This is a genomic window from Legionella nagasakiensis, from assembly GCF_900639915.1.
Classification (GTDB): domain Bacteria; phylum Pseudomonadota; class Gammaproteobacteria; order Legionellales; family Legionellaceae; genus Legionella_A; species Legionella_A nagasakiensis.
In genome coordinates, this window is the sequence record NZ_CAAAID010000015.1 from 1 (window position 1) to 53,169 (window position 53,169).

Genomic DNA, 53,169 nt, shown 5'->3' on the forward strand with positions numbered 1-53,169 from the left:
CAGAATAGTTGAATGAATACCCAGGCTCCTCGCTGCTTCAGAACAGGTATATCCTTGTTCAGTGACCAGACTAATTGCATCCAGTTTAAATTCTTTTGTATATTTTCTTCTCGTAGACATATTGAACTCCAATTAAGCAAATTATCTCTTAACTGGGCTGTCCAAATCAATTAGACCACGTCAACGGCCTGAATACCGATGTTATAAAAGCAATGTTTTTCTAAGCTGCCTATGCGGCAGTGAACGCCTATCACGACTAAATCTGAGATGAGGGCCATTTCTAAGCTGCCTATGCGGCAGTGAACAATCAAATTTTAAATTAGTTCCTATAATAGTATTTCTAAGCTGCCTATGCGGCAGTGAACTATAGTGATAAGGTGGTGCTTCAAAATCTTTATTTCTAAGCTGCCTATGCGGCAGTGAACGCTGGCGTAGTTTGTGCGTCTGCCTCGGCTGCTTTCTAAGCTGCCTATGCGGCAGTGAACTAACCGAGATAGTGCTGCTATGAAACGATATATTTCTAAGCTGCCTATGCGGCAGTGAACCTATCTTGTAAGTGTCGTATCTTACGCCTATATTTCTAAGCTGCCTATGCGGCAGTGAACCGTCTGCCGGAATCAACAGTGCACAAATGTCCTTTCTAAGCTGCCTATGCGGCAGTGAACTGACAAAAGCACCGGCAAGCTTCTGGGGGTGCTTTCTAAGCTGCCTATGCGGCAGTGAACATGGGGGTAACGCCATCGCCATAGAAGCGGTATTTCTAAGCTGCCTATGCGGCAGTGAACATTCCCGAACGGTATTATTTAGCGTCTAATATTTTCTAAGCTGCCTATGCGGCAGTGAACCGCCTATTGCACCTGGCAACTGAGACAATAAATTTCTAAGCTGCCTATGCGGCAGTGAACGACACATTAAAGATTACTTGTAAACGATGTAATTTCTAAGCTGCCTATGCGGCAGTGAACTTACGTCAGCACCTAAGTCGTACTCTTTCTTATTTCTAAGCTGCCTATGCGGCAGTGAACTGCCAAATAAGCCGATAGTTGGTTTTTTATAATTTCTAAGCTGCCTATGCGGCAGTGAACTTATAATAAGAATCGACAGCCTGCTTTACCAATTTCTAAGCTGCCTATGCGGCAGTGAACGGATACAAACGGCCAAGGCGAAGCGTTTTCGTTTTCTAAGCTGCCTATGCGGCAGTGAACGCAATTGTTGCTTCCAATCCCCGTCCGCATTGTTTCTAAGCTGCCTATGCGGCAGTGAACCTGCTGGCCTGTGCTCATCATAAAAGAAACAATTTCTAAGCTGCCTATGCGGCAGTGAACAATAGCCTGCGTACTAATATCAACCGGCTGCTTTTCTAAGCTGCCTATGCGGCAGTGAACGCTCGACTAACGCCATCAAGCTTTTTTCGTAGTTTCTAAGCTGCCTATGCGGCAGTGAACGTTCGTGATGATAAAGGTAGGTTTGTTAGTCGTTTCTAAGCTGCCTATGCGGCAGTGAACAACGTCAAATCCGACAAATATCCCTTGTAATTTTTCTAAGCTGCCTATGCGGCAGTGAACGAAACAGCAGAAGATGCATGGTATTGCTCATTTTTCTAAGCTGCCTATGCGGCAGTGAACATTTCAAACGTGGGATTTGGTTTAGGTTGTTTTTTCTAAGCTGCCTATGCGGCAGTGAACGGCTGGCGTCGAAGCTCTTACCGAAACAGTACTTTCTAAGCTGCCTATGCGGCAGTGAACTATTTCCAATCATCGGCGTGTTCGTCTTCATATTTCTAAGCTGCCTATGCGGCAGTGAACGCAATCGCCAACGCCCGAACAAGTGGCGGTCATTTTCTAAGCTGCCTATGCGGCAGTGAACCAAAATCAGCAGCGATGGCTTTACCTTCCTTGTTTCTAAGCTGCCTATGCGGCAGTGAACATATTCTCGAGTCGTTTATCTCGCGCCTGCGTTTTCTAAGCTGCCTATGCGGCAGTGAACATCGTGCGTTTAAAGTTCAATCGTTCTTTTGCTTTCTAAGCTGCCTATGCGGCAGTGAACGTGTTCTAATTGGCGCAGGTCTGATTGATGATTTTCTAAGCTGCCTATGCGGCAGTGAACCTTGAGGAATCCAGCCTTGTCGTTTCCAGCGTTTTCTAAGCTGCCTATGCGGCAGTGAACCGCTCATAAAAATAGTCTGGCTCCAATACCAATTTCTAAGCTGCCTATGCGGCAGTGAACCGACTGCATAGCGCCTGCCGTACTGCATGATTTTTCTAAGCTGCCTATGCGGCAGTGAACATACTTTGGCATTGCCTGGAGCTGCTGACGATTTTCTAAGCTGCCTATGCGGCAGTGAACCATCATTTTCCCACTGGATTTTTGGTGCATTATTTCTAAGCTGCCTATGCGGCAGTGAACTGAAATGATGAGGATTGCATTTAATCTTTTGATTTCTAAGCTGCCTATGCGGCAGTGAACCCACAGTGTGAGAACGTTGACTGTGCAGTAACTTTCTAAGCTGCCTATGCGGCAGTGAACTGAAACAATAGCCCCTGTATCAAAAGCAGCAGTTTCTAAGCTGCCTATGCGGCAGTGAACGAGATTGCGCGACTTGAGACTGAGCGACTTGATTTCTAAGCTGCCTATGCGGCAGTGAACGTCGTTAAGCGATGACGAACAGGGGGATGGATTTTCTAAGCTGCCTATGCGGCAGTGAACATAACCCAACAACCGGCCAATTGGTCTCTCTATTTCTAAGCTGCCTATGCGGCAGTGAACTATAAGCCCCGTCACGGGGTTTTTCTTTATTTTTTCTAAGCTGCCTATGCGGCAGTGAACCCGATGAAGTGACATTTGAAGAACTGGAATCATTTCTAAGCTGCCTATGCGGCAGTGAACATGGTGATACCACGATTCATTAAAATTTTTCAGTTTCTAAGCTGCCTATGCGGCAGTGAACTATAAGCCCCGTCACGGGGTTTTTCTTTATTTTTTCTAAGCTGCCTATGCGGCAGTGAACTATCCCAGAACTGCGGTGAACGATCTGGGTTATTTCTAAGCTGCCTATGCGGCAGTGAACTTAAAATAGAAAAACAATTTAGGACATTGCATTTTCTAAGCTGCCTATGCGGCAGTGAACATTAAATGAACATTATAATTTAGCATCAAAAATTTCTAAGCTGCCTATGCGGCAGTGAACTTTCCTTAAGGTTTTGAAACGACCTGTTAAATTTTCTAAGCTGCCTATGCGGCAGTGAACGGCATGTAGCAGTTATTACTAGGTGTCTCAATTTTCTAAGCTGCCTATGCGGCAGTGAACATTATATAAGACGAGGCATTACAGGCTTCATATTTCTAAGCTGCCTATGCGGCAGTGAACCTCGTCCCATTTCAAACGATTTAACAGCTACGTTTCTAAGCTGCCTATGCGGCAGTGAACAGATGCTCCTCTGCTCTTTTTTCCTTCTTTCTTTTCTAAGCTGCCTATGCGGCAGTGAACACATAATTAAATCAGTAGAATCTATCTTTTGATTTCTAAGCTGCCTATGCGGCAGTGAACCTCTACAAATTTAAAGAATAGCTTAGAACGTGGTTTCTAAGCTGCCTATGCGGCAGTGAACCTCAAAATATAAAGCATAAAAAATAGTTACAACAAAAAGTTAGCAGAAAAATACCAATTTACCCAATGATTTTCCACCATACTTCAACCATTTGATTTTAAAATAAATTTTTAAAGAACAGAAATTATTGGTTATTAGAGTGTAGAAAACGGTCTAGCCTGAACTATTTTCTTATTCATGCCAGACAGAGCATCTTAAGAATATCGAATACACTGGTTTGTCATATTCTTATGTCAATCAAACCAAGGAACAGTAGCTGTTTTGGAAAGTCCAAACTGATCAAATTCTCCAGAAATTGGCTGATCGAGCAAGTCACCAAACTCAATATACCGTCGGTGTCTTTGCCCGTTTGATCCGCTCACAAGTTCAATATATGGATTACCCAGACCTTTGGAAAACATCTTTGCCTTGTATTGCCTGATTTCCTCTTCCATCAAAGAATTACGTTTAATTAACCGCCTCAATTTTGATTGACTCATAGTTGGTTGTTTACGTGACACTGTACGGAATTTTGTACCCGCAGGAACAGACATAATCAAGCCTACATCACAGTAGCCAATCATACCGCCTATCCAGTTTAAATTCTGCAGATCTTGCAAAGCCTCTTTTTTACCATGGATACGCAAAAGGTTTCCCAGAGTAGTGTTGTGCTTTGGAAAGCTTACACCGATGTTTGTGGCAGCCAAGGCATGTAAAGCTTTATGGAGCTTGGCGTAAATTGCATTCATTAACACTGACGCCGGAAACTCGGAGTCGGGAAAAATAGATACATCTATATAATAATCCATAACCCCCCCCTACTTATCGCTTTCACCAAAAACACCACCACGCACTAAAACAGCCACCATATAGTGCTCGTCTTCAATGCGAGATAACTCACCACCACGCGCCCAAGTATCAAAAAAAGTATAGAAATCCTGTTTGTCTGCCGGCGTCCTAAAAGCTTTTCCCAGGTTAGTGACAGCACCGTATGGCTCAATTGCGATTGGTCCAGCGGAAACTACCGGATCACTGAATTCAGGGTACCAGGTATCTATCGTTCGGAGAGCATTACCAATTTTTTGCGAATGCATTGCTGCGATACCGCCTACGGTATAAAGGATTTTGCTTTTTTTCCCCTTGCCCTTGTCCAGCACTAACTCTTCGCTAGGATAAACATCCTGAGCTTTACCAATTCTGGCATGACAAGTAATTTGAAGCATTAAAAAGTCATTGTCACTGGCTAATGCACCAGCAATACGATCTGCCAAACTGCCAACTTCGTCAGTGGTTGTTTCCAAGTCACGTGGATTGAAATCAAGTGCATTAAAATTCCAGATTTGTTCAGCGCCTTTGTTTAATGCCTTAACTTCCACCTGAATATTTTCGGCACCAAAGCGATTGCGCCATAAAAATCGAGCATTGGCGATATTCATTGCATAGCGTTTTGCCAACTCCCTCATACCCTTTGTTTCAATATAGCTACTTACGGCCTGCTGGTAGCTCTGTTTAAAAGCAGCATTATTACAGGCAGAGGGATGTTTTAATCCACCTAGCACCTTAAGTGTAAAATACAACTTTAGCGTGTCCTCTTCTGAACCCAATGAACAGGCATCGACAGTTTGCAGATTAGGCTTCTCGACTTCATTATTGAGTGCAGCAGGGTCTTTTTGCAGCGCCGGTTTGAGTCGATTTGAAATGGTCCCCCGCACAGATTTTTCATTTAATCGAAGCGGGGTGGCTTTATCCTTGTTTTCCCACTCGCAGCCATACATATAACCATCCGATGGTACCAATTTTTTTTCAAACGCCAACACTGAGGCTATGTGTTCTTTTTTAGTCATCACTGCTCTCCTAAATTAATAGTCTTCTTTACTTGTTTCAGATATAGATTTTTGTTGAATACAAAGGTACAGATTGTTTTCAGGCTCTATGCGGTAGCGCCAAAGTAAATCTTCGGGTGATTCCAAACGATAAGGCATTTTAAACTCGCCAAGCGTCACAAGGCTTTCAGCAAAGCGATGAGGAGTACCTGGATCACGCTGATTAATCGCTGTTCCTAATTCACTAATCCCATGAAATCCTGTAGCAATAGGCACAATCCAGCCTGTTTGGCCATCAGACCCCGTTGGTTTTCTCCTGCGTTGCCAACTCACACGTTCCTGACCGTTAACAATGTCTTTGGTGCAACTGTGATGCACAGCCACATAATCCAGCATTGCCTCCATGGCATCCTGGCCTTGCTCCATGGCTGCCCGCATTAAATCTCTTCGCTCAATTAAAGCATAACCCGGCATTAATTTTCGCTTCACCTTCTGAAAATCCCGAAGGATTTCCGGTTCCTTACAGTTGAGAATATCTCCACCAGCCAGTTTCATATTACCGAGCATTAATTGATATACTCGTTCCAACATCAGCTGCTCATCCTGTGCCTCAATGCCTGAGTACTCAACAAGAAGACTGACTTCCAGATGGCAGCGAGCTTCTTCAATAAATGACGGTCGAACAGCGTTACCTTTGGGCTTGCCTTTTTCGGATTTTGGCTCCAAGGGATTTCCGGTTCCAATAATGGAGTGCACAAAATCGCCAGGTCCTTTGTAGGTTTGCAAATCAAAGCGATGCACGACGACACCAACTGCAGAAAATATCACAGTCATATTGTATGTTTGCAATTTGCGTTGCAAGGCATGTACAGCACCCAGCCAAGCTGTCATGGCAGGAAAACCAATGGTAAAGGGGCTGGATAATGCATTGGCGTTTTGAACTTGAATACGGGGCAATAAAATCAGGTTATTACTCATCTCAATGTCTCCCTGTATTCATTGATAAAGTCTTTGATATAGCGGCGCTCCGCTTCACCCAACATAATAGGATGTTTGATGCTGTTTTTATATGCGCTGTTTATCCAAAAAACAATTTGCGCGCACAGTGTTTCGAGCCAGTCGTCTCGTTTGGCTCTTTCCTCTATATATTGCTCACACAGCCATATTTTCTGGCAGTCTGGCAGTCTGCTGGATTCTGACCAAAATTGATCTATAGATACCTCACGTAAGGCCATCATTTTCTGCAAAATCATATCCAGAATATCTCCAAGACAACGATCCCTCCCCTTGCGGATTTTATCTAACGATATTTTTCCATCACGTTCGATTTTGAAAATATTGTCGAGCCGCTCAAGAATTTCCTTGCAATCACGGTAACGAAGGCTTTGGACAAAAAAGTCTTTGGTGGGAAATGTAATTTCACGTTGCGCAAGCATTGGCGGAACAGAGAATAATAAATGTGCCTTTCCACCGTATTGATTGTTTAGCACACTAACATTCTGTGGCTTTGTGCCACCATATCCGATCGTAGTTACATCATAGATTTCGCTATAGCCCGACTCAGAGTAAATATTCTCGCGCCGTAACTCACGTCTTTTTTGGACTGTATCTGAAAACCGCAATGCATCTATCCTCTTACGCAGATCAAAAATCATGCCAGAATTACTCAAGATAGATAATTGATGGTAATCGCTACCAACTGGAAAATAAACTTGTTTAATTTTAGAACTGGTAATGCTGACTTCATTAGAAGAAACCATTTCCATAAAGCAGGCTCTTAAATTTTCATAATTTTCTGTTTTTATATTCAGTAGAGCTTTCGCTAGCTCTGTATTCTGTCGAATATGTTCTATAACCGCTTTTCCATCTTCAGTAACAAGAGATAGAAACTTATAAACGTCTAACGCTGCAGCATTACCAAGAGCATCTAATGCAACATGAACATTGCCTGATCGGAGATAACCATCTACCTTGCGGGATGCTTTAGCAATAATGGATGTTACATAGCCATTTTTATTTTTTCTGGAACTGGGATGAGAGAAGGTACAAGGATGTGTCGAAATAGATACCCATCCCGCACGTTTAGCTGCATCCGGCAGCCAGTTTTCAAGTGTGAATATATCTTCACATTCCTGTATAATGTTATTTTCCTCAAGTTCAGTCATATCCGATTTCAGTTTCTTTTTAAGCCAGCTTTTCTTTCGCTCAACAAAAAAATCAGTAATTGCTGGATCAAGCATGGTTGCTCTCCTTTTTGAATAAACCTAATTGGTCGTTGTATTCATATTCTGTGTTAATGCCATATGGGTAAACATCCAAACTGATTTCACCAAAGTAGATTGAGGCTTTGCTTAAAGGCATTTCGTAGATCTTGCTTTGCTCCAGCAACAACTGGAAATAATCACGCTGCATCCAGAGTCGCTCAGCCTGCTCTACTGCTAGCGTCAGAGTTGTGATTTGGTAGGCATCGTCCTGGCGGGCAAATTCACCTGTATTAACGTAACTAAAATTTCCCCTGGTATCACGCTCTGTAAACCATGACTCGCCACTTTCATTGGCTACCCGGTATAGCTGTGTGCTTTTTGTGCTTTGGCGAAAACGATTGAGGTATTGTGGTAATGCCGTTAGATACCAATACCATTGAATATAACCTTGTAAGGTTTCCGGACCTTTTCCTTTGTAATAAGTGAGTAAACTATCTATTACTGCATGCTCCAGTAAAGCCATAGGGGTTTTGCTACCTTCTGGCCGTTCCTGAATTCGTGGGACGGAATCAAGCCGAGTCTTTATCAAACTATTATCCACCACTTTAAAAAGATCATGGCTTTTAAGGCAATCATATTTTTCGTTACTTAACCGGTTTGTTTGGCGTTGCCTTGGATCGGGTTCATAACCTGGCAAGTAGAAGCGAGGCTTTCTTTCCGCATCTCCGTATTTAATTGTTCTCCAGTTATATTGAAGAAGAGCAATATTGGGATATTCAATCTTATTCTCACGATGCCGCATGACCCGTCCAGCCAATTGAATAATGGATCGATACGAAGAAGGCTCAATAACGGCCCAATCAAAATCATGGTCGCGGCCAACCTCTTCAACAGGTGTAGCTACCAAAATAAACAGCAAATTCATTACCTGTGGCTGGTTAACGGCAATTGTATCGAGATGCCTGCGAATCCTTTGATCACAAAAGGCCTGTGGCTGCTCACCCCTTTTTTCTTTACGCTTTAACACCTTATCCAGATGTTTTTCCTGCTCATGACGTAGCAACAGTACTTGTCTGCTGTGATAAGCCATGATTCTCGCTTCGCTATGCTCGGGCCATTCGTAATTTAATAAATACCTGGTAAGTTGAACGCAGGGTTGTATGTTGGCGATGCGTACAACCCCAAAGGAAACTTTTAAACCTGTTTTTTTATCTACTGTGTTATTTAGCTTATGCATCTCCAGAGCCGTTTGAGCTATTCGGTGAAACCAGTCCTCTTTTTTGCTCTCAACCACTGGTTCATCGCTTCTGTTCATAGTTTCTTCACAATTAATGACCATCGCTTTGCGTTTTGCCGGTTGCTTGACTAAATGTTTTACTCGTCTGTCGATATACTTGTCATGAATTCTTCGAAACTCCTTTGTTGCATGCTCTTGCATGCCTATTTCTTCAACCTGTGTTGAGAACTCATCAATCCATGCACATCCGACCATAGGATTGGCATTACGAGTTTTACAGTAGAGTAACCATCCTTCGCGGTAAGCATTGAAATAACCCTCGGCCATTGCAGGCGGAATAGTGGCCGAAGAAATCATCACCTTGCGCCCCAGCATACCTGCCAAGTGAATCAGACGACCGATGGCGATTAAGTCACTGCCGGTGAAGTCATCCACTTCATCAATGACCAAATCAGACGATAGCAAACGCAGAGCGGGCAGAATGTATCGTCCGCCACGAGTGGTTTCCGTTGCAGCAATCATGTGATCAATGGTACAAACCAGAACAGGGGCATAAAGTAGCTGCCTGTCTTTGTATCTCTTTAAGATAGTGGTTAAACCTTCCTCAGGGAGTTCGCCCTGATAAACGATTTCATCGGAATCTGCCAACAGAGATTCAATGGACTCTGAACCTTGTTCTTCCCGCTCATATATCTGAGGCAATTTGCTCTGATAGTGCAAGCCAGCAATGGCCTTAGAGCCAACCAATACAGCCAGATCAGTGCCATCGCTTTTTTTGAATATGCGTTCGCGATACTCGTCTCCCGTTTGCAATGTCAGTGTACGTAAACCAAGGGCTAGGACATAGCGGAGACTATCACCATCGTCTGAAAGTGCCATCATCACTTTGGCATTGGCGAATGTTTTACCACATCCGGTGCTAGCGATGTTCACAGCGAAAAAGCCTTTTCGCGTGTCGTTACAGGCCATGCGCCAATCGCGTACTTTTTTAAAGGCAATGTCCTGCCAAGCGTAGGGTGGCTGACTTTTGCGCTTTAATTCAGCCGTATTAAAACTGAACTCCAATCCGTTTTCGATAAGTGGCAATTTCGCAACGACATCCCTGGAGCTTTCATAAACGCCGACCAAATGCTGATCCAGAGCTTGCTTTGGTGATTTGTCTTTCTGCGTATTGGCGATTAATTCAGTGGTATGTTTCCAGTTAGACGTTTGGTTAACATCTAGGGAAGAGAAATAGTGATCGCCTAACATCAATGATAAACGCGCATGGTGCAGCAATACCCGGTAACTACCATCATTGATGCTTTGAGAAATTAATTCTTCCAAATCCAATAGCTTGGACGACCACCGCTTGATTTGTGACAGCCATTTACTGGAACGAGTTAACAATCCATGAGGAAATTCCAAACAAAGACTAATTTCATCAATGGTCTTATTTTCATACCCCCAGCTTTTGTCGATGAGATTCAGCAATCCGTCAAGGCTGAAGCACTCACTTCCATTGAATAGGTTTTCAGGGTTAACAGGTAATTTATGATGGCTAACAATCAACCAGGAAATTAATTTGGCGATATTCGGTAAACCGACCAAGGGTTTTTCATAACTTCTCTGAAGCGCTGCTATAATAGCAACCTCATTAACTTTTCCGTCTTTTAATGTGCTCAACCAACCACTATCTAAGTCTGGGTTATCGGTATTGAGGATCAGTGCTTTGAGCAATGAGCACGATACCCACTCATGACGTAATCTGTCTGCCGGTATACCCCTAAAATTTTTAGCTAACTTTTGCTGGAAGCGGGCGTTCGCTTTACCCCAGTCATGCAATAAGGCAGCCAGACAGGTTAGCGCTTGAATGGCAGGGAGTAATTTCCAATCCAGCAGATCATCTCGGTAAACCTGATTTTTAGATGTGCTGTTTACCGCTACTCTACCTTCGCGATCGAACTTATTCTTATTCCCCACAACCCAAACCAACTCCGTTCTTGATCTTGATCTAATCCAATGACAACTCACTGCTGTATTTTTACTGGCTGTTTTACGCAGCAGCTTTTTCACAGCGAGCAAGCCTTCCTGGGTGATTGCGGTTTTCCAGGTATTGTCACCGATGCGGTCGGCAAAAGCATCCAGAACACGGCGGGTTCTGGCCAGCGCTTTTTTCTCGCACTGGGAAACAAAAACAACCATCATAGCAAGCTTTTCCCACTACTTTCGCTTTCCCAATCCGTATTTAAAGCCATGGATTTAACCTGCTCAAACATAAAGTCCAGCGCTTTATGATCGATAAACGCCTGTAAACATTGCTGGCGAAATTCTTGTTCGCTGCTGTTTTCCTTTGCGCAGATAAAAGCCCAGGGAAGAATCAAGGTATCCTTGATTAAATCAGCCACATCGAATACCAGCGCACCTCGGCGTGTTTTACCGTGCATAACTGCGAAGCCATGAGGAATTCCAAGCACCCAGAGTGTTGTTGCAGCTAGTCCGTAAGCAAGGTAGTTGCCATGATTTAAAAAAATATTGGCTTGATCCATGGCTTCTCGCTCACGACTAAACTTACCATAACTAGTTCGATTTGCAGCGTACCGATAAAGATTTTTTGTTAACTCTGCTTCGGCATGCATTAGTTTATTGACATCTGCTGCTCTCTTGATTCTTGTTTCACATGTTAACAACTCATGTTGTAACTCATTGCAATTGAAGCCTTCTGCGATAAGATCACGGCTTTTTTTCCAGTTAATTTTCAGGTATTCAATGCGGGATAACTGAAATTGTTTTGCCGCATATAAACGTTTTTGATCATCAAACCAAAATTTCATCCACCCTTGCATATATTCTGTGGGTCGATATTCGCTCTGAGGGGTCAACCATTCAACTTCATTGGCCATCAGTAAAGGCGTACCCCCTCCTCCGCAGAAACCAACCAATACACCTGCTTGAGCCAGCATACGCATTGCTGCTTGAGTAATGGAAGTTCCAGCTCCAAGTAACAAGCAAGTGGTATTGGCAATTGGTATATTCCAGTATTGGTTTGCGTTTTTTTCCTCAGTAAGATACAAAACGCGCCCATCTTTTTGCATAATGCGGCATTTTTCCAAGTAATAAATATTGGCACGTTTTGAATGTAGAATAGCTTTCAAATCTGTTAATATTTCCATTGGTATTTTGCTGCTTCAAAAATGAAGCGTAGTATTGTTGTTAATAATGAATAGCACAATAATTTTATGACAAGTTTAATTTTGTAAAAATATATGAAGATTGCATTAAAGAATATCAACAAAAAACGTCGTGGAATAACTTATGCCAAAATTTGTTAAGAAATTACCATCTGGTGAATAACAGTAAAGCTTACCACTGGCCCACATTGCCTGCCAAACGTACCCCTGGCCGTCGACCGTTAAGCCGTCAGGTTCTGCCATCGACTCCGGATACTGCACAAAAACACGGCGATTAGATAACGTGCCTCTAAATCAAAGTTATAAGCGTAATTGAGGCCTTGGACAAGGAATTATAACAAAAAGATTGTATGGTCATGTTGGAAAATCAGATAATTAATTAATGTTTACGGATGAATAATAACAACCGCTTTCAGCGTATGAATTTGTGCAGATATTGCCATGCCAAATTCCCATAACAAATAAAAGCAACCAACACGATTCGGGGTTTGTTCGCTATCTCACTTACTGACTGAACCAAACTGGATTGCTCTTGTTTAATCAATTCTATGAGATCAGCGTTATTATTTTGTTTGAGCACAAGGGGGAATTGCTCGATATTTTTTAATAACAGTATCTTATGCATCAGAACCCTATCCTTTAATCCATCCAGGTTTCATGTAAATGATACCAGAGAAACGAGGGCTTTTGATGGTTTGTAGACATCAACACAGCGGTTGAGGAACGTCGAAGCGATTCAGTCATTGTTATTTGTTGATGCTCCTCATAAGTGATAATGACATGCTCCGGACTCGCGAAAATCTTATTAAAATTCTCAATACTAATTTTAACCTGTGGACGTGAACCCAAAGCATTAGAGCACCAACCGCTAAGCCAGGTAAAATCCCGAAGGATCCCATCGGGTGGAATCATGGTGAAATCCGGATGAAAATAGCTTAAAAAAGACGACCTATCGTTATCAAATGCTTGTCCATGAAATAAACGCTCAATCTGAATATGAAGATCGAGAACTTCTTGATACGCTTGCTTATATTGCTGTTCCAGAGAAGTTTTTTTCATCCGCGCAGTCCTGGAATATCATTCAGCTATTAATGCTTTCAATTCTTGTCATCGTATGCGCAGCATAAACACACTACCTATTTTAATCTAAAATAATAAAAACCTATCAGTTGTAATAACTTGCGTCAATGATTGATTAATGATCTAATGGCTAAAGACAATAAAAACAGGAGTTTTTATATGAAAATCGTATTTATAACCGGTGCGTCTTCAGGGATAGGATGTGCTGCCGCCCTGGATTTTGCCAGGGCCGGCTGTCATGTTATTGCCGGTGTTCGTCAAATAAGTAAAGGGGCATATCTAGAAGAATGTGCCCGTGTAGAAAATTTGAACTTGACGCTTGCTTCCATTGATGTGACAGATGATCAATCGGTACACTCGGCAATTGAGAGCATAATATCGCGCTATAAGAAAATAGATATTTTGATTAATAATGCTGGCGCAGGTTTTTTAGGAACCATGGAACAAACGACGCTTGAACAAGCGCAACAGGTTATGAATGTTAATTTTTTTAGCGTATGGCGTGTTACACAAGCTGTTTTTCCAACTATGAGGAAAAACCGTTCTGGCCGTATCATCACCATCACTAGCATCGGAGGTTTAGTGGGTCAACCATTTAATGATGCGTATTGCGCGGCTAAATTTGCTATTGAAGGAATGATGGAATCATTAGCGCCCGTCGCACAACGTCTGGGAATTCATATTTCTTTAGTTGAACCAGGCCCAGTAAACAGTGAATTTGTTGATAAAACGCTACAAAAAGCGCCAGAACTTCCTTCTGAACTAGAACATGATTATCGTGCTTGTCTTGAGTCATATAAACAAGCTTCCGTACAATCTTTTGCAAATTTCGGTCAAACACCTGGAGAAATCAGTAAACAATTACTCGTCATTGCTTCTGCAAACAGACCAGATTTTCGCTATCAAACGTCTAATTTAAGTAGAAAAGTTGCTGCTATAAAATTAGCAGACACTCAGGGAAATCAAGTTTTAAAATTTGCAGGAAGCCGACTCCCAGAAATGGCTGAGGTGTGTTCATAACAATTGTCCCTATGCGCTATTTTTCCTGAATCTTATTGATAAACACTTAAATTAGGCTCTAAAAAACTCCTTTTCGCAGATGATATTATTAGCACAATTAAATCATTTTAAAACGTCGCACTAGAGGTTACTGCAATAACTTGCAAGGAAATTGCCTAATAATATCCATGACTCGATGGTACGTTATCTTTTCATAAGCCGATTGGAATCCCATATGGCACTTAGTATCTTCCTCAATGCTTTTTAAAGATTGATGATTAAAACATTTATTCAAAACACCAAAAATAACACCAGTATCATGCTCACCCGAATAACAATGTATGAGAACATTTCCTTTGGCCATAGCAATTCTTTTAATTATTTCAGTAATTTTCGGATTAAGCTTATCAGGTGATTGGTGTGAAGCATCTACCATATAATGATTAATTTGTATGTATTCTTGAACGCCATTTGCCTTGAAAATTGTTGATTCTAATGGATACAGATGCTCTGCATATCCTACCTTGCCAGAATATAAATTAATAACCGTTTTGATACCAGATTTTGATAAAGATTGTATGCACATAGGAGAACCTGCCAAATAAGCTGAACGGTATACTAATTTATGATTTCCTGGAAAAAGGACTTTTACTCCTCCCAAATTATTAGTTTTCATAACAATAAAAAATAATTTGTTATCAAAGCCTACCTTATCTGTCTTTTTTAATTTAAAGAGATTGTCATACACTTCATCCTCATATGATGAATCACATGAGCTTACTTGTTCTAACTGCAGATTTGGATCAAAAACCTTTTCACACTGGAATTTCTCTGCAAAAACATATTCACCCAAAAAGATTCTTGCTATAAATAAAAAAATACTAATCCGTGTTATCATTCTCATCTATCAACCCTTGCAGAATAAATTAAAAATACGCCTATCCAGAACAGTGTGACAAGCATTTTTACCAAGAAAGCTTTTTAACAAACTCAACCATCTTATCAATAAAAATTCGTAATCGCGTTGACATATGTTGTTTGTATTTATAAATAATATAAATATCAAACTGAGGATGAGTTTTAAACCCTTGTAAAACTTCAACCAATTCACCACTCTCTAAATGATTTACACAGGCAAATATCGGGATAGCAGCGATGCCTATCCCACTTAGACAAGCTTGAACCATCATTTCTGCCGTATTAGTCGCTATTCTCTTGTTAAGTTTAACGGAACCCTTTTCTCCATCTGCAGAGATATAACGCCAATAATCTTCATGACCATGCTTATTATAAATAATTGCCGGAAAATTCATTAAATCCTTTGGATGAACAAGCGGTTCATGTTGTTGAAGCAACTGCGGACTTACACATAATACGATGGGGCAATGATGTAATTTCCTGGCAATTAAATTTGAATCATCTAATGCTCCAATTCGGATTGCTACATCAACATTTTCCGCCATTAAATCAATTCGCCTGTCGTCAAACAATACTTCAAGCGCAACATTGGGATAATCTTGAATAAAGCGATTGATTGGTTCAATCAGATACTGGTGGCCAAACGATACAGGTACACTTACCCTGAGTGGACCAGTTGGACATAATTTAGATTCCAGAATTTCCTGTTCTGCTTCATGTATATCATTTATCGCTTTTTCAACTTTTTCACTATAAATCGCCCCTTCTTCCGTTAAATTAATCAGTCTTGTCGTGCGATTTAGTAAACGCACCCCTAACGTTCTCTCCAACGATTGCACCTGCTTACTCATTGCAGGCCCACTCATACCTAAGGCACGAGCAGCTTCTATAAAGCTGCGATGCTTAACAACTTCCAGAAAAATTTCTATTTGTGATAGATTGGCCACATTAATAACTTTTAGTAACTAATTAAATAATTTTAATATAAATTACAACGGTTTTAATTACTATTATACTTAAGTTATACAAAACTTAAATACAGCCAACCCCTTGTTGGCTCTGGAGGGCAAGATGATAAAAGCATATCCTTATACGACACTGGGAAGCGCTGACTACGGTTGGCTCAATACACATTATCATTTTAGTTTTGCCGATTACTATAATCCCAAACGTATGGGTTTTGGTAATTTACGAGTCATTAATGATGATACTATTAAGCCCGGCACAGGATTTCCTACCCATCCACATAAAGATATGGAAATCATTACCTACGTCACACAAGGGGCTATTACCCATAGAGACAGCCAAGGAAATGAGGGTCGTACTGAGGCAGGCAACATACAAGTCATGACCGCTGGCAGCGGCATCCATCACTCGGAATACAATCTTGAAACGATTGAAACGAAACTATTCCAAATATGGATTAAACCACGAGTGAAAAATCTTGAACCCCGCTGGGAAATACATCTGTTTCCTAAAGACAAAAGCAAAAATAACCTGCAGTTACTTGTTTCTGGCAATGGTGATGCACCTTTAACCATTAACCAAGATGCAAAAATTTATGCAGGTAACTTTACTGCGCACAACCAAATTACGCATACATTGGATGGCAAGGCCTATTTGATCGTTATTGAAGGTCATTTGACAGCTGATGAGATTAGCCTGAGTCAAGGTGATGGTGCAGAAATAACAGACACAGATGCAGTTACACTGACCCCATCTACCGACACAAAATTATTATTGATTGAAATATAAAGGCATGTAAGGTGAAAGTTAAAGCAAGAAATGCGCGGTGGAGCCTTTGAATAGTCAATTCCCCAAACGCTATTGGGCTTAAGTGATTGTATACCTCGGTTCTTCACGTTCAGAAAAATCCAGACCGAACTCGATATTAAGCTGGCCTGTTAAGCCACATCTCGGCATGTTATCTAAGATGTCGGATATGGGATAATAAGGATGTTCCTTATTCCACGGATCCACCACAACGCAAGTATTATTAAAATTTTTTGTTTCACACAAAAATTGCTTAGCGGAATATTGTTTCTGACTATTAAATTTTGACGATTGTATCCCGTCAATTAATAGATAGCTATGACCTCCCATATCATTATCCACGTCAATTCGGTATATACAATCGATGGGAGATGAATGATGCTCGCTTATTTCCTCTCGCACAATGGTATAAATGTATACGAATGCAAGATTGCTATGCTCAGTACAATTACCTGGTTTCTTATTTTTTCTATCGGTTGCATATCTATACCACATAGCAATATTAGTCCCTGTTCCTTTTCGATACGCGGTTTGTTCGAATTCAGCAAATGAAAGGGTTTGTCGACCTAATTCGTTGCGGCGATTTTTTAACGTATTAAATATCTGAAGTAACTCTGTTTCATTGAGTTGTTTGCGTATTTTTTTCAATTGCACATCATCCCCTGATGCATCAGGGCGGTTCGTTGTTATTAATCGGTTTGCCGAATATTTGGCCGCAGTTTTTGCGAGATGCAGGTTTTGAATTAATCGCTCAGCTGCCAAACATGTTTCTTCAAGATCATCCCTCTCTTTACGGCTCAACTCACCCATATTTAACCGTGTTTGAAAGGATTGAAGCTGTTTAACTAAGATACTCCGAGTATCAGGAACTATTTTTTTAATTTGGCTAAGAATACTTTGAATTTTTTCTGCAGAGGAATTACCTAAAGGCATAAAAATAAACTTTTTTGAATCAAATATTTCATTAGTTTACGTCAAATGATCCAATTTGTGGACAATAATCCGAATTTTTGAATCAAATGCTATTGACAAAATTAAGCCCAGCTTGCTATTTTGAGCCATTAACAGATGTAATTTAACCAAATCAATCCCAATATGAATCATTGCGGCACAAACAAAAGCAACAACTGTTCTGTCGTTTCCCCTACGGTGGTACGGTGCCATGATTCTTTATCTATAACAACCTCTGCAGTCATTATTATTATTTTGCCCTCTTTACCCTAGAGCGGTCAGCTATTTACATCCCCGTACCTCTCTAGGGAGAAGGCATCGGGTGTTTTGAAATGACTGATTATTAATACTGGAGAGGCATTGTGACTCAAACTAATTTTTTTAACTCAAAGAATAATTACTTACCTTTTATCATGTGGTTTCTTCCCCTATCGTTTTTTGCTCTGCAATTTATCTTGCGTCTTTGGCCTGGATTGATGATGCAAGAAATAATGGCTCAATTTTCAATTGATGCCGCCAGTTTTGGCTTATTAGCCGCATTTTATTACTACGGATATGCAGGAATGCAAATTCCCATGGCACTGTTGCTTGAAAAATTTGGCACTCGAACCGTTATTTTTACTTTTGCTCTACTCTGTGGAATAGGTGCCTTACTCTTTATCTCTACCAACAATTTTTACCTGGCTTTGTTGAGCCGATTTTTAATTGGTTGTGGTTCGGCAGTCGGTTTTTTGGGAGTATCTAAAGTTGTCTCGGAATGGTTCAACAGTGCTCAATATTCCAAAATGATTGGATTTTCATTTAGTGTGGGTCTTTTGGGAGCAATCTATGGTGGCAAACCATTAACTCAATTAATTTCGAACCATGGTGGACACTATGTAGGTTTATTACTTGCTGCATGCTCTATAGGCATAGGGATTTTTACTTATTTAGTTTTACGTGCTCCAAGAAATCCTAAAACAGCCAAAGTTAATACAATAAGTCTCTCCTATTTTTCTGTTTTATTGTCTTCCTGGAAATTATGGGTTCTGGCAATGGCTAATTTATTAATGGTAGGCGCTTTGGAGGGTTTCGCTGATGTTTGGGGTGTGCCCTATTTAACAACCGCCTATGGTTTTGATAAATCTGATGCGGCTCTACTCATCTCCTTTATTTTTATGGGCATGCTCTTTGGCGGTCCATTGCTTGCCTTCCTGAGTAAAAAATCAGGAAACTATGCTGTGATAGAGGCTTGTGGACTTGGATTGGCCATTGTCTTCCTGGGGCTACTCTCTAACAATATAAATAATTCATGGCTACTTGGCACTCTATTTTTTATGATAGGGCTGATGTGCTGCTATCAAGTCATTGTGTTTGCAGCAGGTGCCACGCTCGTCCCTTATCAATATTTGGGAGTGACAGTGGCCTTTTTAAATTGCATCAATATGTTTGGCGGCTCATTTTTTCATACCTTAATCGGTAAAACCATGGATTTTTATTGGGAAGGAGCCTTAACCGAACAAGGGTTAAGACAATACAGTCTTCAATCTTACCAGCATGCGCTGCTCATTATTCCAGTCTGTGCTCTTTTGGGGACTGTACTCATTTATTGGATCCATAAGAGCACTAAGAAACAAACGAATGTACAGCCTATGGAACTAAATCCAAGCTCTTCGTTAAATTAATTTCAAAAAAGTGAGTCCAAGAAAAAGCGATTACCCTTTCTGTTGGCACAAAAATTATTTGTTATAAATTATATATTTTATAAAATTACTGGCAACACGCTAAATAAATGGTTTATTTGAAATTACCTCAATCCCGGCTGCAAGCAGCCGGACTACACAGGCTACACTATTGAAAATGAATCCTACAAGAAAAATTATTCATATTGACATGGACTGTTTTTATGCCGCCATTGAAATGCGTGATTTTCCCGAGATCGCGCATAAACCCATCGCTGTAGGAGGAGATACAACACGTCGTGGAGTCATAGCAACTTGTAATTATGCTGCCCGCAAATTCGGCGTACACTCCGCCATGCCAACAGCGCATGCATTTAAACTTTGTCGTGAATTAGTCTTACAGCCAGTGCGCATGGATATATATCGGAAGGAAAGCCAATACATTAGAGCCATATTTGCAGACTATACCGACATCATTGAACCTTTATCATTAGATGAGGCTTATCTTGATGTTACTGAATCCACACGATGTCAGGGAAGTGCCACCTGGATTGCGCAGGAAATACGTACCCAAATTTATAAAACAAGACAGCTCACTGCAAGTGCGGGAATTGCCCCCAACAAGAGTCTTGCAAAGATCGCCAGTGACTGGCACAAACCTAATGATCAAATGGTTATCAGACCAGAAGATGTTGCAGCATTTGTTCTTGATTTACCAGTACGAAAATTGTTTGGCGTAGGCCCCAAAATGGAAGAAAAACTGAGAGCACTTCATATTAAAACCTGTGCTGATTTGCAACAATATTCCGCGGAATATTTGTTAAACAAATTTGGTACTATCGGTCCGAAACTTTATGAATTAGCACGAGGAATCGATAATCGCCCTGTCAATCCTGAACGGATTCGAAAGTCTATCAGCGTTGAAGAAACGTACCCAAAAGATTTACCAGATAGCGAAGCATGCTTGGCCGTTTTACCAGAACTGATTGCACGGCTTGAAATGCGAATACAACGTACAGGTGAAATGTTCGGCATTCATAATCTATTTGTAAAATTGAAGTTTAATAATTTTCAACAAACTACGGTTGAGCGAGTGAGTCATAAGATTGACTCAGCCATTTTACGTCAATTGATACAAGAAGGTTTTGCCAGAAAAGATCTGCCAGTGCGCTTGATAGGCATAGGGATTAAATTAAGACAAGAAGATATACATGAGGGCATACAACTGCCATTGCTTGGTTTATAAACTCTATGTTAATGGCTTGCTCCAAATTGAAATTAATCACCATCGCCTCCTTTCTCAGTCTAGAATTAATTTCAAGACCTGCCCCATCGTATCTTCTACTTTAATCATCATAGATAAATTCATTTGTTAATCAAACCTTAATCTTTAGTGGTTTACACTGATAAAAAGCAAAAAAGGAGAGTACCATGTCTAATAAAATACTAACCACACGTTTAAATCACGAATTAGATGAACTTGGTGTTCCCAGTTTAATAACTGAGCGTGTGCAAGCATGTTCCAAACTATTTAAATTACCTAAATTTAAAATGGAAGCCTTGTTAAATGGTGTTGTTGCCATTGATCCCAACTCAATACAAAAAATCGCCGATGAACTTGAAGTCAGCAAGGACTGGCTATTAGGAAACATTCAAAGAAAAACGAAACATTAAGGCATTATTTTATAAAAACCAGCTTTCCAGTGGGATAGCAGGATATTTACTACGAAAAGGCTTCAGCGCCATTGGCAGCTATGGTTTTTTGGCTCTCTAAGCACGTTGTTACACAGCGATATCATTAGCTTATAATTTCTCCATGGCCTTTATTGGCAGTATCGCACCAATATTTGTTCAAGTCTATGGCTCAGAAGACCATCCATCATTCTCCATCGCCTATTTACTGATGATCAGCAGTTTCATAACTTGCTGCATGATGAAGACATTAAAAAGGAATCTTTCGCATTCATCTCTGTTTAACGTAGTACATCTCAATTATTAGAAATGAATCATAATACTTCTGATAACCATCAGACCTCATCACTAAATGTTAACAAGGTTTTTGAAACCAAAACAACCATGGCATTATGAAAAAAGGCAGTTATAATGATTGATATTAATTGCTAAGGATATCAATATGTTAAAATTCATATCACTTGTTATTTTGGCGCTCGGACTCAATACAGCACTGGCTTGTACACATATCACAGTCCAATCGACAGATAATACCTTGATTGTTGGGCGTACCATGGAATTTGGCCCGAATCTAAATAGTCAAATTAAAGCAGTTCCTGCTAAGTTTACCTTTACTAACACCGCACCAAACGGCAAGATGAGCAAAAGCTGGAACGGTCAATATGGCTTTATATATATGAATGGTTTTGGCATTGATTTAGCGGTTGATGGCATGAATGAAAAGGGATTAAGCATCAGCGGACTTTATTTGCCGGGCTATACAACTTACGCAAAACCGACGGATGAAAATATTCAAAATGGTATTCCTTATTTACAATTAGGCGCATATCTATTAAGCCAGTTTGACAGTATTGATGCTGTCAAAACGGACTTAAACGATTTAACCATATTTGATCAACCCATGGATCTGCCAGATCATCCAAAAGTGTCGTTTCCACTACATTTTGCTGTAACAGATAAATCAGGACAAAGCATCGTCATTGAATTTATCAATGGTAAAACAATTATCTATGATAATCCCATCGGCATCCTGACCAACTCCCCCACCTTTGATTGGCAAATGACCAATTTAAAAAATTACGTCAATTTATCACCCTACTCACCAAAAGTTTTGCACATTGATGGATATCAATATTCAGCAACAGGTCAAGGGGCAGGCATGATCGGATTACCAGGTGATACCACGCCCCCTTCTCGTTTTGTAAAAATGGCATTTTTAAGCAAAACTGCAAAGCCAGTGAATAATGCGCAACAAGCTGTTGTTCTGGCACAGCATATCCTGGCAAATGTTTATATTCCTAATGGATTAGTTCGTGGAGAAAAAGGGACAGAAAATACCGAAACCACTCAATGGACCGTACTAAAAGATTTAACCCATAGCGTGATGTATTTTAAAAGTTATCAATATCCTGCACTTCGGGCCATTGATTTCAATAAAGTGGATTTTAATTCTAATAAATCACTTGCTATCGAACAACCCGCCCCACTTGCTATTGATGTGACGAAAGCTATCAATTAACACAGTTAAGCATCTCTGTCTATAATAATGTTTTTGTTATAGACAGAGAACTGTTATTCATGTTTAGTGAAAACCATTTATATGAAAAAGAATCACCAAGTGTTGATGGATTCATATGTAAGTTGACGAATTATACCAGCGTTCCTACCCACTTTATGCCAGCATAAGGGCCTTGCACATTAAAATTGGCATCGCTCATTACCCCACTGACCTCCGTAGCGTTGTTTTGAAGAGGACTAAAGTAATTCAGCCAAAGGTAACCTGTTCTGGCACAACTTTGCTAGTCTCCGCTTGAAAGGAGCGAGAAGCATTAACTGCTCCAAGAAAACGATGAAATTTTCCAGTTCCTGCCAAGGCTGCAATGGCACTATTCGCGTATATAGCAAACCCTCTCGCCAGGTCGTAGGACATGTCAGCGCCTACGCGAGGACCAAAACCCGTGAATTCATATGACTCACGAATGAAGTCGTCAGGAGTTACCTGGGTGGTACAAGTAATATTATACTTGATGCGAGCATATTGCGCGCCCCCATAGAAACAAATATTTTTAAATTCTCCAAAATCAACATGCTGACCTAATTCCAAATTTACAGCATCCCAACGCGGTTTATAAGAGGCTCTGTCTGCATCAAGAGAACGCTCTATAAACGTAAAAATAAAATCGGCATTGGATGAAGTGGTTTTACCATTTAAATGATACCAATTAAGATTCAAGTCATTGCCTGTATGAAAATGGTAGGAAACTTCAAGCTTAAATCCCCAAGACCACATAGGGACGTTTTGCACTGCCACTTGATTAATTTGCGATACAAACGGCGGTGTACCAGTTATGTTTTCCCTTATTCCAAGAAAACCAAGCGTATTGCCATAAGAGCTTTTCAAATAGAGTGCTTGTATACCAATGCCCCAAGCATTGCGTTCACATCGCACAGTAACTCCGCCAGCCCATGGTACCAGCGATAGTTGTACAGCTTACAAATGCACACAGCGCAGCAGCTGTGGCTTTTAGATTAAACATAACCTTTCTTTTTATTATGTAATTCGCATGTAACTATATCTTTTATAAAATATAAATTTCAATATTTTTCTAAACAAAATGCAGCTCAAATTGCTGGAGCAAGCTATCTTATGTAGTTGTTTCAAAATCAGAAATTAAATTTATAGACGATGGAATCTACTCTGAAGCGTACATCCTTGCTTAAGCTATTTGAAACGACTAAATAATACTCATTATTATAGGTAAACGTTTTTGCAGCAGTGCCTCCATAAGTTGGAAAGGAAATGACTTGGTTGAATTGATGGCCATTCCAACGGTACACCCATGAATGCTGCAACGTATTTGGCCTCTCGCGTGTGCCCGAGATAAAATTGACACGAATGAGAAAGACTTGATCGCCTACAGCCAGAAAATGAAAATGTCTTGCCCCTGCACCATCCAAAGTTTGTAGATGGATAAATTGATGCCCATCCCAGTGATAAATAACGCTCTCATGCAAAAGATTTGCAAAAGCAATCCAGTGATGACCTCCAACGCTGAAATATTTAAATTGCCTTCCACCACCACAATCAGCAAAGGTTTGAAAAGGAGCGAATTGATTGTCTTTCCATTCGTAAATAACGGAACTTGTTATGTTGTCAGCCAAGCAAAGAAATATTCTGTCGTGGATGCAAAACGTCTCAATATCATATCCCCATTGGCTGGGAAGGTTTTGATATTGAATAAAAGCGTTTCCATGCCAACGATACAAATGAGAATTCGCAGAAATCAAGCTTTGTGACGTCGTCTGTAAAACGCCTTCAGAAAAAGCCAAATAATACGAGTTTTCAATTTTGAACAGACAGCAACTTTTGGCCGCGTAAGTTGGAATGGGTTGCAATAATGAAAATTGTGCTCCATTCCAGCTATAAATTCCCGAGCAGGTGTGCATATTAAAGTTCGGTGCTTTTCCTGAACGTATGTTTGCCAGAGCTAATACGGGCTGACCTGCTAAATATGCAAAATGAATGTGTTCGCAGCCATGCGCTGGAATTCTCTGAAATTCTACAAATTTATTATCAGCCCATCGATAAATGAGTGCATCAATCTCGCTATTGCCACCATTCATATTTGCTACTTGATTTAGATCATCTTCCGCGAGTTGGGGAATTGCCAAATAGAAGTGATGATCGATGGTGAACAATTCGACGCCTCGAGCCCCGGAGGTTTGCAGGCGCTGGTATTCTTCCAATCGCATTTGAATTCCTAATGCTGGATATCTGGCGAATGATCAGGATATTTTGATATTCCTGCAGGCAGTCCATGAGTTAATCCCGGAATGGCCATGCTGTGTATCTGCCATTGTTTATCCACTGCTTCCCCCGCCAACCAAAACCCAACGGTATTGGACAACATTTCTTTAATATTGCCGGTTGAAAATTTTAAGCGCATGATGAAATGGTCAATTTGTTCAGCGCTTGTTATTTCATAATCACCCGGAATGGGGGTTCGGTGAGGGATAAAAATATCCTGAATATGTGGAAACGCGGCTTCAGCCACAAGAGGACGTGAAAAAATACTGCCCCAAATCGTAGCCAATCGGTCAAATTCGGTATCCGTGAGCCTATCATTTCCTAAATTTTCCGGAAGAGATGCATAGGGCATAATTAAAATCCGTTTTGGATCCAGTTTTAATTTGGTAATGGATTGAATCGCTCCATGCAGCCAGTTCGACCCAGCAGTCATTCCCGCTCCATAATTGGTACCAGCCAAGTTATGTAATATAACTTTTGCTGTTTCCCAATTGATATTTCTGTGATTCAGGGCAAAATAAATATCACTTAGGCTTTTTAACCCTACAAGTGCAAAAGTGGCAATCATGATGGTGTTATATGGAATTGGATAGGCTTTGGTTTGTACCTCAAGAAAATTTTCAATTAAATGTTTTGAACAAAAAACATCTTTATGTTTACGAACATTCACCAAGTAATTTCCTGCCAATGAACAAGCATAGTCAATCATGTTTTTTATCTGCGATTCTTTTCCAAGCCACGCGTAGCATTGAAGCTTGGTAAGCCAATGATCATCCATGGCTGCTGAATTGATTTTTTTAATAACAGATAAATGTTCAATCATGGGTTCAATATGATCTTCCCAAGCAAGATCACCATATTTTTGTAATGCCCCAAGATAGGCAATGGCTGGTCCAACATGAGAAATACTGGTCAATTCATAAAATCCACTGTTGGGAGCGGCGCGATACTCTGCAGAACTAATAAGCTTATGCCCTGCTTCACCACTGTAGACATAAATGCCCACAGAATTGGCGATCACCAATGGCCCTTGTTCTGCTGAATTTAACTGTTGAGAGACAACTTTAGCCAAATCTTGAGCGATAGAGCGTTGGTTGGAAGGGTAGTTGCTGTGCGTGTGTCCAGTGAAATCAAAAAACAAATCATTAAATGCTTGATGGGTCGTGTAATGCGACATACTATTCTCCAAAATTCCTTTTATGGGTTATTTTATTGTTCCGGTAAAATAATATCGCAGCTTGGCTCGATAAATTGCTCAATGACACGGTTCACCAACCCAGACTGGGTTGCAAAAGCATAATGATCAATATCATTTATCTCAAACAGCTGGGCGTTCTTAATTTTCTGGCGTAAGAATAACGCTGTCTCTGATGGAACCTCCTCACCCATTCGACTGCTAATAATAAGAGTTGGCACATTGATATTTGCAATCAATGCTCGATCGTCATCATAAGCAACATTGCTAAAAAAAGCTTTAATGGTATCTCGTCCGGCTTGTTCGGCCATGCCAGCATACCAGGATTTTAGTTTTTTTATGCCAGCGCTGCAGCTTTCATTCATTGCCGAAGTACTCAAGATATCCCAAATTTCATCCATTGATTTGGCAGCGTCTATTTTATTAATGTACTCCTTGAGTAAGGGTTCGTCGAATCCGCCAGGCCAGTCTGTGTGCCGCATAAAACAGGGAGAACCATTGATAACAATCAATTTACTCAATTTATCTGTATGCAGTGCGGCGAATCGCAATGCAGCGTGTCCTCCAGAAGCAAAACCAATCAATATAGGATTGACCAATTGAAAATGCTTTAATATAGCCAATACATCCTGCACGTATAAATCCGTAACGCTGTTGCAATTTGTTGGCAGCTTGGAAGAACGTCCATAGCCCCGTAAGTCAAATACATAGTTGCGACAAGTATTATTGAAATAAAGTAACTGGGGAAACCATGCGTCTGAATGCAGTGGCAATCCATGCATCCATACAATCTCCCGATTGCCTCGACCACTCACGGAATAAAATACATTACCATTCTCCCGTTCAATATATCCAGAGCTCAGATTATCTAATTGCCTGCGGCTCATGTTCATAAACATTCCTTTAGCTAGCTTTTTTCTTCTGATACATAAGTCTTATAGAACTGATCTACCAGCGTAAATTGATCTATTCCATTTTGACCTTCTGCTGCCGACCAAATCCAAGGTTTGTTCAAAACACACTCGTTTGAGGACTTTGGACCAGAGGAGATATAAGTCGTGCTTTGTTCAACTGGACATTCACAGGAAGCCATAGGAGTGGTTTCACCATTAACTGGTACGTAATGAACACTACACCGAACACCAAAACAATTAGCCCAGGGCATGGGACTGTCGCTTTTGCAACTGGTATGCGCTACGTTTAAATGACCAGGCGACTCCGCCATAGCAAGAGAAAAATTTGAGGTGACTTGTTGTAAGGCGTGATCCTTATATCTTGGCTTCACTTGCTCATACTTTTTTGCGCTGAGAGATATGGACTTCCAACCCGAAGTTGTATTTTTTAACCCATAAATTGGACAGTTACAATGGGCTCTTTTAGAGTTCACCGTATCAAGACTGCATTTCGCCTGAGCACAAAGTGCATAAGGCATATTAGTGATAACGTAAGAGCGTTGACCTGAAATTTTAAATACACACTCTTTGCTGCCGTGGATAGTACGACAATTAATTTTTTGTATATTTGGCGAAGCTTCAGATGCGATGGCGACAGATACACACATTATCCCTAAAATAAATAAGACTTGATTAATAATTTTTATCATAGACAACGCTCCGTGTTATATGCACTTTAATCCAAAATAACATACCCAAAAGTAAGAAGAAACAACCCGATTTAATGATAGTGCGCTTTTCAAGTGTTAATTGAGCAGATGATGTAACTCCATGTTATTATGAACAATATTAGACAAGGTATATTCCTTTAAAACAGCTATAAAGTTTTCTTTTGCCTCATACAAAACACGTTTTAGCCCGCATACCGGTGCAATACAACAATTCGCTTTCTCCTGGCTAAAGCAGGGTAATAAATCAAAATTGGGCTCCAATTTCAGGATCAGCTCTCCCAGATTAATATAGGATGGATTTAGCGCTATATAAATTAACGCCCTTAATGAATAATCGGTAAATTGGGTTAATTGCATTGTTATCTCTAAGTTTATCGCTTGACGTGTATTATTTCTTTTTATAAGATGTATTTTAAATGCATCTTTAAGAGAGTATACCATGTCCGAATCCCTGTTTGATCGTTTGGGTGGCCAAGAGGCTGTTAATACTGCAGTTGATATTTTCTACCGCAAAATGTTAACCGACGACCGAGTCAGTCATTTTTTTGATGATGTGGATATGGAGCAACAAATCATCAAACAAAAAGGCTTTTTAACCATGGTTTTTGGTGGGCCAAACCATTACAAAGGAAAAGACATGCGTGCAGGACATCGCCATTTACTTAAACGTGGGTTGAATGATTCCCATGTAGATATTGTTATTGAACATTTAGGAGAAACCTTACGGGAATTAGGTGCCAATGAGGACGACATTCAGAAAGTAGCTGCTATTGCCAATAGCGCTCGTTCAGACGTACTGGACAGGTGACCTCATGCCAGAACTTTATTACAACCATCAGATTTGCACATCCGGTGAAGATGAGTCAATATTAGAATGCTTGTTACGCCACGGCATTGATTATCCTCATTCCTGCTGCTCAGGCATCTGCCAAGGATGTTTGATAAAAACAACCGACGGTCCTGTGGATAAAAAATGGCAGGAAGGCCTGCCCGATACCATGAAATCTCAAGGATATTTTCTTGCCTGTCAGGCAAAGCCATCATGGAGTCTTACGCTAAAGTCGCCCGACGCCGCAGAATGCGACCAGGAAGCCATAATTAGTGAAATCACCAAGATGACCTACAATGTTATCCAGGTGAAACTGTTAACAAAGCATCTGCAAAACTGGATACCTGGACAATACCTTAACCTGATTAATCCTGAGGGAGTTTGCCGCAGTTATTCCATTGCCAACTTGCCGGATAAAGAAGGTTATATTGAGCTCCATATCAAGCTGCAAGATGAAGGTAAGATGAGTCAGTGGTTTCGACAACAAGCAACCATCGATACCATGGTTCATATTCGCGGCCCATTTGGAAAATGTTATTATTTTAATCCGGAAAAAAAATCCTTTGATATCTTGCTGGCTGGAACTGGCACCGGACTTGCCCCTCTGCTTGCAATCCTCAAAAATGCCTTAAGCGAGCAACACCAGGGAAAAATTTCATTAATCCACGGCGGCTGTCATGACGATGATATTTATTATGCTGAAGAACTGAAAACCCTGGCCTCTTTTTACCAAAATTTCGCATACGTCCCTTGTGTGTTAAACACTAACGGACGCTATCCAAAAGCTAACATTGCCCAGCAAGTATCGCACCACTTAACCAATACAACCAATGTGCAGGTTTATGTCTGCGGGCCACAAGAAACCACCAGCACCTTAAAAACAAAGATATTTCTTGCCGGCGTTGCCTCAGCAAACATTTACAGTGATGCATTTTTGTAACAAAACATGCCTATGATTTGGTAAAAGATTCAACTTCTGCATGGCTTGCAACCAGCCATGCACAAAACCATGAGGCACTACAAAGTTTCAAAAGAAAAGAAAAACGAGGACTTTGGCCCATCTGCTCATTCATCTAAATTTGCAAATTAAATCTGTTATTAAATAAAATTAAGTCTATTATTAATATTATGGAAATTTAAGTCAGTTTATTATGCCAGTGGATTCAATGACAAACGCTTTTGAGCTATTAGGTAAAATGCATGCCGCTTCTCACGATGCTAAAGCCATGGAAGACCAGATGCATGCACAAAAAATGCACTCTGATCAAATAAGAGCGGATAATGAGCGATTCTTTAACTTCCTGATCCAACTGCTGCAGGAATCACTCCTGCGACCTATACCAGATATAAAAGAACAATTACAAAAAGCAGCCAAAGAAAGTGGCTTTGATAATTTAAATGAGGCGATCAACCAAGTTTATAATCCTCAAGGGCAAACGCCACTGTTGTATGCATTTCAGCAACAGAACTTTGCTCTGGCAAAACAATTAATGGATTTTGGAGCAACCGCTGGGCCCATTGAAAAAGCAGCATTTGAAGTGGCGTTAGATAGCCAAGCCGCAAAGGATTACGGTTTACCTCCTCCACCTTCTCTTAAAGGAAAAGAACTCCATACGGTAAAAAATTTTGGTGTGGTTTTAGGAATAGTCATGACAAGTACCGATGGAACATTCTCGCAATTTGCTCACATGTCCCCAACCTATCAACTCATGACTGATTCCGTAGCAAGTTATGCGAGAACTCATCCTAATAGGGACTTTCAAGCCATATCAGATGCTTTTCGCTTTTCCAATAAAGCAGCCGCGTTTTCCTATAGTACTTCTCAGAGAGATCCAGAAGCAGGTCGGGAAATTGCTGACAGGATTCAACGAGGACAAGTCACAACCATACCCGTTGGATGCAAGGGCCACGTTATGGGATTATCAATTGTACCGGATGGCCCAGGTTCTAATTCGGGCTATTTGGTTTATACAAATCGTGGCCTTGGAACAAAGCCCGGTGAAGCTGGAACACAAATTTTCCGTTTAGATGATTTACGCAAAGTTTCTCCTGAATTTATTAATACCATGATGAATGGTGTCAATAAGGGCATTCCCCATGATGATATTTTACGGCAAGTTCATCAAATTTCAGGCAATAGGCCTCCTGTTGTTACTCTCCCACAAGGGGCACAGAAATATGATAATTGTACAATAGCTAATCCTCGTGCCAATATTCATGGCATCCTCTTATGTCAAAGAGCGGTCCGTGCAGGTGGATTTGATAAACTTACCCGTCGTGATTTTGACGATGTTAAAGCAGAATATAAAAGTTTTACCCGCCATATGCGGGCTAGTAAAATTGATGAATTAGCTACCGCGTTAGAAAAAAAACCAGGAGACGCTGATTTAAATAAGTTAGCCAGGGAATATTTAAAGCAACACCCAAAGGCCGATCCAAGCATGCGAGAGCGTTTAGAAAAAGCAATAGAGAGAAGGACAGAAGGCCCTACAGATGCCTCCACTCTACGATGTTCGTAAGATCTTGTCTATGGATGAAACCGCTGTTTGTTAAGCAATCTTAACATTTTTTATTGGTTATTCTCAAAGCTAATGAATCAATCCGCATTATTTTCACCTTCTGGGGTCATAGGCAACGCTTCCAAAAACGCAACCCCTGTTTGTTCTTCATTAAATTTGTTATTCAAAAACAAGAATATCCAGCGGATATTCTTGTTAATTGAGACCTCTCATACTGGAAGTATAATTCTGCAATATTACATATTGTAAAATATTTATCCATAAAGTATAATGATTGTCACTTTTTCGTACTGGATTTGTACTATGAGAGTTGCTCAAAAAACATTTTCCGACTATGGATTTACAATTAAAAAAAAATTAGGCAGTGGATGCTGGGGAACGGCTTATCTTGCAATAGATCAAGAAGGACATCAATGTTGTATCAAATCCGAACATGATCGCAGGCGTGCCGAGGCCGAATCTAGAGCCATCACTGACGTTTATGGGTACGAATCGAAAGTAGTTACAATTGATAATATTCATTATTTCACCATGCCCTATTTCAAAGGCATCAACTTGAAACAAGCAATGAATCATGGCTTAAGTTTAATAGAAAAGATAAATATTGCCATGAAAATCAGAGAACAAATGATCGCACTACATCTTAAAGGATATCTTCATCGCGATATAAAACCGGATAACATAATCTATGATCCAACAAACCCAATTTCTTCTATAAACATTATTGACTTGGGACGGGCTATCCCTTTAAGAGAAGAAGATAAAACGTTACATTACAGTAGGTTTCGCTTATTTTTTCAACCGCAGACTGCCCCAGAATACGTATACGGAAATGAAAGTGCGGTTGGAGAGCATTCAGATATTTATTCCTTCGGCCGTATTCTTCATCACTTCTTCCCCGAAACAACCGATAAAATTTCAGCCCTCTGCCATCGTTATAATTTTAAGCTGCGCCAATTAGCCTTTAACACGCTCAATGATAAGTTAATCGAGATTTTCAATATAAAAAGAAAAGAGCTGATTTCTGAATGTGCAAAAATCATTGGCTCCACGGATCAGTGCAATACGACTTCACTACAAAACTTAAAAGTTGCTCTGAGTAATGCTGACCCAAATGATAAACAATCGATAAATACTTTACAAATTGCATGCTCTCACGCTTTTTCTGATTTTAACTCAACCGCTGTTCATGGCCTTCTTATTAAAATCTATGAGTTAATTGCATACTTTGGATTTGTAAAAGAAGAAGACGTTTTAAAGTTGAAAATGAGGTCGTTTGTTAATCCAAACCTCGACGAGGAAACAGCCTTCTTGCAGGAAGACAGTATGCCAAGTGTTCCAAGTGCACAAGAAGATTCGCATTGTCTAGTAGAACAGCGATCATTTACTTAAATAGATTTTTCAAATAGAATTTTCTTCCGTTTATCCTTCATCGATAAAAGGAGACATTATGCCCACCTTCTTTGGCGGTCAAAAAAAACCGGATCCGGAAAAAAGTTTTCTGCAAAATTATAGCGATCACTTAAAGTATGTGGAACAACAAACCAACTTTACCTATGATCATTTCTGGACGCAGAAATCATACAGTAAGCAATTCAGACTACTCGCTGAACAAACACGCGAGCGCTTACAAATATTTCAAGCGCTGTATGACGGTTACGATTACTTAGATGAAGTCTTCGGGGTCGTCATCGTTCCAGTTTTATCGGTGGCTAATGCCGTTGTATTTACTATCGCAGCCCTCTGGGAAGGAATCCAGTCGTTATCCATTAAGCTTGGACTTGCTAAAGAGGACAATGAGAACCACAATCGTTTAGCTATGACTTATTTGATTGGCTCAGGTGCTTTACTTCTTTATTCAGCCATCAGCCTGGTTAAATCCACAATCAGTTTGATAACACGGCCCCTGATGACATTAATTCATGGTTTTAAACCTCAGGATACCGTTCGGTTTTGTAACGAAGAACAGGCTTATGAGGAGCTACATTCATCCCCAAATTATTATTAAATTATCTTTATCTAAGATTTAATTCATTCTTCTTAAAAAGATCGAAGTTCTTTAAATAGGATTCAATAGGATATAAGATTTTTAATTATTAATTTTTCCTCCGATATCATATCGATGAATTACAACTTACTCACGCAATTACAAATTGTTTTAGTGTTGCTAGGAGCACCTTTTTTTGCATTCCTAGATAGCCCATGGCTCGAACAGTATTTTCCGCATGGGCAAGATATCACGAATGTTATTATGATTTCTTTTTACAGTTGGACATTTCTTACCGCCAAACGCAGATTGCATTGGCTGGTCTTGTTGATGACGATTACCAGCTTATGCGCGGAAATAATGGGCTCAAAGATTCTGATCTTGTATGAATATCACTTAAAAAATATTCCAATTTATATCCCTTTGGGTCATGCTGTTATCTATGCCACCGTATTCCAAATTTCCCGACAACCTCTTGTATGGCAGCATCATGTAGCCATAGAGAAATTTTTGCATAAATTTGCTTTTATTACCTGCTTTATGTCGTTATTCATCTTAAAAGATGTAGCTGGTTTCATGTGTTATATGGTTTTTCTTGTCATCATGTCTCAGAGAACAAAACCTTTATTTTACTTGTGCATGTTTGCTGTAACGTACTACATTGAGTTATGTGGGACAACCTTAGCAGCATGGTCCTATTATTTTGTTCTTGGAAATCATCCCAATTATCCTCCTACTTCAATTACTCCTTCAGGCATCGCAGGTGTATACATTATTGTTGATTTAACTTGTAACTCCGCCTATTTCTACATTAAAAAATTTAAAAAATATTTTAAAAATTTAGGGAACACCCCAACATCAACCATAAAAAAAACAGATGCATCTCTTTGGCCCATGCAAGCCCCGCTCACTGAAAAGATTAATAATTGATGATGGTAACAGTCAGTTTCTCTGAGGCGTACCATCTAAAATTTTATTTTGCTATAAAAAATAGGCTTTCTTAGTGACGATGAAGAAGATAAGCATACATAAAGCGCCCATACCTCCCCCCAGTACCGTTCCAATGCCAAGCAATTTTAAGCTGCCAATGATTGCCCCACAACCCATTCCAAGGGATATCTTTGCCCCAATACTAAAAGCAGCAGACAAGACTTCCATTATATTTTCATGAGAAACGAGTTGTGATGGGTTAATTGTTTCTTTGTATATCTTATAGATAATAAATCCACCCGCGACAATTCCTCCTAGAACCACGCCTATAATAAGTCCTATGAGCCCAGCCAAAGTGATATTTATATTATGACCCAATAAACTATCTGTACAATTAGCACATATTGCAAATCCATTGCCAATAAATACGCCAGATAATGCTCCAATGACACCGGCTGTAAATGCACCAGGAATTATTCCAGCAATGGTAGCAACATATACCTTAGGATTTTTTATAAGACTAACAATAATATTGATTATATTGGATAACATAATTTGATTCGTTGAAAAACAGTAATGTGGCCTACATTGTAATACCAGCTGTTTGTTTTATGTAGATTAATTAATTGATAAATTCATTGTCATAACTCCAATTTCATAATTAGTACAAAATGACATTTTTAATATATAATTTGATCATTATAAAAACAAAATACATATCGAGATAACTATGGTCCTTGCCGAATTTACCGGATTTAAATTTTTTGATACAAGTGTCCCTCCCAGGCAGCCGGGAGATTTTAGTTGGCTAGGATTTAAAAAAGACAGTCATCGACCGGGGAGCATGAGTCCAGCTGAGCTTACCGCTAAAATAGAATCACTTCCGGATAATGTTGCTTGTGTTAACTTAAGTGGCAATGGATTTGGATTAAGCGAATCGACCCTTCTTCCCAGGGTGATGACGTTACTTGCATCCAAACCAGCTGTTAAAGAAATCGACTTAAGTTTTAATCAGCTCGGCAAAATGAGCCCAGTCAACTTGGCTGATGCTTTTAGAGAGATGGCAGGCTCAGTCAGAACGGTCAATCTAAGCAATAATAAACTAGGATTTCTTAATTTTGATGATTTTAAAACCGTAATACTAGCAGTTGCTACACGAGGAAAAACCGTAAAATTATTGAATAATGGCTTAGACACATTTCCAGATGCCGACGTTACAAACTTTCTTGCCTCTCTAGACGCCACAATTTTTAGGACTGAAACCATAGAGGATGAATCTCCTGCTCCAAGATTAGGTCTATAATTTATTGACCGCTCAAGAATCTCTCCGGCTTTTATAAATTTAGTTATCCCAAGATACTTACCAAGTTGACATTGGGCAATAGTTAAACCATATATGTATATATATTAATATTTTTGATTAATAATATGCCGAAATATAACGGAGATGAAGAAGATCGAGAATCCGCTGCCGCCCGTCGGATTCAAAAAACCGTGCGGGGGATAGCTTCCCGTTCCCATTATAAGATAACCAAATTAAACGTTGAGGACGCAAGCGATTACATCCCCTTTTTTCTTGGAAACGATACCCCGCTTACCGATCGACAACTTGCAGAGCATACAATAAATACGAACTTTGTACTTGTCGGCACGGCCTTGTTTCGCTCCATAGATATTGCCTGTAAGCTCGCTGCTACATCTGATGTCTTTCCTAAAGTCATCATTGTGGATAATAGTCGCCGCACTCATTTGGCATGGAAGCAGATTCAAGCATTTTTTGCAGCATCCCCACCCGATGAAACATGGCGTATTTTTCTCCATAAATCTGATGGTTTTCTGGAATTTATTCTCGATACGTTAATGGATAATGTTCGTTTTGATGGCGGCGTAGAACCTCCAACCTATTTTAGACAGTTCAGCAAACTGTACTCATTAGAGTACGTAAAAAGAGTCGTTGCAGGAGTAGTGACTATTCAACAAGACTGGGGTGATTTAGAAACATTTCAAAAAATTGCCAGAATATACGCCGACAGACCCATCGTGGCTTATCCTTCAAATATTATTGATTTTGTATCTCACCCCACCCAGATACAAGTACTTAGATGCATCGACTGCCTTAAACCGTGTTTATCACTATGTACCAATTTAGATTCTGTCCGCAGGATGCCTACGAAGTGTTATGTATTTACCGACTGCCAACCCAGCTTCATGGCGGAGGTCATGGAATTAAGCGAGGAAACAAAAGCCATGGTGACTCTGATGGGTGCCACGCCTGTTGCAGATATTTCTGCAATAGAACCAGCAGCTGCAACCTCAACTGGAGCAGAGGCAGAAGAAGCAGACTTGGAAGCATCAGCAAAAACAAAAGCAGAATGCAGGACAGACAATCTGCGACCATAAACCTGCCACAAGTGTAGATACGAATAATAACTTGTATAATGGTAGCACCTCTGTTTTACTAAACTTATTTTTAAGCATATCGTTTAATTTTTAAGAATAAACATATACAAGATGAATAAAAATCATATCGCCATTAAAAAAGTTTCTGATTTGCAAGATATTCAGACGTGTTTGGACATTCGCAAACTGGTTTTTGTGGAAGGTCAAAACGTGCCCTTACATGAAGAAGTGGATGGGAAAGATAAAGACAGTGAGCATTACCTTTTAACATTAGATAAAAAGCCGGCTGGTACCGCGCGAATACGGTATATTGAGGATATCGCTAAAATTGAACGAGTTGCCATACTGGCGAAATATCGAGGCCAAGGCTTGGGAAAATATATGATGCAAACCATTCTGGCTGATCTGATTCAAAATAAGAGGATAACCATGGCCAAGTTAGGCGCCCAAACACATGCCATTCCTTTTTATGAAACATTGGGATTTGAAGTATGCAGTGAGGTCTATTTGGATGCCGGGATCCCTCATAAAGATATGAAGTTCAGTTTTGATTTGCGATGATTTGCTTGATTCGATTTTTTATACCACCAAAAGTACTAAAATGAGCGATAGTAAGAATTGATGTATTAAGTACATCGGTAGCCGCCGCTTTCAATAAAGACGTCATTGCAGAGCCTGGCCCCAAGTCGATGATCAAATCATATTGATACTCAATAATGAGATTGCACACACTTTGCCAATCGAGTGTGGAATAAAGTTCACTATCTAGCAACTGCATTTCCTCTTGAATATTATATATTTTTCTAAGGGCAAGCGGACTAAGAACGGGGTTATTAAGCGTTAAACCGTTAAATTTTGACTCGAGAAATTGATAAAATTTATTGGCTTGCTGTGAATAAAAAGACGTATGCGACGGTAAATGAATGGATAAAAATTTGGAACGCGTCATGTGATATGTGGCAAGTTCCTGCAGCAATCTTTTTAAATCACACAGTTTACCGCCTATGATAAACTGCTCTTCTGAAGCAACAATAGCAAGCGCACAATGGTATTTTTCGCATACAGACTTGATTTCTTCGACCTCGAACACTCCCGTAATGGCAAGAAGATCATATTCATCTTGCGGATTGCCTTTAATCAGTGATGTCATTAAGCGGGTGCGATAGGTAATAACCTCAATAGAATCTTTAGGATTTGCTTTTATACTTGCCAAAAAAGCGCTGACCTCACCAAGACTATAGCCAGCAACATCTATCTGATCGTTGGTAAGCAGTGAAGAAATCACTGAGTAGAGAGTTAATTGATAGGCTCCGATCAGTAATTGCGTAAAATCAGGATTTTTAATTTGGCAAGGATTTTCTAATACATTAAAGCCTGCCGCTGCAGAAAGCTCCTTGAGATAACTTAAAGCGTCTTCATCCGCCTGAAAGAGTTTAAATAACTCTGAATCATTATACCCTTGTCCTGCAAAAATAAGGATGATTTTCATGATACACGCCCGGAAAAAACATGCTGTAAAAAATAAACAAGGCCTAATAAATCAGCAACTCCGCCAGGGCTGATGTTGTTTTGTGAAAATAATCGGTGAAGCTTAATGGCTGCAAGAATCGATGTTTCCCTGTCATTTGGAATAATTGCTTTTTGGATATGATATCGCGCATAAACTAAGCCATCTGGTCCTGTACGATACAGGATGTTAATATCATCAATGCTGAGCAGCAATTTTTTATAAGCGAACAAACCAAACCATGTTTTGTCTGTTAAACGCATGTCTTCAAGCTCATGGAAGACATTAAAAACGGGTTCATAACCACAGATGGCCATGTCTCTGGCATCAGGGACGTTATATTTTTTTTTGACCAATACGCCATGAGTGTTTTCAATACGATGAACCTCTTGCAAATATTGAGCCCAATCTGCAATAATTGCCTGCTGTAAATCGATGGTGGAAAATCTCATTTTTTGTGAGCTTAATCGAGAAATGGTTGCGCATAAAATTCCTAACGCAAAAATAGCACCACGATGGGTATTCACTCCGCGGGTTATTGCATGCATTCTTATCTCGGCATCCAGACCCAACTTTACCAAGCTTGGCAATGATGCACTTTGAGCAGAATGAAAGGCCACTTTAAAGAAATAATGCCTCAAGCCAAACAGACTTCTAAAAAACAGCGCTCCATTCATATCCTGATGCGCACCACTGTCAACAAAACTGACCAACCCGGGCTTGGGATACAAAGACACTTCATCGTAGAGTGCTCTCACTGCGATTTTGGCATAATATCGCGCAATCTTATGAGCATTAGGCAGAGAGTGTTGGAAAATTTGCATATAAAACATCCCGGCTAACGAGTGTTACCTCTTGTAATGTCTTAAACAGTATATCGTTCGTCTTAAAGTCTAGAAGTTCTAATAAAGCACAATCCCCAAACCGTTGAAAGCGTACTTCTCCATCAATGCGCTGACTGTTTAATAAAGCCTTTAAGTTTATTAAACAGTCAGATAATTCACGGAGAGATTGTTGCTCATAAGGGATGAGCAAATCTAAATCTGACGCAGAATGCACATAAGGCTGCCCAGTTAAATATTGCCAGCAATAAGAGCCAAATACTTTAACCGCACCGCTTTGTTTGAATAATCGATTAGGAAATACCTCTGCCATCGTCGGGAGTTCAACCACCGTTGCAATATTTTTTTTGGCAATTTTAAAACTAAAGCGGCATTTTCGCTGAGTATTGTGGTCAACATGGGGAATGGCAAGCTGTATCTGTGACGGTGGCAACGGGTTGGGCTGCCTTGTGCAAATCAGTGGAAATCCTTGTGCAACCCACTGTTCAAAAAACGCCGTTTCTTCGCCATCAGTCATGGTTGCAGGGCTCTTTAAGTAGCATAAATGATGCCTTAAATAAATCATAAGCCTTCTATTGCTCTTATGATTTGGTATGCTTTCTTGCGACCGCCGTATTGCTCTCCCAATTTGGCCCGATTATCCAGAGCAATAGAATCTTCTTCCAGCGTTTTTAATAATCGCGCCGACACTTTATCGAGCGTTAATACTTCATGCAGCCCGCCTAGCTTTTTGAAATTTTCTACGCCTGGAGCAAACACGGGCGAGGTTTCGCTGATTTTTCTTAATACATCGATATCGATTTTAGTGACTTTGGCCATGCCCTCAAGCCACATGACTGCAAGTTTGGCATGCGATAGCGCATAAATGCGATCCGCCATCATGCCAAAAGCGATAAAACTGCCCCCGATGGCCTGGTTATACACCAAGGAAATTAATTTATTGCCTTGCTGGCGTGCAAGATGCAGGCATTTTAAAAGGTGAGCAAAATAAGCATACATCCCTAACCATTCATCACGCCTTGCCAATTTTTGCCCAGCAACGTCAACCAGTAGCAAGATAGGAGATTTATCTTTGGCTTTAAGGATGCTTAACAGGTATTTCGCCATTTCCAGCGATTCATCAACACCAAAGGCTGTTTCTTCAACCGTTCCAAGAATATGGAAAGTTGTGTTATTTATGTTGCCTGTTCCTGCAACGATGTTATTGGTGATGTTGGTCTGACTGGAATCGAATATCGTGTCCAGGACATCTCTTAAACCGATTGTCTCACTTGCCATGTTTATCCTCTGGATTTGATTAATTCTAGAAATTGGCTGTCCTGAACATTAAAAACATCGTCTTTAAATAAATCCGGTTGATTTTTCTCAAGCCATTCGCCCTCTTCGCTGCAATCGTTTGCCTCCTTAATACGCCGCATCAGCGCTTCCTGTTCTGCAGCAATCAGGTCAACACTAATTAATGGTTTGTTAGCTAACGTAGTCATTGCTTTAAGGATAGAGGAACGAATATCCTGAATTTTATTGGTGGTATAATCTTGTGCTGCTTGCTGCAGATAGCGTGCTCTGCCGCCATACACACGCCATACTAATGAGCGATTGCTGCTATCAAACACCTCCGCACCTTTTACCGCTTGAATGACTTCTGCACCAGAAACGCCAATTCTTGCAACTTGATTGACGATTAAATAGTCTAGGGTGCCACTAATGATACCCATTCCGCCATAGGCACCATTGCTGCCACACACAACTCCAATCGTTTTCATTCCTGCCGATTTTGCCTCGAGTATGGAACGAATGATCTCGGAAATTTCAATTTCACCCACGTTCGCTTCATGCAAGCGTACGCCACCGCTGTCAATTAGAAATACAATGGCATCCAGCTTATGTTTTATGGCGTATTTAATTAGACCATTTATTTTTGCGCCATGGACCTCTCCCACAGATCCCCCAATAAAATCTTTTTGCTGCGAGATAATGGCGATTTTATTGCCCTTAAGCGTTGCCGTTCCAATCACCACACCATCATCGGCTTCCGTTTGCATATTTAATGCCGGAAGATTAGGGCTGGCGGTATCATCATTGGCAAACAAAAACTCCGTAAAACTGTTTTTATCAGCCAGAGAATAAACTCTGCCACGTGCACTGCTTTCCAGATAGTTTTCTTTTTCACGATAACCCGTTTGATACGTTTCAATGGCCTGACGCAACCGTAAAGTCACCACAGGAGGAGTTGCACCCGCATCATTTAACGTGAACGATAAACCACCAAACGGATAGTCTTCGACAAAACGCTCAATCACTGCATCCCAGGTTGGTTTAAAACCGGTGACAACCGTTTTAATGGTAAATTCTGTTTGCTTAGGATTAGAAGCAGGCTTAACGATAACTTCCAAATTACCGGAGCCGGCAACCCCAACGGTGATGGCTTGACCTTTTTTAAGTTGTTTTTCGAGAAGATAAGTGTAAGTATAGGTATCCATCATTTGCTCTACCAATTTCTAAATTTATTAGGTGGACAGTATAACCCGTTTGAAATTTCAACCAGATCATGGATGCTTTTGGCTGCTAATAAATCTCGATCAGCCTCTTTTAAAGAAATGTTTAAATCTTCCGCACGCTGAATGACACCTCGGCTTCTTAATTCGGCCACCTTCTCTTTATCTCTTTTTAACCCCACCGGCGTAAATCCTGCCACACCACGAATTGCCTGCTCTCTTTCTTCGCTGTTTTTACAGAGCAATAAATTGGCAATACCGTCTTCAGTAACAATATGAGAAACATCATCCCCATAAATCATGATGGGTGGTAAATCAGACTTCATTTCTTGTTGCAATTCCCAGGCATCAAGCGTCTCAACAAACGTGGGTTTCCCTGCCGATTGAAACGTCTCTACCATCTGGATGACTAATTTACGACCGCGCGGCATGGCATTCGACTGACTTTGGCCTTTTTCTTGGCCTGCTTTAAGCCAGGTATAAGAAGAATGGCGCCTACCCAATGAATCACACCCCATGTTAGGGGCCCCACCAAAACCGGCAACTCGACCCTTCGTAGCCGTTGAACTGTTCGCTTGCGTATCAAGTTGCAAGGTTGCACCAATAAACACATCACAACCATAGTGTCCTGCCAATTGTCCTAACAATCGGTTTGATCGTAAAGAACCATCGCGTCCAGTGAAAAAAACATCCGGTCTTGCCTGCACAAAATCATTCATACCCACTTCGCCACCGACGCAAAAAATGGATTCGACGAAACCCGCTTCAATGGCTGGAATCAACGTTGGCAGTGGATTGACCATCCAATGTTTACAGATTTTGCCTTTTAACCCCAGTGATTGCGCATACGTCGGCAATAACAGTTCAATGGCGCATGTATTAAATCCAACGCCATGATTGAGTCGATTGACTTGGTATGGTGCGTAAATTCCTTTAATGACCATCATGGCCATTAAAATTTTAACTTCATCAATTAATGCAGGATCTCTGGTAAACAGTGGCTCAAGATAGGAAGGTGATGGCGCTTGGGTAATCACATCTATCCAATCCCCTGGAATATCCACCCGCGGCAATTCATCCACAATCTCATTGACTTGCGCAATAATCACCCCATTTTTAAATGAGGTAGCTTCTACAATGGTGGAGGTTTCTTCCGTATTTGCCCCTGTATAAAGGTTGCCATGGCGGTCGGCTTTTTCTGCAGTAATTAAGGCAACGTCTGGAGTTAAATCCATGACATAACGCGCGTACAATTCATTATAAGTATGAATATTCCCGATTTTTATTTGTTTTTTTTGAATCATGATTGCCAGACGAGCAGCTTGTGGCCCGGCATAACAAAAATCAATTTTTTCCGCAATTCCCCGTTCAAATAAATCCAAGTGCTCGGCAAGCGCGATAGCAGATTGAATCATATGCAATCCATGTATTTTTTTCGAATTTACCTGACATAAACTACGAGCTAAAAAATCAGCTTGCTTTTGATTATCACCTTCCAGACAAACTTTATCATTGGGTTTGATAGTCGCTTCAAGAACGGCAACGATGTCTTTATTTGCAGCTATTTTTTCATGTTGTAAGAATGGTTTAATGTTGGCAAGCCGACTTTGATAATCGTCGCGTTTTTTATCCCAATCCATGGAAATCTCGGTATAAATTTATAGATTCCTAAAAGTATAGTAAGAATTCTATCATTGACAAGCAAGCGTTAATAATTGATTTATATACCAAAATAAATTTTGAAATGCGCTTTTAATATTCATATAAACGATTACAATCAGTCAGCAATGATGTTGCCGATAAGGCTGGCGAGTTCCTAAGATTATGCATAATCCGTTGGGCCTTATCGGCCCAACTTACGTTTGCTCATAACCCACCACAACAATTTAACTCAACCACTTCGCCTTTTTTAAGATCTTTCAGATATTGAGATGGGACTTGAGCAGGAATAATTTTGCCTTCTTTGGTTTTTAATTGAACGCTCACTTGCTCTGGTGGATTTTTAACCTTTGGTGCACTTGCCATCTCCTCAGCAGCAAATACCATGGTTGTGCAGAAAAATGATGCGGCGATAAAATAGAAGGCAGTTGTTCTCATGATCATCCCTAACTTTGAGTCAATTTAATCCATCCAATATCATAGCATATCAGGTGATGCGAGCAATGGTTCGGTTAATGTATTCCGCGATGACGGTTGTGCTTGACGCCAAAACATTAAGCGACTGCAAAAATCTTTCTTTTCTCGGGGCTGAGGTACCCTTTCAAGGCGTTGTGCCTCAACATCGACAGTTAATTCAGAGCTTCGTCCATCAACCAGCGTATCCTCTCGCAGCTCTTCAATAATAACACTGTTACGAGGTGAGGCAAAAAAACCGGCGCGCTGCAAAGCCAAACGAGTTTCACCAAGAGGCTGCATCTCGATTTCAACGACACGTTGTCGTGAGCGCTCAAGAAGAATGTCTTCACGCGTCGTTAATTGCTGACGATGTTGATCGTAGGCAATGGCACCAGATAATCCCAAGGCGAGAAACGCAAGCAAATAAATCCATCCACCAAGATTTGTAGCATCAGCGTCTTGCATGTCACCAAACATCATCATCAAAGTTAACGTAATATGCATCAAACCTAAAAAACCATAGGTTGAATAAAGAAAATAACTCATCAAATTTTTAGTATTTTCTCCTAAATAGGAAGGCTTGCACAAAAACGCCAATAAATTGGTGAATCCCGCCCCAAAACCCAAGATATTGGAATAAACTCCGAAATTATTCGCCATATTAAAACTGGTCGGACCGGAAGTATTCATTGCCATAGCCAGAAAGTTAAACATATTCACTGTTCTGACGGCAGGCATAATATGTCCAGAGTATCTGGCGATCGATTGTGCTTTATTTAATAGATAGCGCCAGCTTCTTTCTGCATGAATATCCTCAGGATAAGCTAAAGGATTATCAGGATAGAGTTTTGGTAACACAAGAATAGCAGTACCTCGCTCGCTGGCCGTGAGCCGGCTGCTCAAAGCCGCCGTCACTACCCCCGAAGCCGTCATTAAAATTCGATTTGCCAGAAGATTATCAATAACATGATGACCGGTAAACGCATAAAGCTGCACACCGGTGATAAAACCATGCTCGGCCGCAAAGATTCTAGGAGCTGCTCTTACAAGGCAATTTGGCTTATCCTCTTTCCCCTCTTCAAGCGCATTTTGGTGTTTTCCCAAGTGATAAGCGATGGCCGCGCTTCCTGCAAATAGAATTACATCGCCGGCTATATTGAGGCAATATACCAGCGTATTTTCACTTCCTGCATTAGCTTCAGGAAAGCCATATATAGCCGTCGCAGCAAAATAATACACTACCGGAATAGACACTTGGTATAGGCCATAAGCCGTTGCTCTGATGCCAGTATTACGCATGGCATGTAAATAAAAATCAGACGCTGTTTCATAGGCACCTGCAATGGTTTCACGAGCTTTTGAGAGAAGTTGGGATAATCCAAATGCCATGCTTTATTCTCCTTGCGGCTGATGCAAGAGATATGGATTAGTGTAATATTGGAGTGCTGAGGCAAGTCCTTTAGATTAGAACAAATCCATATCGGTTGATTTGTGCGCATTCTATAGAATAAAAATCATTCAATCAAGCGGCCTTTTAATCTGTAATAGGAAATCCATAATAATTTTTTAAGTCAAGACTGTTTTTTTATTTTTTCTTTGATAAGCTTTAGAGCCCGCCATTAGAAATTTATTCCTCAAAATAACCTGTGGATATTTTTTTTAAGCAATCCGTCAAATTTTCTTAACCTCTCTCCTTGACTTCTTAAAACCCAATAAAAACAAGGGCCGTAGCACGTTGCTCCTATCCCTGGAAAATCTATTTATCCACAAAATCTGTGGATAAACCTGTGAACAGACCATTGAAACCCTTGAAAAATAACCGCCTTAATGATCTGCTTAGAGATTTTCCAAGTACGATCATAAATAGAATAAGCAGCGAAGAGGAACCAACCTTCAAAATTTATAAAGTTTACAATCATTCCAATTATGTATTATTTTAGACGTATACTATGGAATGAAAGATGAGAATGCTCAGCCAGGCAATCAATTGATTTTAGTACTAAGGAAATAGGTATGTTAAAAAAAGTAGCGTTTACCGTGTATCCTGTTGAAAACATGGAGCGAGCTATTGATTTTTATAAAAAAAATCTGGGTCTTATTCCAAACAAAATCTCAGCGAACGGAGGCTGGGTAGAATATGATTTATCCCATGGCGGCTGCTTTGCAATAACAACCTTAGCCGAGGGTGTTAAGCCAAGCACCCTGGCCGGCGGAAGCATTGCCTTTGAAGTGGAGGATCTTGATTCATTAATTCAGCAGCTTAAACAAAATGGCGTGGAGTTTAAGTCGGATGTTTTTTCTTCCCCAGTTTGCAGAATGGCAATTATTGTAGACTCTGAAGGAAATGCCATTATTCTGCATGAGCTTAAAAATAACCCGGATTAAGAACGCGTGATGGTAACCCTTGATCGACTCAAATCTCATACCGACTGCATGCCAAACATGTGCTGGCATCGGTTTATACAATAGGCGCAAGCGGTATATGGTTTCTCAGTAATGCCAACTGCAATGCTTTTATTCAAGTACTACGCCATTGCTCAGATCGGTTGCTGCTGGATTCAAAATACCCTGAATTAATTCTATCTTATCTCCCTTCGTTAAGCCGCCCGCAACACCCTTATCATCCGGGTGCACCAGGCACCTGATTTCTTTTCCATCTTGTGTCTTAAACGTTGCCATCACTTCTTTGTTTTCTGTGTCAGCAGCGAATACAAAGAAACTAGCCAAGGCAAGTGACAATACCGTTGGAATCACGAATAATCTTTTAATATCCATGTTTTCTCCTCTAGGCAAATGGTCGCGGTTGCCAATAAACAACACATCTAAATTATAGACTAAACTAATGGAAAAAATTGGGTTCTATCAAATACTATTTATGAGAAAACCAAGTGACTTTTAAACAACATTGGGAAAAATCAGACCAACAGTTCCAACCATCTGCTAACATGATAGAAACGATGGTCAAACTTGCCTTTCCTACCCAAAAACGTTCATCTTTTAAAATCATTTCTGGAGGTTGCGCCAATTTGAATATTCACATTCAATTGGCTTGCAAAGACGAGCCTTCTTTTATTTTACGCATCTATTTGCGTGATAAAGAGGCAGCCTATCGTGAACAAAAACTAGGTATGCTTTTAAAACATACCATTCCTGTTCCTCAAATTTATTTTATCGGCCATTATGAAGATTATCCGTTTGCAATGGCCAAATACCTCCCAGGTATCACTTTAAGAGACTTGCTGTTAACACCCCATCAGTCTTACGACTTAAGTACCGTCATGTTTGAAGCCGGAAGCCTGCTTGCTGAAATTCAATCCCATCAATTTTCCGAAGCCGGCTTTTTTGATAAAACATTAAATATTATTCAACCGGCATCACAACATGGCTATGGAGAATTTGCCCAACAATGTTTAAAAAATCCAATGGTCATGGACACGTTGAGTCCTGAAATTATAACCACCATCAGCCATTGCCTTGAACACTTAAAATCATTCTTCCCCGATGAAAGCGAGAAACATTTGGTTCATGGTGACTATGATCCTGCCAATATTCTGGTTATCAAAACCAATCATGAATGGCAAATCTCCGGGATTTTAGATTGGGAATTTTCATTTGCCGGTTCCCCGCTTTTTGACGTCGCCAACATGCTGCGTTATGCCCATCAGATGCCTAAAGCATTTGAAGACTCCTTTCTCCAGGGATTAACGTCAAAATACACGTTACCTAAACATTGGCGTATCACCATTCACCTGCTTAACCTGATATCGCTATTGGATTGCCTTACACGCTGCCCGAGAGGAGAACGACCCAATCAATGCAAGGATATTCGTTTATTAATTGAACATATCATGAACGAGTTACACCATAAATTCATGGCTTAATCTCATGATCATTACGGTGATAATAGCCGTTTATGCCATCCATCTGAAACATAGGTGTACTCAACAACATCCGATAATTCATCAGTACGATAGGCATAAAACACCATCCTCAAAGGCTTTATTCTAAAGCCACAGTAAAATTCATTCATGGGTAATGAAGCGCTCACATATTGGACGTCACATTGTTTTCTTTTATCTTCTAGCATTTGTTTATTAGCAATGGGCTGAGCAGAGGTAGGAGCATAACTGTAAAATCTGACTTGTGCTTCTCGAGGATAACGTTGCCAATAATATTGATTTTCAGCCTCTTCCAGCGTCTTAACTGTCCCTTCAATCATGACTTGCCGTTGCAACAACTCAAACCAAAATATCATTGAAGCGACTGGATTCTGGCTCAATTCAACCACTTTCCTCGTTCCTGTTTGCGTGAAAAATAGCAATCCTTCAGGATTAATTTCACGGATAGCCACCACCCGGCTGTGAGGAATAGCTTCTTTGGTAGCCGTACACAGAACCGCTTGTTGCGGATTAGGTGCTCCAAAATCACGTTCATCCTGGAGCCATTCATTTAAAAGTTCAATGGGTTTTATCATATAGAGTCGTTCTTATTATTCATTTTCGTAGGTGCACGCATTCGCTTTTACAAAACTTGAATGACATGATAAAACTTCAGAAACCTGCATTGTTTTTACAAATTGTCCATCCAATATGGCAGAAGCTTTGCTTGATAATGTTTCGGAAATTAACGAATGCAATTTCATTAAAGTCCGATTCTTGCTTTTTAAGGCCAAACACGTCTCTTTTTCATCCGTTAAGAAACTAATTTCATGTAAAATTCTCTCATGCGCGAAAGTATCCACTGTTTTAAGGCTGGGCATTTTTCTTTCAATTTCATGAAGTAATGCCAATTTTCTGATTTTTCTAGCTTTAAACAACCGTTGTTCCAACCTATCCATCAATTCTTTCTGCTCATAAGAATTACCGCTGCAAGTAATACGCACAAAACCACTATTCTTTGACAATCCAAAATAAGACAAAGGAGCGACCATGACAGCCTCTTTAAATAGTAAATAATAAGCTATGTCTTCACCGGTCTGAACGATACCACGTTTTTGTAATGCTCTTTCCGCTTCTTTAGGCAATTCCAAACCGAACAAATCACTAAAATCACCTAACGCATAAAAAGTAGCTTCCACATGATAGAATGGGCAAGGCATTGCAGCCCCCATTGCCTGCAAACGTTTCATGACATAGCCTACTTTCTTTTCATAAAATGCGGACAGTTTTTTTCGTTCATTCCTATCGAAATTTGCCATTGTTTGAGCATAAGCCATTTGGGCGGAGCGCGGGGCATGAATAAAGTAACTTATATTTTTATGAAGAAGCTCATTTAGAAGTGTTTTCTCAAATACTAAAATAATAGCCATACGCTCACCTGCAGCGGACAATGCTTTTGTTGCCGAGCGTAGGATAATGGTTCTTTCTTTTAAATCAGGTGCTATCTTTAAAAAAGAAGGCATTTCTACGTAACACATCTCAGCATAGGCCTCATCAAAAATGATGTGCAAGCTTGGATAGCGACGCAAAACAGCAACTATCTTCTTCAGCTCTCCTTCATCAATGACATTTCCCAATGGATTAGACGGATTACATATTAAAATGGCCCTTGGCCATCCTTGGTCGATTTCTGCCAATCGATAAGCCTCTTTGATGCTTGTTTCAATTGCTCGCGCTGTGAGTTTATAGCCTGACTGTTGCATCACATCCACAGCATGCAAACGGTGCAATGGATTATTGGAATAAGCACTATAATGAGGAAAAGGAGTAATGATTCGATAACCTGCTGGTTCTGCATACAAAGCATTAAACGTTTCAAAAATGACACGTAGCGCCCCTATTCCACCAACAGTAAAAAGAACGTGTTCTGATTTAATGTCCGACTCATACCAGCTTGACATTGCTTCAGCCATCAAGACTCTCGACGATTTGTCTCCCTGAGGATCACCGTAATCGATGGCCGAGTTTTCTTGCATTTCTTCAGGATTTAGAAACCATTTTGTGGCTAACTCATCCATTTTTTGCCAATAGGACTTATAAGACGCAATGGTATGGGAATTAAGAGGATAAGTCGGTTTTCCGAGTCCGGCAAAAATCATTTTCTTTTCTTTTAATGAGTCTTGCAATGCAATTTCTTCATTCAGGGTATTTGCCCACATGGCAAGTAACATCACTTTTTCTATCTTATCAGCAGACAGTCCATTTGGAGTGAGCATAATAATTCCCATTTCATGATTAAACAATGTCTTTTATGAGCAAAAATTATACCATCCCATATCAGAACAGATCAAGTTACTACCCAGCTCATTATGAGAATAGAATTTTAAAAAAATCTGTCATGTGAATTAATGAGAAAAATTTCCTTAAAAAACATGATATGTTGAAACCATTTAACTATGCTTTAAATAGGAAACTTGAAACATTCGATATATGAATAAAACTAAAAAAACAAAATCCGGAGCCATTATCCCGGCAACCAATTCTGAATTAATAAGAAAATTGAAACACACGATTAGAAAACAAGACACTCAAATCTTTCAGTTAAAAAATCTGATTGATGCACTTCCGGGCGATGTTTATTGGAAAGATGTTCAAGGAATATGGCGCGGGATGAATAAACGATGCGCTCAAAGTCTACAGCGCATGGGTTTTATTAAACAAGGTGATGAGTCAGAAGTCCTCGGAAAAACAGATTATCAACTGTTTGATAAAAAAACGGCGGATGGTTATAGAAAAAATGACTTGGAAGTCATAGAAAAGAAAATTGAAGTTACCCGAGAAGAAATAACTCAGCTACCATCCGGTGAACAAATCATCTTACTTTCAACAAAAAGACCTTTTCTAGATAAAAAGGGAAATATTATTGGCATTATTGGTAATACAATCGATATTTCATATTTAAAACAAATTGAAATGGCTCTTAAAAGAGCGAAAGAAGCCGCCGAAGCCGCAAGCCATGCCAAAACCGAATTCATTGCCAACATGAGCCATGATATTCGTACTCCATTAAGTGGTGTAGTTGGGATGTCTGAGATATTACTGGAAAACATCACAAGCCTAGAACAGAAGCAATATGCTCAATGGATTCATGAGAGTGGTGCTCAACTACTTAAATTACTTAATAGTATTCTAGATATCGTATCCGCTGACAATCTCCATGAACAAGATATTCATATTGAAACATTTGATTTACGTCAATGTATTGAGGATCTGATTCATTTGGAGAAACCTTCTGCTCAATTAAAAAAACTGGAGTTTATCGCCCACCTGGATACTGCCATTCCACAATATCTGAAAAGTGATCGTAATAAGCTTCATCGAATTTTATTAAATCTCTTAGGCAATGCCATTAAATTCACAGACAACGGCTCTATAACCATTGTTGTCAAACTTATTTCTCTAGAAAAAGACCAGGCTCTCATTCATTTTGCCGTTACCGATACTGGCATTGGCATCCCGAAAGACCAGCAAGATAAGGTATTCGATCGCTTTCATCGCATCAATCCATCCTATAAAGGAATTTATACCGGCCACGGCGTAGGCTTACATATTGCTCAAGCTTATGTCCGTCTGCTCGGTAGTGAGATACAACTAACCAGTGAACTTGGGGTAGGAACCACCTTCTCTTTTGATTTATTGATGTCGCTTGGCGTTGATAAAGATATGATTCAACTCTCCCCTGCTTTTGCTGCCACACCTTCTGCTGAGCAAGAGCAGACGGACGCTTCTGACCCTAAATCCACTCAACCAATAGATGCCTACATACCTCGGCTTTTACTGGTGGAAGACAACCACATCTCCCTTAAAATGCTTGAAAATTACGTTGCCAAATACCATTGCCATTTCCTATCTGTCTCCAACGCCGAACAGGCATTGCAATTGGCTCAGTCACAAGAATTTGACTTAATCATCACAGACATTGGCCTGCCAGGAATGTCGGGTGATGAACTGGCAAGGCAAATTCGCAATATCAATATAGAATGTAACAAGAAAAATCCTATTCCTATCATCGGACTCACTGCACACGCCGATGAAGATATAAAAGCCTCATGCCGTAAGGCTGGTATGAATGATGTATTCAGCAAACCCATTAACCTCAATCAGATGAACGCCATTCTAGATACATATTTCCCCTCAAAATCCACCATATCTACAGAAATAACCGAAAGCACTACAGGATCCTACGGCAAATTAGGCCTTGATTTACCCGATACTGAAGAAGAGCTCTTTATGCTCGATGACTTTCCATTACTGGATATAGACAGCGCTATAAAAAGCATGGGTAGTAAAGACATCATGCGTGACATCCTGAAACTCATGATATCTGAAGAAATACAACACGACATTCACAGCCTTGAAAAAGCACATGAAAGAAAAGACTGGGAAACCGTCGAAAAACTCGCCCATAAAATGAAAGGCGGCGCCATCTATATCGGAACCGTAAAAATGAAATACGCCTGCCAATATTTGGAACGCTACCACAAAGCAGGCCACCACAAGTTATTAGAACCTCTCTACCAGCAACTTATTAATGTCGTTTACGATACCCAGAAATATATTGGTGAGTGGATTGAATAAAATATGTTAAAATCAAAATGCTATGCAAACTTTGATTGATAAAAAACAACTGAAGATAATATTTGCAAACTAAATTCGACTTGACAGACACTTCCTGAATATTGGCTACTGCCAAGTCGAGTTTAAACGACTACGTTCTAAGCATTAGTAGCAGTACAGTATAAACATTTTGCACCATTAATGGCCATATTAATATACACTTGGTTTTTCAGTGGACTACTCGCATTAATAGTACAATTTATAACACCAGTAAAAGGTGTACCACCACAATTTGGTGCACCAATAAGCTGTACTTTAGTAAGCGTGCTTCCCAAGCCCCCGAATAATGGAATTACCGTTGATTTATCTCCAGCCAAAAATGTCTGCTCAACATACCCACTACTAGGTCCAACATACTGAAGTTTTAATTGCCCACAATAGTTAGTTGCGTTACGAATATGAACATTTGTACCTGCAATTGCTATATTTGTAATTCCTACTAATAAAGCAATCACGAATATGATTCTTATATTTATTTTTTTCATTATATTTCTCACTTACATAGTTTATAGCCTAATTCCTTAAACAATCATGCTCCCCAACAGGGGGCATTTTCTCTTAAATCATTCAAAATAAAAAGAACTAAATATATAATTTTTGAAAGTATGTGGGCCTATAATTTCTTTACTTTAATTTTAACTCTATTGAAGTAACTTGTTGTCATAGTCAATATTACACGACGAAAATAGTAAGATAATATGGATTTTACTTTTATTCCTTGTCGGAAGGATGCTTAATTAGCCGTTTATATATGTCATCATAATTGATAATTTTACCTATTGATTGCGCAATTATAATAGTCATGGTCTTATGAATACTTTGCGTATATTTTGTTGACTCAACCTCAATAGCAGCAGAAGCCTGTGGTATAAAATAAGTTGTTAATCCACTTTGTAACATAGGTATCATTCCTGCTGGCCTATTAATAATACACATATTCGAAGAAAACCCCATATATATCAAATTTTTAATACCTGAATCGGAAAATAATTTATAGGCTTTATCGATTGTATTGTAGTCATTCCAATAATAAATCTTAACTTTGGGATTATGACGTGGTCAAACAAATTGCGACACACCAGTTAAGCAACCATTTTTAACAACCCTCTTTCCTTTTCAAATTGATTAGGGCTTTTATAACCAATCGTTGAATGAAGCCGAAAATCATTATAAAAAACCGTGATGTAATTTAGTACATCTCGATGTGCTTCAGAACGCGTCTGATAATGTTTCCATTGCACTCGTTCTTGCTTCAAGCTGCCAAAAAA

49 protein-coding genes, 2 pseudogenes and 1 CRISPR repeat array are annotated in these 53,169 nt (G+C 40.0%); of the genes and pseudogenes, 18 read left to right on the top strand and 33 right to left on the bottom strand.

Annotated elements, in window-relative coordinates; genetic code table 11:
* The 10 genes and pseudogenes from E1O52_RS11155 to E1O52_RS11200 all read right to left on the bottom strand — a co-directional run.
* Positions 1 to 120 (bottom strand): transposase (locus E1O52_RS11155; protein ID WP_165474677.1); only part of this gene is annotated, 120 nt, incomplete at its 3' end.
* A gap of 97 nt (positions 121 to 217) precedes the next feature.
* Positions 218 to 3,608: direct repeats of the CRISPR family, unit length 28 nt; unit sequence TTTCTAAGCTGCCTATGCGGCAGTGAAC.
* Between the two features lie 233 nt (positions 3,609 to 3,841).
* A complete protein-coding gene (cas6f, locus tag E1O52_RS11160; RefSeq protein ID WP_133128793.1) occupies positions 3,842 to 4,396 on the bottom strand; it encodes a type I-F CRISPR-associated endoribonuclease Cas6/Csy4 in 555 nt (184 codons plus the stop codon).
* Between the two features lie 9 nt (positions 4,397 to 4,405).
* Entirely contained in the window at positions 4,406 to 5,431 is a 1,026-nt protein-coding gene (gene csy3, locus E1O52_RS11165) for a type I-F CRISPR-associated protein Csy3 (protein WP_133128794.1), read from the bottom strand.
* Positions 5,432 to 5,446: 15 nt separating this feature from the next.
* Complete coding sequence (gene csy2 / locus E1O52_RS11170; RefSeq protein WP_133128795.1) at positions 5,447 to 6,388, bottom strand: type I-F CRISPR-associated protein Csy2; 942 nt, start codon at positions 6,386 to 6,388, stop codon at positions 5,447 to 5,449.
* A complete protein-coding gene (gene csy1 / locus E1O52_RS11175) occupies positions 6,385 to 7,650 on the bottom strand; it encodes a type I-F CRISPR-associated protein Csy1 (RefSeq protein ID WP_133128796.1) in 1,266 nt (421 codons plus the stop codon). The genes csy2 and csy1 overlap by 4 nt, the downstream gene beginning before the upstream one ends.
* A complete protein-coding gene (gene cas3f / locus E1O52_RS11180) occupies positions 7,643 to 11,038 on the bottom strand; it encodes a type I-F CRISPR-associated helicase Cas3f (protein WP_133128797.1) in 3,396 nt (1,131 codons plus the stop codon). The genes csy1 and cas3f overlap by 8 nt, the downstream gene beginning before the upstream one ends.
* On the bottom strand, positions 11,035 to 12,003 hold the full coding sequence (gene cas1f / locus E1O52_RS11185) for a type I-F CRISPR-associated endonuclease Cas1f (protein ID WP_133128798.1): 969 nt from the start codon (positions 12,001 to 12,003) through the stop codon (positions 11,035 to 11,037). Before cas1f ends, cas3f begins: the two co-directional genes overlap by 4 nt.
* A gap of 105 nt (positions 12,004 to 12,108) precedes the next feature.
* Positions 12,109 to 12,297: pseudogene (locus E1O52_RS11190) on the bottom strand (SMP-30/gluconolactonase/LRE family protein); the annotation flags it as partial.
* A gap of 136 nt (positions 12,298 to 12,433) precedes the next feature.
* Positions 12,434 to 12,646: a hypothetical protein gene (locus E1O52_RS11195; protein WP_133128800.1), complete on the bottom strand. Its 213-nt coding sequence runs from the start codon at positions 12,644 to 12,646 to the stop codon at positions 12,434 to 12,436.
* 14 nt (positions 12,647 to 12,660) lie between these two features.
* Complete coding sequence (locus E1O52_RS11200; RefSeq protein ID WP_133128801.1) at positions 12,661 to 13,080, bottom strand: hypothetical protein; 420 nt, start codon at positions 13,078 to 13,080, stop codon at positions 12,661 to 12,663.
* A gap of 180 nt (positions 13,081 to 13,260) precedes the next feature.
* On the opposite strand from E1O52_RS11200, the gene E1O52_RS11205 reads away from it, so the two are divergent.
* On the top strand, positions 13,261 to 14,121 hold the full coding sequence (locus tag E1O52_RS11205) for an SDR family oxidoreductase (RefSeq protein ID WP_165474797.1): 861 nt from the start codon (positions 13,261 to 13,263) through the stop codon (positions 14,119 to 14,121).
* 127 nt (positions 14,122 to 14,248) lie between these two features.
* On the opposite strand, the gene E1O52_RS11210 is transcribed toward E1O52_RS11205, so the two are convergent.
* A complete protein-coding gene (locus E1O52_RS11210) occupies positions 14,249 to 15,004 on the bottom strand; it encodes a tyrosine-protein phosphatase (RefSeq protein WP_133128803.1) in 756 nt (251 codons plus the stop codon).
* A 61-nt stretch (positions 15,005 to 15,065) separates the two neighbouring features.
* The gene (locus E1O52_RS11215; protein WP_133128804.1) at positions 15,066 to 15,965 is read right to left on the bottom strand and encodes a LysR family transcriptional regulator; all 900 of its coding nucleotides are present in this window, start codon (positions 15,963 to 15,965) and stop codon (positions 15,066 to 15,068) included.
* Between the two features lie 124 nt (positions 15,966 to 16,089).
* Between E1O52_RS11215 and E1O52_RS11220 the strand changes: the two genes are divergently transcribed.
* Entirely contained in the window at positions 16,090 to 16,773 is a 684-nt protein-coding gene (locus E1O52_RS11220; RefSeq protein WP_133128805.1) for a pirin family protein, read from the top strand.
* Between the two features lie 78 nt (positions 16,774 to 16,851).
* Here E1O52_RS11220 and E1O52_RS11225 read toward each other — a convergent pair whose 3' ends face one another.
* Complete coding sequence (locus E1O52_RS11225; protein WP_133128806.1) at positions 16,852 to 17,724, bottom strand: hypothetical protein; 873 nt, start codon at positions 17,722 to 17,724, stop codon at positions 16,852 to 16,854.
* A 431-nt stretch (positions 17,725 to 18,155) separates the two neighbouring features.
* Between E1O52_RS11225 and E1O52_RS11230 the strand changes: the two genes are divergently transcribed.
* The 4 genes from E1O52_RS11230 (at position 18,156) to E1O52_RS11245 (ending at position 22,614) form a co-directional block, all read left to right on the top strand.
* Positions 18,156 to 19,406 (top strand): MFS transporter, encoded by a 1,251-nt coding sequence (locus tag E1O52_RS11230; RefSeq protein WP_133128838.1) that lies wholly within the window; start codon positions 18,156 to 18,158, stop codon positions 19,404 to 19,406.
* Between the two features lie 175 nt (positions 19,407 to 19,581).
* On the top strand, positions 19,582 to 20,649 hold the full coding sequence (dinB, locus tag E1O52_RS11235; RefSeq protein ID WP_133128839.1) for a DNA polymerase IV: 1,068 nt from the start codon (positions 19,582 to 19,584) through the stop codon (positions 20,647 to 20,649).
* 185 nt (positions 20,650 to 20,834) lie between these two features.
* Complete coding sequence (locus E1O52_RS11240) at positions 20,835 to 21,077, top strand: hypothetical protein (RefSeq protein WP_133128807.1); 243 nt, start codon at positions 20,835 to 20,837, stop codon at positions 21,075 to 21,077.
* Positions 21,078 to 21,537: 460 nt separating this feature from the next.
* Positions 21,538 to 22,614 carry a linear amide C-N hydrolase gene (locus E1O52_RS11245; RefSeq protein ID WP_133128808.1) on the top strand — a complete coding sequence of 359 codons (1,077 nt, stop codon included), beginning with the start codon at positions 21,538 to 21,540 and terminating at the stop codon, positions 22,612 to 22,614.
* Between the two features lie 130 nt (positions 22,615 to 22,744).
* Here E1O52_RS11245 and E1O52_RS11255 read toward each other — a convergent pair.
* The 6 genes and pseudogenes from E1O52_RS11255 to E1O52_RS11280 form a co-directional block, all read right to left on the bottom strand.
* A pseudogene (locus tag E1O52_RS11255) lies at positions 22,745 to 23,544 on the bottom strand (Lpg1974 family pore-forming outer membrane protein).
* Between the two features lie 215 nt (positions 23,545 to 23,759).
* Complete coding sequence (locus E1O52_RS11260; RefSeq protein WP_133128810.1) at positions 23,760 to 24,848, bottom strand: hypothetical protein; 1,089 nt, start codon at positions 24,846 to 24,848, stop codon at positions 23,760 to 23,762.
* Positions 24,849 to 24,856: 8 nt separating this feature from the next.
* Complete coding sequence (locus E1O52_RS11265; protein ID WP_133128811.1) at positions 24,857 to 26,080, bottom strand: DUF5624 domain-containing protein; 1,224 nt, start codon at positions 26,078 to 26,080, stop codon at positions 24,857 to 24,859.
* A 32-nt stretch (positions 26,081 to 26,112) separates the two neighbouring features.
* On the bottom strand, positions 26,113 to 26,991 hold the full coding sequence (locus tag E1O52_RS11270) for an alpha/beta fold hydrolase (protein ID WP_165474800.1): 879 nt from the start codon (positions 26,989 to 26,991) through the stop codon (positions 26,113 to 26,115).
* 14 nt (positions 26,992 to 27,005) lie between these two features.
* Positions 27,006 to 27,701, bottom strand: a complete 696-nt coding sequence (locus E1O52_RS11275) for a hypothetical protein (protein WP_133128813.1) — start codon at positions 27,699 to 27,701, stop codon at positions 27,006 to 27,008.
* A gap of 96 nt (positions 27,702 to 27,797) precedes the next feature.
* Entirely contained in the window at positions 27,798 to 28,079 is a 282-nt protein-coding gene (locus E1O52_RS11280; RefSeq protein WP_133128841.1) for an Rrf2 family transcriptional regulator, read from the bottom strand.
* Between the two features lie 82 nt (positions 28,080 to 28,161).
* On the opposite strand from E1O52_RS11280, the gene E1O52_RS11285 reads away from it, so the two are divergent.
* The 6 genes from E1O52_RS11285 to E1O52_RS11310 all read left to right on the top strand — a co-directional run bounded on the left by E1O52_RS11285 (position 28,162) and on the right by E1O52_RS11310 (position 33,987).
* Entirely contained in the window at positions 28,162 to 28,530 is a 369-nt protein-coding gene (locus E1O52_RS11285; RefSeq protein WP_133128814.1) for a group I truncated hemoglobin, read from the top strand.
* Between the two features lie 4 nt (positions 28,531 to 28,534).
* The gene (locus tag E1O52_RS11290) at positions 28,535 to 29,491 is read left to right on the top strand and encodes an FAD-binding oxidoreductase (RefSeq protein ID WP_133128815.1); all 957 of its coding nucleotides are present in this window, start codon (positions 28,535 to 28,537) and stop codon (positions 29,489 to 29,491) included.
* Between the two features lie 226 nt (positions 29,492 to 29,717).
* Positions 29,718 to 31,070: a Dot/Icm T4SS effector AnkD/LegA15 gene (gene ankD / locus E1O52_RS11295; protein ID WP_242602238.1), complete on the top strand. Its 1,353-nt coding sequence runs from the start codon at positions 29,718 to 29,720 to the stop codon at positions 31,068 to 31,070.
* Positions 31,071 to 31,373: 303 nt separating this feature from the next.
* Positions 31,374 to 32,462, top strand: a complete 1,089-nt coding sequence (locus E1O52_RS11300; protein ID WP_165474802.1) for a protein kinase domain-containing protein — start codon at positions 31,374 to 31,376, stop codon at positions 32,460 to 32,462.
* 58 nt (positions 32,463 to 32,520) lie between these two features.
* Positions 32,521 to 33,078 carry a hypothetical protein gene (locus tag E1O52_RS11305; RefSeq protein WP_133128818.1) on the top strand — a complete coding sequence of 186 codons (558 nt, stop codon included), beginning with the start codon at positions 32,521 to 32,523 and terminating at the stop codon, positions 33,076 to 33,078.
* Between the two features lie 114 nt (positions 33,079 to 33,192).
* Positions 33,193 to 33,987, top strand: a complete 795-nt coding sequence (locus E1O52_RS11310; protein WP_207384202.1) for a hypothetical protein — start codon at positions 33,193 to 33,195, stop codon at positions 33,985 to 33,987.
* Positions 33,988 to 34,038: 51 nt separating this feature from the next.
* Here the strand turns inward: E1O52_RS11310 and E1O52_RS11315 are convergent, their stop codons facing one another.
* Positions 34,039 to 34,539: a hypothetical protein gene (locus E1O52_RS11315; RefSeq protein ID WP_133128819.1), complete on the bottom strand. Its 501-nt coding sequence runs from the start codon at positions 34,537 to 34,539 to the stop codon at positions 34,039 to 34,041.
* 178 nt (positions 34,540 to 34,717) lie between these two features.
* On the opposite strand from E1O52_RS11315, the gene E1O52_RS11320 reads away from it, so the two are divergent.
* From E1O52_RS11320 to E1O52_RS11330, 3 genes are all read left to right on the top strand, one after another.
* On the top strand, positions 34,718 to 35,290 hold the full coding sequence (locus tag E1O52_RS11320; RefSeq protein ID WP_133128820.1) for a hypothetical protein: 573 nt from the start codon (positions 34,718 to 34,720) through the stop codon (positions 35,288 to 35,290).
* Positions 35,291 to 35,415: 125 nt separating this feature from the next.
* Positions 35,416 to 36,387, top strand: coding sequence for a hypothetical protein (locus E1O52_RS11325; protein ID WP_133128821.1), 972 nt, complete (start codon positions 35,416 to 35,418; stop codon positions 36,385 to 36,387).
* 111 nt (positions 36,388 to 36,498) lie between these two features.
* Positions 36,499 to 36,948, top strand: coding sequence for a GNAT family N-acetyltransferase (locus E1O52_RS11330; protein WP_133128822.1), 450 nt, complete (start codon positions 36,499 to 36,501; stop codon positions 36,946 to 36,948).
* Here the strand turns inward: E1O52_RS11330 and E1O52_RS11335 are convergent.
* The 8 genes from E1O52_RS11335 to E1O52_RS11370 form a co-directional block, all read right to left on the bottom strand.
* Positions 36,929 to 37,876: an acyltransferase domain-containing protein gene (locus tag E1O52_RS11335; RefSeq protein WP_133128823.1), complete on the bottom strand. Its 948-nt coding sequence runs from the start codon at positions 37,874 to 37,876 to the stop codon at positions 36,929 to 36,931. The two genes, E1O52_RS11330 and E1O52_RS11335, sit on opposite strands and share 20 nt — an antisense overlap.
* A complete protein-coding gene (locus E1O52_RS11340; RefSeq protein ID WP_133128824.1) occupies positions 37,873 to 38,718 on the bottom strand; it encodes a triphosphoribosyl-dephospho-CoA synthase MdcB in 846 nt (281 codons plus the stop codon). Before E1O52_RS11340 ends, E1O52_RS11335 begins: the two co-directional genes overlap by 4 nt.
* Positions 38,690 to 39,301 carry a malonate decarboxylase holo-[acyl-carrier-protein] synthase gene (gene mdcG / locus E1O52_RS11345; protein WP_133128825.1) on the bottom strand — a complete coding sequence of 204 codons (612 nt, stop codon included), beginning with the start codon at positions 39,299 to 39,301 and terminating at the stop codon, positions 38,690 to 38,692. The genes E1O52_RS11340 and mdcG overlap by 29 nt, the downstream gene beginning before the upstream one ends.
* Complete coding sequence (gene mdcE / locus E1O52_RS11350) at positions 39,298 to 40,014, bottom strand: biotin-independent malonate decarboxylase subunit gamma (protein ID WP_133128826.1); 717 nt, start codon at positions 40,012 to 40,014, stop codon at positions 39,298 to 39,300. The genes mdcG and mdcE overlap by 4 nt, the downstream gene beginning before the upstream one ends.
* A 2-nt stretch (positions 40,015 to 40,016) precedes the next feature.
* On the bottom strand, positions 40,017 to 41,216 hold the full coding sequence (gene mdcD, locus E1O52_RS11355; protein ID WP_133128842.1) for a biotin-independent malonate decarboxylase subunit beta: 1,200 nt from the start codon (positions 41,214 to 41,216) through the stop codon (positions 40,017 to 40,019).
* An 8-nt stretch (positions 41,217 to 41,224) separates the two neighbouring features.
* The gene (gene mdcA, locus E1O52_RS11360) at positions 41,225 to 42,871 is read right to left on the bottom strand and encodes a malonate decarboxylase subunit alpha (RefSeq protein ID WP_133128827.1); all 1,647 of its coding nucleotides are present in this window, start codon (positions 42,869 to 42,871) and stop codon (positions 41,225 to 41,227) included.
* 226 nt (positions 42,872 to 43,097) lie between these two features.
* Positions 43,098 to 43,328 (bottom strand): hypothetical protein, encoded by a 231-nt coding sequence (locus E1O52_RS11365; protein WP_133128828.1) that lies wholly within the window; start codon positions 43,326 to 43,328, stop codon positions 43,098 to 43,100.
* Between the two features lie 39 nt (positions 43,329 to 43,367).
* Complete coding sequence (locus E1O52_RS11370; RefSeq protein WP_133128829.1) at positions 43,368 to 44,735, bottom strand: hypothetical protein; 1,368 nt, start codon at positions 44,733 to 44,735, stop codon at positions 43,368 to 43,370.
* Positions 44,736 to 45,359: 624 nt separating this feature from the next.
* Between E1O52_RS11370 and E1O52_RS11375 the strand changes: the two genes are divergently transcribed.
* Complete coding sequence (locus E1O52_RS11375) at positions 45,360 to 45,731, top strand: VOC family protein (RefSeq protein ID WP_133128830.1); 372 nt, start codon at positions 45,360 to 45,362, stop codon at positions 45,729 to 45,731.
* Positions 45,732 to 45,860: 129 nt separating this feature from the next.
* Here E1O52_RS11375 and E1O52_RS11380 read toward each other — a convergent pair whose 3' ends face one another.
* A complete protein-coding gene (locus E1O52_RS11380; protein WP_133128831.1) occupies positions 45,861 to 46,121 on the bottom strand; it encodes a hypothetical protein in 261 nt (86 codons plus the stop codon).
* 113 nt (positions 46,122 to 46,234) lie between these two features.
* On the opposite strand from E1O52_RS11380, the gene E1O52_RS11385 reads away from it, so the two are divergent.
* A complete protein-coding gene (locus tag E1O52_RS11385) occupies positions 46,235 to 47,227 on the top strand; it encodes a phosphotransferase family protein (RefSeq protein ID WP_133128832.1) in 993 nt (330 codons plus the stop codon).
* A gap of 11 nt (positions 47,228 to 47,238) precedes the next feature.
* Here the strand turns inward: E1O52_RS11385 and E1O52_RS11390 are convergent, their stop codons facing one another.
* Together E1O52_RS11390 and E1O52_RS11395 are read right to left on the bottom strand one after the other, a co-directional pair.
* Positions 47,239 to 47,820: a pyridoxine/pyridoxamine 5'-phosphate oxidase gene (locus tag E1O52_RS11390; RefSeq protein ID WP_133128833.1), complete on the bottom strand. Its 582-nt coding sequence runs from the start codon at positions 47,818 to 47,820 to the stop codon at positions 47,239 to 47,241.
* 15 nt (positions 47,821 to 47,835) lie between these two features.
* Positions 47,836 to 49,500: a pyridoxal phosphate-dependent aminotransferase gene (locus E1O52_RS11395; protein WP_133128834.1), complete on the bottom strand. Its 1,665-nt coding sequence runs from the start codon at positions 49,498 to 49,500 to the stop codon at positions 47,836 to 47,838.
* A 214-nt stretch (positions 49,501 to 49,714) separates the two neighbouring features.
* On the opposite strand from E1O52_RS11395, the gene E1O52_RS11400 reads away from it, so the two are divergent.
* Positions 49,715 to 51,862: an ATP-binding protein gene (locus E1O52_RS11400; RefSeq protein WP_133128835.1), complete on the top strand. Its 2,148-nt coding sequence runs from the start codon at positions 49,715 to 49,717 to the stop codon at positions 51,860 to 51,862.
* A 137-nt stretch (positions 51,863 to 51,999) separates the two neighbouring features.
* On the opposite strand, the gene E1O52_RS11405 is transcribed toward E1O52_RS11400, so the two are convergent.
* Both E1O52_RS11405 and E1O52_RS11415 read right to left on the bottom strand, forming a co-directional pair.
* Positions 52,000 to 52,386: a hypothetical protein gene (locus E1O52_RS11405; RefSeq protein ID WP_133128836.1), complete on the bottom strand. Its 387-nt coding sequence runs from the start codon at positions 52,384 to 52,386 to the stop codon at positions 52,000 to 52,002.
* 597 nt (positions 52,387 to 52,983) lie between these two features.
* Positions 52,984 to 53,169: IS3 family transposase (locus tag E1O52_RS11415; RefSeq protein ID WP_165474738.1), on the bottom strand; the 186-nt coding region annotated here is incomplete at its 5' end.

Bases quoted from the DNA above. Each gene is read 5' to 3' on its own strand.
- cas6f (WP_133128793.1), bottom strand. From the start codon at position 4,396: ATGGATTATTATATAGATGTATCTATTTTTCCCGACTCCGAGTTTCCG.
- csy3 (WP_133128794.1), bottom strand. From the start codon at position 5,431: ATGACTAAAAAAGAACACATAGCCTCAGTGTTGGCGTTTGAAAAAAAA.
- csy2 (WP_133128795.1), bottom strand. From the start codon at position 6,388: ATGAGTAATAACCTGATTTTATTGCCCCGTATTCAAGTTCAAAACGCC.
- csy1 (WP_133128796.1), bottom strand. From the start codon at position 7,650: ATGCTTGATCCAGCAATTACTGATTTTTTTGTTGAGCGAAAGAAAAGC.
- cas3f (WP_133128797.1), bottom strand. From the start codon at position 11,038: ATGATGGTTGTTTTTGTTTCCCAGTGCGAGAAAAAAGCGCTGGCCAGA.
- cas1f (WP_133128798.1), bottom strand. From the start codon at position 12,003: ATGGAAATATTAACAGATTTGAAAGCTATTCTACATTCAAAACGTGCC.
- E1O52_RS11195 (WP_133128800.1), bottom strand. From the start codon at position 12,646: ATGCATAAGATACTGTTATTAAAAAATATCGAGCAATTCCCCCTTGTG.
- E1O52_RS11200 (WP_133128801.1), bottom strand. From the start codon at position 13,080: ATGAAAAAAACTTCTCTGGAACAGCAATATAAGCAAGCGTATCAAGAA.
- E1O52_RS11205 (WP_165474797.1), top strand. From the start codon at position 13,261: ATGAAAATCGTATTTATAACCGGTGCGTCTTCAGGGATAGGATGTGCT.
- E1O52_RS11210 (WP_133128803.1), bottom strand. From the start codon at position 15,004: ATGAGAATGATAACACGGATTAGTATTTTTTTATTTATAGCAAGAATC.
- E1O52_RS11220 (WP_133128805.1), top strand. From the start codon at position 16,090: ATGATAAAAGCATATCCTTATACGACACTGGGAAGCGCTGACTACGGT.
- E1O52_RS11225 (WP_133128806.1), bottom strand. From the start codon at position 17,724: ATGCCTTTAGGTAATTCCTCTGCAGAAAAAATTCAAAGTATTCTTAGC.
- E1O52_RS11230 (WP_133128838.1), top strand. From the start codon at position 18,156: ATGTGGTTTCTTCCCCTATCGTTTTTTGCTCTGCAATTTATCTTGCGT.
- dinB (WP_133128839.1), top strand. From the start codon at position 19,582: ATGAATCCTACAAGAAAAATTATTCATATTGACATGGACTGTTTTTAT.
- E1O52_RS11240 (WP_133128807.1), top strand. From the start codon at position 20,835: ATGTCTAATAAAATACTAACCACACGTTTAAATCACGAATTAGATGAA.
- E1O52_RS11245 (WP_133128808.1), top strand. From the start codon at position 21,538: ATGTTAAAATTCATATCACTTGTTATTTTGGCGCTCGGACTCAATACA.
- E1O52_RS11260 (WP_133128810.1), bottom strand. From the start codon at position 24,848: ATGCGATTGGAAGAATACCAGCGCCTGCAAACCTCCGGGGCTCGAGGC.
- E1O52_RS11265 (WP_133128811.1), bottom strand. From the start codon at position 26,080: ATGTCGCATTACACGACCCATCAAGCATTTAATGATTTGTTTTTTGAT.
- E1O52_RS11270 (WP_165474800.1), bottom strand. From the start codon at position 26,991: ATGAACATGAGCCGCAGGCAATTAGATAATCTGAGCTCTGGATATATT.
- E1O52_RS11275 (WP_133128813.1), bottom strand. From the start codon at position 27,701: ATGATAAAAATTATTAATCAAGTCTTATTTATTTTAGGGATAATGTGT.
- E1O52_RS11280 (WP_133128841.1), bottom strand. From the start codon at position 28,079: ATGCAATTAACCCAATTTACCGATTATTCATTAAGGGCGTTAATTTAT.
- E1O52_RS11285 (WP_133128814.1), top strand. From the start codon at position 28,162: ATGTCCGAATCCCTGTTTGATCGTTTGGGTGGCCAAGAGGCTGTTAAT.
- E1O52_RS11290 (WP_133128815.1), top strand. From the start codon at position 28,535: ATGCCAGAACTTTATTACAACCATCAGATTTGCACATCCGGTGAAGAT.
- ankD (WP_242602238.1), top strand. From the start codon at position 29,718: ATGACAAACGCTTTTGAGCTATTAGGTAAAATGCATGCCGCTTCTCAC.
- E1O52_RS11300 (WP_165474802.1), top strand. From the start codon at position 31,374: ATGAGAGTTGCTCAAAAAACATTTTCCGACTATGGATTTACAATTAAA.
- E1O52_RS11305 (WP_133128818.1), top strand. From the start codon at position 32,521: ATGCCCACCTTCTTTGGCGGTCAAAAAAAACCGGATCCGGAAAAAAGT.
- E1O52_RS11310 (WP_207384202.1), top strand. From the start codon at position 33,193: ATGAATTACAACTTACTCACGCAATTACAAATTGTTTTAGTGTTGCTA.
- E1O52_RS11315 (WP_133128819.1), bottom strand. From the start codon at position 34,539: ATGTTATCCAATATAATCAATATTATTGTTAGTCTTATAAAAAATCCT.
- E1O52_RS11320 (WP_133128820.1), top strand. From the start codon at position 34,718: ATGGTCCTTGCCGAATTTACCGGATTTAAATTTTTTGATACAAGTGTC.
- E1O52_RS11325 (WP_133128821.1), top strand. From the start codon at position 35,416: ATGCCGAAATATAACGGAGATGAAGAAGATCGAGAATCCGCTGCCGCC.
- E1O52_RS11330 (WP_133128822.1), top strand. From the start codon at position 36,499: ATGAATAAAAATCATATCGCCATTAAAAAAGTTTCTGATTTGCAAGAT.
- E1O52_RS11335 (WP_133128823.1), bottom strand. From the start codon at position 37,876: ATGAAAATCATCCTTATTTTTGCAGGACAAGGGTATAATGATTCAGAG.
- E1O52_RS11340 (WP_133128824.1), bottom strand. From the start codon at position 38,718: ATGCAAATTTTCCAACACTCTCTGCCTAATGCTCATAAGATTGCGCGA.
- mdcG (WP_133128825.1), bottom strand. From the start codon at position 39,301: ATGATTTATTTAAGGCATCATTTATGCTACTTAAAGAGCCCTGCAACC.
- mdcE (WP_133128826.1), bottom strand. From the start codon at position 40,014: ATGGCAAGTGAGACAATCGGTTTAAGAGATGTCCTGGACACGATATTC.
- mdcD (WP_133128842.1), bottom strand. From the start codon at position 41,216: ATGGATACCTATACTTACACTTATCTTCTCGAAAAACAACTTAAAAAA.
- mdcA (WP_133128827.1), bottom strand. From the start codon at position 42,871: ATGGATTGGGATAAAAAACGCGACGATTATCAAAGTCGGCTTGCCAAC.
- E1O52_RS11365 (WP_133128828.1), bottom strand. From the start codon at position 43,328: ATGAGAACAACTGCCTTCTATTTTATCGCCGCATCATTTTTCTGCACA.
- E1O52_RS11370 (WP_133128829.1), bottom strand. From the start codon at position 44,735: ATGGCATTTGGATTATCCCAACTTCTCTCAAAAGCTCGTGAAACCATT.
- E1O52_RS11375 (WP_133128830.1), top strand. From the start codon at position 45,360: ATGTTAAAAAAAGTAGCGTTTACCGTGTATCCTGTTGAAAACATGGAG.
- E1O52_RS11380 (WP_133128831.1), bottom strand. From the start codon at position 46,121: ATGGATATTAAAAGATTATTCGTGATTCCAACGGTATTGTCACTTGCC.
- E1O52_RS11390 (WP_133128833.1), bottom strand. From the start codon at position 47,820: ATGATAAAACCCATTGAACTTTTAAATGAATGGCTCCAGGATGAACGT.
- E1O52_RS11395 (WP_133128834.1), bottom strand. From the start codon at position 49,500: ATGCTCACTCCAAATGGACTGTCTGCTGATAAGATAGAAAAAGTGATG.
- E1O52_RS11400 (WP_133128835.1), top strand. From the start codon at position 49,715: ATGAATAAAACTAAAAAAACAAAATCCGGAGCCATTATCCCGGCAACC.
- E1O52_RS11405 (WP_133128836.1), bottom strand. From the start codon at position 52,386: ATGAAAAAAATAAATATAAGAATCATATTCGTGATTGCTTTATTAGTA.